Annotated in this window: 39 protein-coding genes and 4 pseudogenes; 20 read left to right on the top strand and 23 right to left on the bottom strand. The window is 41.2% G+C overall.

Going from position 1 to position 48,787, the window contains the following annotated elements; genetic code table 11:
• Nucleotides 1-180 precede the first annotated feature (180 nt).
• Nucleotides 181-531, top strand: a pseudogene (locus V7L29_RS30200) (Uma2 family endonuclease); the annotation flags it as partial.
• 55 nt (nt 532-586) lie between these two features.
• Nucleotides 587-1,069, top strand: coding sequence for a cupin domain-containing protein (locus tag V7L29_RS30205; protein WP_334693594.1), 483 nt, complete (start codon nt 587-589; stop codon nt 1,067-1,069).
• A gap of 140 nt (nt 1,070-1,209) precedes the next feature.
• On the opposite strand, the gene V7L29_RS30210 is transcribed toward V7L29_RS30205, so the two are convergent.
• From V7L29_RS30210 to V7L29_RS30225, 4 genes are all read right to left on the bottom strand, one after another.
• Nucleotides 1,210-1,545, bottom strand: coding sequence for a XisI protein (locus V7L29_RS30210; RefSeq protein WP_334737812.1), 336 nt, complete (start codon nt 1,543-1,545; stop codon nt 1,210-1,212).
• A gap of 251 nt (nt 1,546-1,796) precedes the next feature.
• On the bottom strand, nt 1,797-3,125 hold the full coding sequence (locus tag V7L29_RS30215; protein ID WP_334737813.1) for an ATP-binding protein: 1,329 nt from the start codon (nt 3,123-3,125) through the stop codon (nt 1,797-1,799).
• A 92-nt stretch (nt 3,126-3,217) separates the two neighbouring features.
• Nucleotides 3,218-4,555 (bottom strand): tellurite resistance TerB C-terminal domain-containing protein, encoded by a 1,338-nt coding sequence (locus tag V7L29_RS30220; RefSeq protein ID WP_334737814.1) that lies wholly within the window; start codon nt 4,553-4,555, stop codon nt 3,218-3,220.
• A 406-nt stretch (nt 4,556-4,961) separates the two neighbouring features.
• Nucleotides 4,962-6,311 carry an ATP-binding protein gene (locus tag V7L29_RS30225; RefSeq protein ID WP_334737815.1) on the bottom strand — a complete coding sequence of 450 codons (1,350 nt, stop codon included), beginning with the start codon at nt 6,309-6,311 and terminating at the stop codon, nt 4,962-4,964.
• Between the two features lie 87 nt (nt 6,312-6,398).
• Between V7L29_RS30225 and V7L29_RS30230 the strand changes: the two genes are divergently transcribed.
• Nucleotides 6,399-6,719, top strand: a complete 321-nt coding sequence (locus V7L29_RS30230; RefSeq protein WP_334737816.1) for a TMEM14 family protein — start codon at nt 6,399-6,401, stop codon at nt 6,717-6,719.
• Between the two features lie 209 nt (nt 6,720-6,928).
• Here the strand turns inward: V7L29_RS30230 and V7L29_RS30235 are convergent, their stop codons facing one another.
• From V7L29_RS30235 to V7L29_RS30245, 3 genes are all read right to left on the bottom strand, one after another.
• Complete coding sequence (locus V7L29_RS30235; protein WP_334737817.1) at nt 6,929-7,147, bottom strand: hypothetical protein; 219 nt, start codon at nt 7,145-7,147, stop codon at nt 6,929-6,931.
• Between the two features lie 195 nt (nt 7,148-7,342).
• Nucleotides 7,343-8,224, bottom strand: coding sequence for a fructosamine kinase family protein (locus V7L29_RS30240; protein ID WP_334737818.1), 882 nt, complete (start codon nt 8,222-8,224; stop codon nt 7,343-7,345).
• A 127-nt stretch (nt 8,225-8,351) separates the two neighbouring features.
• Nucleotides 8,352-9,632 carry a M16 family metallopeptidase gene (locus V7L29_RS30245; RefSeq protein ID WP_334737819.1) on the bottom strand — a complete coding sequence of 427 codons (1,281 nt, stop codon included), beginning with the start codon at nt 9,630-9,632 and terminating at the stop codon, nt 8,352-8,354.
• Between the two features lie 580 nt (nt 9,633-10,212).
• On the opposite strand from V7L29_RS30245, the gene V7L29_RS30250 reads away from it, so the two are divergent.
• The gene (locus V7L29_RS30250) at nt 10,213-10,398 is read left to right on the top strand and encodes a hypothetical protein (RefSeq protein WP_334737820.1); all 186 of its coding nucleotides are present in this window, start codon (nt 10,213-10,215) and stop codon (nt 10,396-10,398) included.
• 467 nt (nt 10,399-10,865) lie between these two features.
• The gene (locus V7L29_RS30255; RefSeq protein ID WP_334737821.1) at nt 10,866-11,402 is read left to right on the top strand and encodes a hypothetical protein; all 537 of its coding nucleotides are present in this window, start codon (nt 10,866-10,868) and stop codon (nt 11,400-11,402) included.
• Between the two features lie 417 nt (nt 11,403-11,819).
• On the opposite strand, the gene V7L29_RS30260 is transcribed toward V7L29_RS30255, so the two are convergent.
• Nucleotides 11,820-13,889, bottom strand: coding sequence for a YfbK domain-containing protein (locus V7L29_RS30260; protein ID WP_334737822.1), 2,070 nt, complete (start codon nt 13,887-13,889; stop codon nt 11,820-11,822).
• 563 nt (nt 13,890-14,452) lie between these two features.
• Nucleotides 14,453-14,560 (bottom strand): annotated as a pseudogene (locus V7L29_RS30265) (TIGR03792 family protein); the annotation flags it as partial.
• A gap of 135 nt (nt 14,561-14,695) precedes the next feature.
• On the opposite strand from V7L29_RS30265, the gene V7L29_RS30270 reads away from it, so the two are divergent.
• Nucleotides 14,696-15,019 carry a phasin family protein gene (locus V7L29_RS30270; protein ID WP_273769398.1) on the top strand — a complete coding sequence of 108 codons (324 nt, stop codon included), beginning with the start codon at nt 14,696-14,698 and terminating at the stop codon, nt 15,017-15,019.
• Nucleotides 15,020-15,097: 78 nt separating this feature from the next.
• On the top strand, nt 15,098-15,625 hold the full coding sequence (locus V7L29_RS30275) for an FKBP-type peptidyl-prolyl cis-trans isomerase (protein ID WP_334737823.1): 528 nt from the start codon (nt 15,098-15,100) through the stop codon (nt 15,623-15,625).
• An 81-nt stretch (nt 15,626-15,706) separates the two neighbouring features.
• On the opposite strand, the gene dnaB is transcribed toward V7L29_RS30275, so the two are convergent.
• From dnaB to gloB, 3 genes are all read right to left on the bottom strand, one after another.
• Nucleotides 15,707-17,104, bottom strand: a complete 1,398-nt coding sequence (dnaB, locus tag V7L29_RS30280; RefSeq protein WP_334737824.1) for a replicative DNA helicase — start codon at nt 17,102-17,104, stop codon at nt 15,707-15,709.
• A 152-nt stretch (nt 17,105-17,256) separates the two neighbouring features.
• Entirely contained in the window at nt 17,257-17,715 is a 459-nt protein-coding gene (gene rplI / locus V7L29_RS30285; protein WP_334693629.1) for a 50S ribosomal protein L9, read from the bottom strand.
• A 519-nt stretch (nt 17,716-18,234) separates the two neighbouring features.
• Entirely contained in the window at nt 18,235-19,008 is a 774-nt protein-coding gene (gloB, locus tag V7L29_RS30290; RefSeq protein WP_334737825.1) for a hydroxyacylglutathione hydrolase, read from the bottom strand.
• A 742-nt stretch (nt 19,009-19,750) separates the two neighbouring features.
• On the opposite strand from gloB, the gene V7L29_RS30295 reads away from it, so the two are divergent.
• From V7L29_RS30295 to V7L29_RS30330, 8 genes are all read left to right on the top strand, one after another.
• Nucleotides 19,751-20,590, top strand: a complete 840-nt coding sequence (locus V7L29_RS30295) for a putative nucleotide-diphospho-sugar transferase (RefSeq protein ID WP_334737826.1) — start codon at nt 19,751-19,753, stop codon at nt 20,588-20,590.
• Between the two features lie 17 nt (nt 20,591-20,607).
• Complete coding sequence (locus V7L29_RS30300; RefSeq protein ID WP_334737827.1) at nt 20,608-21,771, top strand: glycosyltransferase family 4 protein; 1,164 nt, start codon at nt 20,608-20,610, stop codon at nt 21,769-21,771.
• 225 nt (nt 21,772-21,996) lie between these two features.
• Entirely contained in the window at nt 21,997-24,315 is a 2,319-nt protein-coding gene (locus tag V7L29_RS30305; protein ID WP_334737828.1) for an ATP-binding cassette domain-containing protein, read from the top strand.
• 4 nt (nt 24,316-24,319) lie between these two features.
• The gene (locus tag V7L29_RS30310; protein ID WP_334693611.1) at nt 24,320-25,531 is read left to right on the top strand and encodes a glycosyltransferase; all 1,212 of its coding nucleotides are present in this window, start codon (nt 24,320-24,322) and stop codon (nt 25,529-25,531) included.
• Between the two features lie 36 nt (nt 25,532-25,567).
• Entirely contained in the window at nt 25,568-26,527 is a 960-nt protein-coding gene (locus V7L29_RS30315; protein ID WP_334693612.1) for a glycosyltransferase family 10 domain-containing protein, read from the top strand.
• A gap of 3 nt (nt 26,528-26,530) precedes the next feature.
• Nucleotides 26,531-27,508 carry an Npun_R2821/Npun_R2822 family protein gene (locus V7L29_RS30320; protein ID WP_334737829.1) on the top strand — a complete coding sequence of 326 codons (978 nt, stop codon included), beginning with the start codon at nt 26,531-26,533 and terminating at the stop codon, nt 27,506-27,508.
• Nucleotides 27,509-27,511: 3 nt separating this feature from the next.
• A complete protein-coding gene (locus V7L29_RS30325) occupies nt 27,512-28,402 on the top strand; it encodes an Npun_R2821/Npun_R2822 family protein (protein ID WP_334693614.1) in 891 nt (296 codons plus the stop codon).
• A 16-nt stretch (nt 28,403-28,418) separates the two neighbouring features.
• Nucleotides 28,419-29,447: an Npun_R2821/Npun_R2822 family protein gene (locus V7L29_RS30330; RefSeq protein ID WP_334693615.1), complete on the top strand. Its 1,029-nt coding sequence runs from the start codon at nt 28,419-28,421 to the stop codon at nt 29,445-29,447.
• Nucleotides 29,448-29,636: 189 nt separating this feature from the next.
• On the opposite strand, the gene V7L29_RS30335 is transcribed toward V7L29_RS30330, so the two are convergent.
• The 4 genes from V7L29_RS30335 to V7L29_RS30350 form a co-directional block, all read right to left on the bottom strand.
• The gene (locus tag V7L29_RS30335; protein ID WP_334693616.1) at nt 29,637-30,521 is read right to left on the bottom strand and encodes a hypothetical protein; all 885 of its coding nucleotides are present in this window, start codon (nt 30,519-30,521) and stop codon (nt 29,637-29,639) included.
• Between the two features lie 441 nt (nt 30,522-30,962).
• The gene (locus V7L29_RS30340) at nt 30,963-31,331 is read right to left on the bottom strand and encodes a hypothetical protein (protein WP_334693617.1); all 369 of its coding nucleotides are present in this window, start codon (nt 31,329-31,331) and stop codon (nt 30,963-30,965) included.
• 29 nt (nt 31,332-31,360) lie between these two features.
• Nucleotides 31,361-33,085 carry an ABC1 kinase family protein gene (locus V7L29_RS30345; RefSeq protein WP_334737836.1) on the bottom strand — a complete coding sequence of 575 codons (1,725 nt, stop codon included), beginning with the start codon at nt 33,083-33,085 and terminating at the stop codon, nt 31,361-31,363.
• Nucleotides 33,086-33,735: 650 nt separating this feature from the next.
• Nucleotides 33,736-36,369 (bottom strand): M1 family metallopeptidase, encoded by a 2,634-nt coding sequence (locus tag V7L29_RS30350; RefSeq protein WP_334737830.1) that lies wholly within the window; start codon nt 36,367-36,369, stop codon nt 33,736-33,738.
• A 552-nt stretch (nt 36,370-36,921) separates the two neighbouring features.
• Here V7L29_RS30350 and V7L29_RS30355 point away from each other — a divergent pair.
• The 4 genes and pseudogenes from V7L29_RS30355 (at nt 36,922) to V7L29_RS30370 (ending at nt 41,295) form a co-directional block, all read left to right on the top strand.
• Nucleotides 36,922-38,583 carry a DUF3352 domain-containing protein gene (locus V7L29_RS30355; protein ID WP_334737831.1) on the top strand — a complete coding sequence of 554 codons (1,662 nt, stop codon included), beginning with the start codon at nt 36,922-36,924 and terminating at the stop codon, nt 38,581-38,583.
• 160 nt (nt 38,584-38,743) lie between these two features.
• Complete coding sequence (locus V7L29_RS30360) at nt 38,744-39,664, top strand: class I SAM-dependent methyltransferase (RefSeq protein WP_334693620.1); 921 nt, start codon at nt 38,744-38,746, stop codon at nt 39,662-39,664.
• A complete protein-coding gene (locus V7L29_RS30365; RefSeq protein ID WP_334737832.1) occupies nt 39,661-40,653 on the top strand; it encodes a PrsW family intramembrane metalloprotease in 993 nt (330 codons plus the stop codon). Before V7L29_RS30360 ends, V7L29_RS30365 begins: the two co-directional genes overlap by 4 nt.
• Nucleotides 40,654-40,686: 33 nt before the next feature.
• Nucleotides 40,687-41,295, top strand: a pseudogene (locus V7L29_RS30370) (Uma2 family endonuclease).
• Between the two features lie 152 nt (nt 41,296-41,447).
• Here V7L29_RS30370 and V7L29_RS30375 read toward each other — a convergent pair.
• A complete protein-coding gene (locus V7L29_RS30375; RefSeq protein WP_334737833.1) occupies nt 41,448-42,320 on the bottom strand; it encodes a 6-carboxytetrahydropterin synthase in 873 nt (290 codons plus the stop codon).
• A 178-nt stretch (nt 42,321-42,498) separates the two neighbouring features.
• On the opposite strand from V7L29_RS30375, the gene V7L29_RS30380 reads away from it, so the two are divergent.
• Complete coding sequence (locus V7L29_RS30380; RefSeq protein WP_334737834.1) at nt 42,499-42,651, top strand: hypothetical protein; 153 nt, start codon at nt 42,499-42,501, stop codon at nt 42,649-42,651.
• Between the two features lies 1 nt (nt 42,652).
• On the opposite strand, the gene V7L29_RS30385 is transcribed toward V7L29_RS30380, so the two are convergent.
• The 6 genes and pseudogenes from V7L29_RS30385 to V7L29_RS30410 all read right to left on the bottom strand — a co-directional run.
• Nucleotides 42,653-43,357 (bottom strand): J domain-containing protein, encoded by a 705-nt coding sequence (locus V7L29_RS30385; protein WP_334693624.1) that lies wholly within the window; start codon nt 43,355-43,357, stop codon nt 42,653-42,655.
• Nucleotides 43,358-43,372: 15 nt separating this feature from the next.
• Nucleotides 43,373-44,335: a cysteine synthase A gene (gene cysK, locus V7L29_RS30390; RefSeq protein ID WP_334693625.1), complete on the bottom strand. Its 963-nt coding sequence runs from the start codon at nt 44,333-44,335 to the stop codon at nt 43,373-43,375.
• Nucleotides 44,336-44,430: 95 nt separating this feature from the next.
• Nucleotides 44,431-44,868, bottom strand: coding sequence for an RrF2 family transcriptional regulator (locus V7L29_RS30395; RefSeq protein WP_334693626.1), 438 nt, complete (start codon nt 44,866-44,868; stop codon nt 44,431-44,433).
• A 504-nt stretch (nt 44,869-45,372) separates the two neighbouring features.
• Nucleotides 45,373-47,103, bottom strand: coding sequence for an iron uptake porin (locus V7L29_RS30400; protein WP_334737835.1), 1,731 nt, complete (start codon nt 47,101-47,103; stop codon nt 45,373-45,375).
• A gap of 555 nt (nt 47,104-47,658) precedes the next feature.
• The gene (locus tag V7L29_RS30405) at nt 47,659-47,940 is read right to left on the bottom strand and encodes a 4a-hydroxytetrahydrobiopterin dehydratase (protein WP_334693628.1); all 282 of its coding nucleotides are present in this window, start codon (nt 47,938-47,940) and stop codon (nt 47,659-47,661) included.
• Between the two features lie 724 nt (nt 47,941-48,664).
• Nucleotides 48,665-48,787: pseudogene (locus V7L29_RS30410) on the bottom strand (photosystem II D2 protein (photosystem q(a) protein)); the annotation flags it as partial.

A 48,787-nucleotide genomic window follows, 5' to 3' on the forward strand; every position in this document is an offset into this window, starting at 1 on the left:
AAGTTGGGAGAAGGGGTTAGGGGATGAGGGCAAAACGTCCTCTCAAAGCAGATTTTTTCTTAAGTTGACACCAATGAGCATTGCTGTGCCCCTACCACGTAGTTTATTTACCTGAAAATAGCTGTAATCTCTGTTAGTGTACAAGTAAAAGTGGAATCATTGCCATTGAAAGGATGTCTGATGAATGCTGTGACACCTAAGCGATTTACCATCGCTGAATACCATCGATTGATTGAACTCGGATTTCTCACTGAGTCGAATCATATTGAATTGATTCGCAAAGAACTGATTCAAATGACAGCAAAGGGAATACCTCATACAGTTTGTGGTTCTATCCTATGCTGTCAATTGGATCGGCTTTTAGGTGATGTCTGGCGACAAGCCGCTTCGCGTCTACAAGCAGTCATCCGTAGACAAGATCCTATCACTCTTCCCAATCAGAGTGAGCCTGAGCCAGATGTCGTTATTGCACGAGGAAGAGATGAAGATTATCTTGCTCATCATCCCTATCCTGAAGATATTTTGTTGGTTAACTAAAGACAAAATGATTTAATTAAAGGTATTGCCCAAACAAAAAACTTTTAATATGAGAAAACTGTCTCTGATTCTCCCCTTAGCTATCCTGGCTTTTGGCAGTGTAGTTGTTAAAAGCCAAGAAATCTCCTCACCCAATGCTTACACTAAATCTGTTAATCGTGAAGTTTTAGCGAGTGGTTATCCTACTCAAGATCAAAAGCAGATTCTTGAGCTTGTACGCTATACCATCGCACCAAGAACAAAACTCCCTACTCATACTCATCCGGGAATGCAGATTGCACAACTAGAGGCGGGAACTTTAACTTTTACTGTTTTAGAAGGAAAAGCTAAAGTAACGAAAGCTAACGGCACAGAATTGATTCTTCAAAAAGGGAAAACTATGCAGCTTACAGTTGGAGATTCTTTAGTTGAATATCCCGGAATAGTTCATTATGGAGAAAACCAAACAAACGAGCCGATTATTCTGTTGGCTGCTTCTCTATTTAATGCTAATCAACCAAAAGCTATTTTAATCAATCCTCAAAACAGATGAATTTGATGAGAGATTTCGACTTTTGTCAGAGGTTGACTCATTAGTATTTTAAATAGCATTATACAGATGACGATATGAGTCGCCATTACCTCGCCCCAGGCATTGCCCCCGTGATCGGATACGATTGAACTTGGTTAACCCTACCCCATACCATACCCTGTATATTCTCTGGCATAGATAGGCTGCAAGCCCAATACAATATCTTGTTTTAGTACACCCATTGCTACCAATTTATCAGCAATCAACTGATCAGTTTGGTTACGTTGAATCCAAACTTTATGGTTCTTAATGTCCAAATGCATGACGCAATTATAAATGCGGTAATGTTTATCCCATCCCAAATCAACAATTTGATAATGGTCGTGTTCTGCATCAAAAATTATTTGCGTCTCAATTTCGCCGTTTATCGATCTAACATCGCCGTATTCAGTCAATAGTTTTTGAATACACTGACGATAAAATGCTAGTTTATCCATTTAACTATCACCTCATCCACTGGATCATATACAATCAACTTTATTTGATATTGCTGCACTGATGCTTGGGGTAAATCACGTTAAAAAACGATTCATAAGCGGCAATTGGCACTGCTAGGTTGAGCTAGATTCACCCAATAACAAAGGATTTGCACTCGTACAAATATTAATTTAATTATATTTATAATAATTCTTTTATTTATCCCCTGAACTTAGCGATTGGCTGGCCTTACCAATTACTAGAGAGTAAATCACAAACTAAATTCTGCTGCATTATCCTCATCCACATCTGCATCCTTACCCATAGAAGTAGGTTTAAATTTAGAGCCATGAATTAATTCACCAAACGCAATTCCTGGATTTTGGTGAAGAACATTCAGCACACTCATAAAATCTCGGACAATTTCCCCTGGTGTCAATAATGCTTCTGCACCTAAGCGATTAACAATTTCTTGGACAAACTCTTTTAACTCACGATTTGTCAAAGTCTGTTGATAGCCAAAATTGAGCGCATGAATTTCAGCTAAACGTTGCAAAAGTGTCAAAATCTCTGCTTCACTCAACGGACTTAGCCTAATCACTGGCCCTAAATGTTCCTGAACATCAGCTTGTATAACAAAACGACTTTCTTTTGTACGTCTTTGCCAAGCTTGGTCTGCAAAAAGTCCCCGTTTAGGGTCTTCTAAAAATTTAGTTGTTCCACCAACGACAATACCAAGATGTTCTGCTTTACATTGCATGGTGTCGTTAAACATTGCAAGGAGTCGATTATAATTCTTTTCTCGCGTGATTGTAGTCGATATTTGATATAAATGTACGGCTTCATCAACTAAAATTAACAGTCCTTTATAGCCAATTTCAGCTACAAACTTAGCAAATAGTTTGATATAGTCATACCAACTATCATCATCAATAATGACACGCACTCCTAAAGCTGCTTTCGCCTCAACTTTAGTAGTAAATTCTCCACGTAACCAGCGCATTGCCACATTTTTTAAATTATCATCATCCAATCGGTAGCCACGCCAATAAGCGATAATAACGCTACCAAAATCAAAACCGTGAACTAAGTCTTCAATATACTGAACTACTTCCCTAATTTTTGATTCAACTTGGTCATCAAAACCATCGTCATTCGGACGCATTTGAGTTTCTTTAACCACTTCTTGTTGAATTTTATTAATCCACCCTTCTAAAATCGAAACTAAAGCACCACCATCAGGACGAGTTTTTGTAGCTAGGTGGCTCATTAATTCTCGATAGGTAGCTACACCTTCATTGTTGCTTCCTGCTAATCGACGTTCAGGGGATAAATCAGCATCAGCTACTACAAAACCTTGCTCCATCGCTCGGTTGCGAATTAGTTGCAGTAAAAAACTTTTCCCCGAACCGTAGTTACCAATTATGAAACGAAATGCTGCTACACCTTCTGCAATATCATCAAGATTTTGTAATAGGCTTTTTAGTTCTTTTTCTCGACCTACTGCTATATATTCAACTCCCATTCTTGGTACTACTCCCGCAGTAAGGGAATTGATTAAAGCAGTGGAGATTTTTTTCGAGATTTTGAGCTTTGCCATGTATTACACTTCACTTTATTTTAAACGCAAAAGCACTCAGTAAGTAAGGCACATATTCACCTTACTACTAATCTGACGACGGCAATAATAATTTAATTTGACGAAGCATGTCTAGCCATGAGGGCTTCATACATTGCAATCATTTTTTTGACATGCGTCATATGCTCCTGATAAACTTCTGGACTTTCCGAATCTGTATTAATTATTAATTCACCAATAGTATCATTTGCCCGTTCATTTATAGAATCAATTAAGAGATTCGGCATAGTGATGTTTGCTTCGGCAATTTTTTTAATAGCAACCTTAGGATTATCTTGTTCAACTATAGCTTTTAATACTTGTAGTTCAGATACTGGTATGTTTTCTAAAAGATTAGTCCATTCTTCGGGTAGATTCTCTGATGTATCAACATCCGAATTCTCTATATTTGCAGAATTTTCAATTATTTCCGAAAAAGGAAATAATTCAATATTATCTTCTTGGGAATTATCAGACAAAAATTCGGGATTGAATGTTTCTATTTGTTGGAGTAATTCCCATACTTGATTTTGTAATGAGTCTCGTTCTTCTTGCAATAATGAGACTTGCCCTTGTAACTGCTGAAATTCAGCTTTTTGTTCTATTAGTTTGGTTTGTGAATAATTTAGGATGTCTTGGATATTTTCTATTTCAGTTTTTGTCACTACAAGCAATTGATTTTTTTGGTTTGTCTCAACTTCTAGCTCTTGAATTGCAATTCGCAGTTCGTATAATTTTTCTTCTAATTGGGGTTTGAGTCTGCCTAAAAGAGTTAAATTGCTTTCAATTTCTTGTTTCTCCTGTTGGAGTTTGGAAATTTGACTTTGCATCTGGGTGATTTCAGTACGAGATACATTACAATTCGACTCTAGACGGCGCTTTTCTGCTGTGAGTACAGAAAAAGCATTGTTCAATTCTGCTTGATTTTTCTGCAAGTTATTAATTTCAGTTTGCAGGCTACTGATTTCGGTTTCTAACTGCTTTTTATGCCCAGCAAATGTTCTTAATTCTCGATGTAGACTATCCCTTTGGTTACGGCTTTCTGTTACTTGATTTTGCAGTTTTTGTGACTCAGCATATAATAAATTATGATGTTCTTCGATTTGACTGATTTCTTTGACAACACGAGCCTTCAATCCCTCCATATCTTTAATTCGCCTGCGGAGAGAACCTAAAATAAACATTTCATAATTTCGGCGTCGCTTATCTACAAATAATGCTGCTGCATAGATAGTAACGGCAGTAATTATACCTGTGATAAAGGCTTTATTAAAATCCCAGTTTGGGACAAGGCTAAGACCAAAACTCACACTAAAGGCAACTATGCCTAAGATAAATCGATTGCTGATCATTACTGATTGCATATTGCTGGTTTTCAACCTAGTTAAATTATCAGAATAAGTAGTTCTCATAGTAATTCGTAATTCGTAATGGGCTATGCCCCGCTACGCTAACGTAATTTGTAATTAGAACACACAGAAAACAAAACTTCAGAAAAAATAATTTCAATCTGTTGTTCTGTCTGGTGAAACAAGACATTTTTTGCAAATTTTCTCTCATAGACTTTCTGAAATCTCTAGTTTTAGTTACTGATGTATAACATTGCTCTGTAAGTAACAAATAAGTGCAATGCTCAATGAATTAATTTTAACTAATTTTGGGGGTTTAAGTCCCCCATAACTAATAAGCGACAAGTTTTGTAGTAGGGTATAAATATCCTTTATAAAACTTAATTACGAATTACTTAGCTTGCTTCTCGCCGTTCGCGTAGCGTCTCGTAGAAAAGGCGAGTATTACGAATTGGAAATTATTTTAATGCTAGGTGTTGGATGTATTGTTATTTGCATGAAAAAGTGTTAAATCTGCTTTTAAAAAATCAACAAACTGCCGTGCTGTACGTCCAGAACGACCATTATGGCGAGTTGCCCACTGTAATGCTTGAAATTCCAAATCTTCTTGGGTAATATTAATTTCAGCTTGTGCGGCTAGATGTTGTATAATCTTTAAATAAGTTTTCTGATTAGCTGGTTCAAAGGTCAAGGTTAAACCAAAGCGATCGCTAAACGAAAGCTTCTCCTGCATCGTATCCCAGGCATGGATTTCCTCGTTATCCTTAGGTGCAGGTCTATCCACAAAAAACTCCCGAATTAAGTGGCGGCGATTGGAAGTAGCGTAAACAACTACATTTTGAGGTCGCGCGGTTAAATTACCTTCTAAAACTACCTTCAGGGCTTTAAAGGCATCATCATCTTCTTCAAAAGAAAGATCATCGACAAAGATGATAAATTTTTGTGACACTCCCCGTAAATGTTCCACAATTTCTGGTAGGTCTTTTAAGTCAGATTTTGACACTTCCAACAAGCGGAGGTTGCGATGGCTATATTCATTCAACAAAGATTTCACCAAAGAAGATTTGCCAGAACCGCGACTCCCGTAAAGTAATACATGCAGTGCCATCTCTCCTGCTAATAAAAACTCTGTATTTTTTAGCAAAGCATCTCTTTGAGACTCGTAACCTACAAGCGCACTCAGCTTAATTGGGTCGGAATACCGAATCCCGATAAACTGTCCAGCCTGCCAGCGGAAAGCGCGATATTCTGCAAATAAACCAGAGCCACATTGCCGATAATAAGTCGCTAGTTCTTCTACAGCATCACCCCAATTATCTAACTCTTGTAGATATGTAGTGAACTTTGTCTCTACTCCTACCAATTCTTGCTCTTTATACCACACTACTGGCGAAATCGGCAGATGAGCTACGCCTTGTATCCACTCACTCAAAAAAGCGCTGCTACATTTATAGAGACTTTGTAATATTTGTAAATCATGGTGAACTGCTGCTATTAAAGCCGGGGGCAAATCTTCAAATTCTCGCGCTTGGGCAAGCCTTGTAAAGGGATTCTCACAGAAGAGAATTTGAGTAATTAAATAATCTTCCCAGTTTTGATTTTTAGCAGCTAAAACGTGGAAGTAACTGCCGTAAGCTTGGAGGCAACCCCGTGCATCGGCGTCAGTGTAACGTATAGCTTGCAACAGTTCCAGAAATGCCATCCCCACTTCGCCTTGCAGAACAGATTGGTACAGTAAAAGTGACGCTGCTTGGCGCTGGAGATATTGAATTTTTGTATATGAGGAAGTACTTGCCATTGGCATTCCTTGATTATCCATCAATCAATTGTGTGGTATAGCTAAATAATTATGGTAAATTGTCTGCTGACCCTGGCAGTAAAGTCAAAGTCTACATAGGTTTTAACAATGAATTTAGATATCGTTGCTGCTTTTACCTACGGTATATTAGCGTTTGTTGGTGGCATTATTGGCTACATTCAGGCTAAAAGTTTGGTTTCACTCCTAAGTGGTAGCATCAGCGGTTTATTACTAATATTTGCCGCTTACTTTCAACTCCAAGGGCAAACCTGGGGTTCGATTTTAGCAATGTTAGTTACTGCTGTTTTAGTAATTTTCTTTGCATTTAGACTTGTGAAAACACGCAAGTTTATGCCTGCGGGATTAATGACAATTTTGGGTATCTTGGCATTGGGGGTAATGGTAAATCAAATTGTGGCTTTAAGGTAGCATTAGTCTCCAAGCCATAACCCAATACGCTTGGGTTAAGAGCAGGACTTACCCGAAAATTAAGAAAAACGTAGACGCGGAGCGGCTTGCCGCAGGCTACCACAAAGGGGAGGCAGCGCGGTCTTCTCCCAAAGGGAGACGCCAAAGGCGATGGGGGTCTCCCCCATGAGGGACTGCCGTCGCAAAGGACACATAGACGCAACAGCGGCTTAAGGCAGGGTAGGAATAAGAGTTCCAGAGAGTTTTTCCGTAAGTCCTGAAAGGTTTTTGGCGCTAACTGAACCGTATTGAGCCATAACCACCCTGCTGTTTTTTGTCACGCTATTAAGGCGTTCTCTAGAGTCAGGGAGGTGATGATTTGCAGCAGTGAATCGACTAATCGGGTGTTCCTGTGTTTCTGCAATCGTGTACTTAGTAAAGTTTTGCATAAAAGCGTAGCATTTTTAATGCAGGAGAACGCATTAACATTCTCAGGGAACGCATTGGCATTGCATTAAAATGCATTAACAAGGCAAGCCGACGCATTAACAAGGCAGCTTACGCATTAACAAAGCAAGCCGACGCATTGGCATTGCAGGGTATTGCATTTCATTAATTCGCTACGAATTAATGAAATGCTGTACTTAGCGCAAAATCTGGTCAATCATCCGGTTTGCCTGGGAACCATAACCGCCCCCAAATAAATTGAAGTGATTCAAAATGTGATAAAGGTTATAGAGGGTTTTTCTCTGCTCATAGCCTGGATCTAAAGGAAAGACTTCGTTATAACCTTTGTAAAACGCTGCGGGGAATCCACCAAACAATTCTGTCATGGCAATATCAACTTCGCGATCGCCAAAATAAGTTGCTGGATCAAAAATCACGGGTTCTCCTGAGGCTGTACACCCAGCATTTCCGCCCCATAAATCGCCATGTACTAAAGAAGGTTGCACTTGGTGCGCCAATAGTTCCGGGATAGCTGCTAGTAATTTTTCTTGCTGAGGGAAATTTCCTCCCCGTCGCTTTGCCAGCTGAAATTGATAACCCAGGCGATGTTTAATATAAAATTCTACCCAGTCTGCTGTCCAAGTATTGATTTGGGGCGTTGAACCAATGGTATTGTTAATTTTCCAACCAAAACCTTCGCTACTGCTAGCTTTATGCATCGCCGCCAACTTGTGCCCCATCTCTTCCCATCGCGGAGCGTCTCGTAGAGAAGAATTGCTGTTACCGCTACCAAGTTCTAACCATTCCAGCACGATGTAGCTAGAATTCTCAGCTATACCCCAGGTTAGAGGTTTTGGGACGCGAATACTAGCTGTTGCTAACATTTCCTCTAAACCCAATGCCTCAGCCTCAAACATCGCAACTTGGGATGCAAGGTTTTGCTTGACGAAGTAGGTTATCTCACCATTGGAAACAGCATAACCTTGGTTGATGCAGCCGCCACCAACCGCTCGCCGTTGCTGACTCTGAAATTTTTCGCCAGTCACCTGGCTAATATGAGCATCGATTTGAGTCCACATGATTAAATTGGGGATGAGGGAGCAGAGAGCAGGGAGCAGGGAGTAGGGGAAAGAGGAGAAAGAAGTAATATTTAATTCTGCCCCTGCCCCTCTGCCTCTTCCAATGCCCAATGCCCAATTTTATAATTTACGGCTTGAGGACAACTACACCATAAGCATTTGGGGAAAGATACTCTTTGGCAGCTTGTATCAAGTCAGTTGCATCTTGGCTGTGAATATAATCTAGGTAGTTAAAGGCGGGTTCTAAATCTCCCACCAAAGACTGATAATAACCATACAACCCAGCGCGATCGCTTGGTGTTTCATTGCCAAAAACAAATCTGTTAGCTACTCGCCGCCGCACACGGGCAATTTCTGATTCTGTGACCAACTGGGTTTGTAGTTTATGAATGTGTTGAGCGATCGCATCCTCTACAACTGGTAAATTTTCCACTGCACATTTAGCTGAAATATAAAATGTCCCTTGCAGCTGATTGCTCATGTTGCTCACAGAAATTGAAGAAACCAATCCCCGTTCTTCTCGTAAATCCCTCACTAGTCTTGATGTCCGTCCGTGTCCCAAAATTCCTGCTAAAATATCCAGTCCATATGTGCGAGCTAACTGGGTCATTCCTGGAACCCGCCAAAGCATCACTAGCCTTGCTTGCTGAAGACTTTCATCTCTAAATTCTTGACGGACAATTTCTGTAAATGGTGACTCAGGATTTAATATTGTATACTGACCACTTACCGCTCCAAGCTGACCGTTATTAGCTTTTGTAAATCCTTCAGCAACGGTTGCAATTAATTCTTTCACAGGCAAATTGCCCACAGCTACAGCAGTAATTGACTGGGGTTGATACCAATTAGCGTGAAAATCCCGCATCTGCTGGGGTTTAAGTTCGGCAATCACCGATTCTGGCCCTAATACCGCACGGCGATAAGGTAGCTCAGTAAACGCTGTCTCCATCGCCCGTCGAAATGTCCGCCGCTGGGGATTATCTTCTGAACGCCTAATTTCTTCTAAAACTACTAATCGCTCACGTTCAAAAGCATCATCAGGAATACTAGCATTAGATACTACATCTATTTGTAGTGGAGCAAGCTCGGCAAAATCTTTGGGCGCAGTGGTTATATAGTAATGAGTATAGTCTTGGCTAGTAGCGGCATTGGTAACAGCACCCCGTTCTTCAATTAGACGTTCAAACTCGCCGCTAGCCAGTCGTTCTGTTCCCTTAAAAATCATGTGCTCTAAAAAGTGAGCCATGCCGTTAATGGCATCAGATTCTACCGCTGAACCAATTTTAATCCATATGTTGAGGTTTACAGCTTCAACTGGCATCTGTTCCGCTATGATTGTCAAACCATTGGGCAACTGATGCAAGGTTGGGGTATTAAGACGAGGAAATTTCCGCAGGGTTGAAGTCATTGCTACTTGTGTGAGGAACTGTGTTACTCCTTTATCTTATCTGTCACCGAAAATCATAAAGCGCAAGCCCCTGCTTTTAAGCAGCGATCGCTAGTTTACCCAGTGCGCCAAAGTTGTTTGATGAGTGTAGCAATATACTGTAGGCGCACACGCTGTCATGCATGTCAACTTAGTACAGTTTTGCATATAAGCGTAACGTTTTTAATGCAGGGGAACGCATTGGCATTGTAAACTGACGCATTAACATTGTAAACCCATGCATTGGCATTGTAGACCGACGCATTGGCATTGCAGGGTATACCTCGTTTACCTCGTTAAGAGTTTTCGACTCTTAATGCCCTTGATTGAGGCTCCGCCTCCCTTACTCGCGGCAGAGCCGCAATGAGCAGCATTTTCAGCCAGAGACTGGAAACGAGGAAATGACTAATGACAAATTAATAAGGGCATTGCATAATTGCGGGATGATTTTACTAGTTTTGTGGCATGGGCATCTTGCCACCTGTGCCAACTTAATAGAGCTACTTTTGGACTAAATTTTCCATAATAGCGTGATTTTTGTGACGACAGCTTGTTCATTTAGGTGACGGTACTTGAACTGGTAAAACTGGCGATCGCTTATTTTCGGTGTCTAATGTTTCAAGCCGCAACTATTGCGGGAATATCTTCGTTGCGCTTGGGATTTACTGTTATTCTCTCTAGTTTTCGACGTGCGATCGCTGATTTTCATCCCGGACAACAACGAGCAAATACCCTTTTTTTCTCCTAGCTAATCATTGAAATTTGGGAGCCAAAAATTCCTCCAAGACAGGGCAGAACTAACCCCAGACTCAAAAAAACCTCGCTGAAAGTTTTCGTGTAGAAAACCAATCTACAGAGGAATGGGAACTAAATTTCAACCGCTTTCCTACACCCCGCAAGGAAGGTTTCAGTTTTCTGCCCCATCTTGCCAGAAATTGCTGCTACCCGCTATTTCCAAATATTCAGCATTTAATCAAATCTTTATTTACTCTTTACTTATATTTACTCGGAAGATTCTCCAGCATTTCTCTCACTTAGATTTTTATTTATATAAAGAAAAATATCCGTTTACAAATGGTTTACACTAGCACTTATCAGCCTTGAATAACAGATGCTTATTCTCATCACCAAAATTTGATAGTTTGTCACTACAATCGGATAATTTATTGGGATAATTGAAAAGATAAGAATTTTACTTTCTGGCATTTGGCAATTATGAACCCTAACCTTAAAGATATATCTTCAAATCCGCCCCGTCGTCAAATTCTCAAAACTGCTCTTACCTTTGTGGCTGGCTTAACCACAACATCACTGGTATCTTTTTTGATTCCCAAATCCACAAAGCCAGCACAAGCAATTGTTGTGCAACGACCAAATGAGTTTGAACTTAAGGGCGAAGGTACTGACATCAAGTATTCAATTCTCAATGGAGTTTCACAGCTTGATTACAAAACTCAAAACATTTCCCTTCATTTCAGTGGTAATCAAATTCAGACATTAAATACTGATATTGGTACACTAGTCACGGTAATTATTAGCAAACCACCAAACCCTAACTTTGGAGGAAATATAGTCAGACTCAGCTTACTCATACCAATAATCAACTTAGTTATCGGAAATCAAGAAACTCCTGTCCAAACCGAAGCCATTTTAACTACTGAAAAAACATCAGGATTTATCCGTACTCCCCTGTTTGGACAATTACAGTCATATGAGACTCTTGTACTCAAGGGAACCGCTAGACACCTCTAGATACGGCAATTCAAGAGATATCGCTCCTTAAGAAAAACTGTTGTTGCCCTTAATAGCAGCCGACTCAATCATCAATATGTTCAACTTAGTTACAGTTAGCCGTCTCTCTAACAACTGACAAATACTGTAGTGGCTCTGTCCCATGACTGATTTGAGACACCCAATCTTTCAGATTTGGGTGTTTCTAATATCTATGTTTCACTTCGCTACACGGCAAGGTGCAGGGGAAAAAGCTCTTTTATAAATACAGTGGAGAGCGATCGCCAGGGGCACGCTATTCGCTCTTGCTCTTTTGGTGTGGGTTATGAATATCTCCAAGATATTACAACGCTTTTCAAGTAATTGAACTACACCACTCCCTACTCCCCGTCTCAGTTGTGGTCTAAATACCTGAAAATGCTATAAAACTAATTCAAATCATTTCTTGGTAATCAACCCCCTAGATTGCTCCACCAGGCGAATGAATTCACCCCGATAGCCCTCCTGGTCTTCCCCCTTCCCTTGAGTTGCCAATTTGATCACCAAATCATAGTTAGCATTCCCTTTATACTCAGAGTCACGCAGCACCATCCCAAAGGTAGCCACCGCCGCAGCAAATCTCAGGTTTGTGGAGGGTATCTGGTCGGCTCTCAAATCATCATCTTGGATGGTTTGGGTAATCAGTTGACTAGTGCTGTCCTGAGGCAATTTATAGCGTAGTTTCACCTGCATCAACTCATTACTGGCAGCATCCGGGGCAGTTTCACCAGAACGCTGATACCGCAAGGGGTCTACCTCTGGCAGTTTCACATCGCTTTTCGTGCCGATGGGAATTATTTCATAAAGTGCTGTGACAGAATGACCAGCCCCAATATCCCCTGCATCTTTCTTATCATCGTTGAAATCCTGGTTTTGCAGCAGGCGGTTTTCGTAGCCAATCAAGCGATATGCCTGAACTTTCGCCGGATTAAATTCCACCTGAATTTTCACATCCTTGGCAATGGTAAACAGAGTTCCCCTCAGATCATTAACTAAAACCTTTTTGGCTTCCAATAAGGTATCGATGTAAGCGTAGTTACCGTTACCCTTATCAGCCAGTTGCTCCATTTTTCCGTCCTTATAATTGCCGGTACCAAATCCCAACACCGTCAAGAAAATTCCCTGATCTCGCTTCTGTTCAATTAATCGCGTCAGGTCGGCATCACTGGAAACCCCGACGTTAAAGTCTCCATCGGTAGCTAAAATTACTCTGTTATTACCAGACTTGAGGAAGCTTTGTTTGGCTATCTTGTAAGCTAGTTCAATGCCCTGACCACCAGCAGTGGAGCCTCCAGCCTCCAAGCGGTCAATCGCCGCCAGAATTTTTGATTTCTGACTACCAGGAGTAGCAGGTAACACCAATCCAGCATTCCCAGCGTAGACTACCAAACTTACCCGGTCTTCAGGACGCAGTTTATTCACCAGCAATTTCAGGGACTGTTGTACCAAGGGTAATTTGTTGGGGTCATCCATAGAACCGGAGACATCAATCAGAAATACTAGGTTGCTAGGTGGTAAGGTTTCACTCTCTAGGCGTTTACCTTGCAAACCCACCTCTACCAGCTTGTGTTCAGGATTCCAGGGAGCAGCAGCAACTTCGGTGGTGACAGAAAAAGGGCGATCGCCTTTTGGTTGGGGATAACTGTAAGTAAAATAGTTGATCAGTTCCTCAATTCGCACTGCATCCTTGGGTGGTAATTCCCCTTGAGTAATAAATCGTCGCACGTTGCTGTAGGATGCTGTATCTACATCAATGGAAAAGGTGGAAAGGGGGTCATTACTGACGCGATGAAAGGGATTATCCTCAATCCGGTCGTAGTTTTCTGTATTGAATCTGCTACCTGTTTGTGGCTCTGGGGCAACTCTTCCAATACTGCTACCAGCTTGGAGTTCAGGAATATTCGCACGGTTAGCAACTTGAGGAAGAACAGATGAGTCAGACGGAATACTAAGGGGCGGGGCCGTGGGTAAGGGTTGAGTCTTTCGGGTAGACTCGGCTTGAGTACGTTCTCTGGTAGTCTGAGTAGGAGTGATGGGACTACGAGTTTCCAATTCATCTCTCGGACTTCTTAGGGTTGCTAACTCCGGTGCGAATTCAGACTGCAAGCGTTGCAGAGTTTTCATATCCGCTTGGGTAACTATCTTGGGGTCAGTCGCTATTAGCTCATTGCTCCGATTTAGACAGGCATTCAAGACTGCGGCAAATTCAGTCCGGGTTACAGGAAGTGTGCCAAAGTTTTGGACGGTGACAACACAACTATACTGTTGTACCAATGCCTGGAGTGCTTGGTAGTCTGGGTGATTGGGTAGAATCGAGGTTGTTGGGGTAGAACTGGAAGCAGTCTGATTGGCTGGAACCGCAACCATAACAGACTGACGTAAAATCGTAATTCCTGCTGACGGTATTAATAACAACAGTGTTACAATACTGACTCGCTGCCAAATTTTTAACTGAATCGGGTAAGACATGCTTAAATCCTGACACTAAATTTGTTCTGTTATATCTGAAGTTGCTACTTACCAAGAATAGTCTTGAGCAGCCTGGGATTTCATAACCGTTGCAGTTTTGGTAACTGTAACTTATACAACACTAACCATTGCCGTCTAGTATCAGGGTATATAACAGTATTTATTGGTATCGATTTAATAATCCGGGTCAAGCAATTACTCAGTCGCTCAACTCCAAAACACTCAACAGTTTTTCTGACAAAGCAGTTAAATAAGGGCGAGTTAGCTTTTCCAAGGACTGCAACTCCCTTTTTGACTGTCTCCAAAGAGTGAATCAGAATATATTTGCTTCAGGCGATCGCACAATTTATTGGTATGAAGTGGGACAATTAGACATCTCTGGAAAAGAATGTAGAGACGCGAGATTGGACTGGGCTTCTCTACGAGACGCTGCGCGAACGCCCCGCTGGCTAACGCGTCTCTACAAGGGTTTCGGTGAACGCTTACATTGCGTAGCCCGCCTTCTCTACGAGACCGGAGGCGAACGGCGTCGCTGCTCTCGGAGCTTAGGTTTGGTTAGCTTGAAATCTAGCATATTTAGCCAGCCCTGTTGTCCAAATTTGTGCGTCCTTCTGGATAAAATCTTCCCGTAAATCTGGGGCAACCTTAAACTTGAGGAGTTCTATAACCACACCCTTTGAACCCTGTGTTTCTTAATTTGCCAAAATAGAGTTGTAGGCTAGAATAACTACGCTTTTAGCATAGCTTGATTGCCTACACTCAGGAGCAAGGGTCGGCTGGTTTGAAATAAGTAAGAGGAAGGGAGTATGGACAACAACAACTGGTTGCAACAGCTAATGATGGTGGGTCTTGGCACAACGTCTTTAGTAGCAGAAAAACTGCGCCAAGTCAGCGATGATTTAGTTAAAGACGGTAAGCTCAATCCTGAGCAAGCCAAGGCGGTAATAGATGATATTGCCCAGCAGTTAAAGTCGGAACAGGGAAACTTCGATGTCCAAATGCAACGGCAAATGCGAAATATGATGCAGGATTTGGGGGTAGCTCGCCAGTCGGAAGTGGACGAACTACGAGGTAGAATTGACCGTTTAGAGCGTCAACTGCGCGATTTGGAAAATAAGCTTTGGCGTTAGGATGTCCTTTCTGATTTAAACTAATTGTGTCCTGTTGGTAATGTTTTTGCCAGGATACCTAAGTAAGGAGAACTGATTTTGAAACCAATTTTCCTCAGCGTGGCGTTCATGCTGGTGTGTGTTGTGCTGTTGATTGTGGGGCAAGTAGCCAGTAAACAGAATACTGCCATTGCTGCCCAGTTAACCCAAACGCTGCCAGTGCCCACAACTGTAACTGAAAACAATATCTTAATTGCGAGTAATACTATGTACGCTTCTGATGCTAATGCCGTAACTACTCCCTCTGGATTAAAGTATGTCGAATTAAAAGAGGGGACTGGGGCGACTCCTCAACCTGGACAAACGGTTGAAGTTCACTATGTCGGCACTCTAGAAAATGGTACTCAATTTGATAGTTCACGCGATCGCGGCCAACCCTTCAGCTTTAAAATCGGCGTTGGACAAGTAATCAAAGGTTGGGACGAAGGACTTAGCACAATGAAAGTAGGCGGTCGTCGTCAGTTAATCATCCCTCCAGAGTTAGGTTATGGCTCTCGTGGTGCTGGTGGTGTGATTCCGCCTAATGCAACTCTGCTGTTTGATGTGGAATTGCTGGGAATTAAATAGGGATTGGGGCATGGAGATAATTAACAATATTCCATGCTCCATACTCTATCAAACCATTTTCTTAATAATTACTTGGTCAACCTAAGTTCTTGAACCTGGTAAATAGTTATTACTCGAACCTGCTAAATAATTATTTTGTCCAGCATAATTCTTAAACTTTGTAAACAGTGGCTCGAATAAAACTTTAATAGTACCTGTTGGCCCATTGCGGTGTTTAGCTACAATTATTTCTGCAATCCCGCGATCGGGAGTATCGGGAGAGTAATATTCATCGCGGTACAACATTATTACTAAATCCGCGTCCTGTTCGATCGAACCCGATTCTCTCAAATCTGACAACATCGGGCGCTTGTTAGTGCGTGCTTCTACCCCTCGACTCAACTGAGATAAAGCAATAACTGGTACAGATAATTCACGCGCTAAACCTTTGAGTTGACGCGTAATTTTTGATAATTCTTGAACTCGATTATCGCCTGCTCCTTCCATCAATTGCAAGTAATCTATTACAATTAATCCTAATTCAGTTCCAAGTTCAGCTTGCAGTCTTCTTGCCTGACTACGCATTTGTGTAACTGTAATATTCGGTGTGTCATCAATATAAATTGGCATCTCAGAAAGGATACCAATAGCATGGCTTAAAGGTTCCCACTGTGTTTGGCTAAGGCGACCAGTCCGCAGATAACTACTTTCAATTTGCGCTTCGCTAGCTAATAGCCGTTGGGTCAGTTGCTCTTTTGACATTTCCAAGCTGAAAACAGCAACTGGTAATTTATAAGAAGCGGCAATATTATGAGCAATATTTAAACAAAAGGCCGTTTTTCCCATTGATGGCCGACCAGCGACAATAATCAAATCAGAACGTTGAAAGCCGCTAGTCATGGCATCTAAATCGTAAAATCCGCAGGGAATCCCAGGTAAGGCGATGCCTTGATTTCGATCCTCAATATCCTGAAAATTATTAATTAGAGTATCAGAAATGTGAACCAAACCCGATTGGGGACGCTCTTGAGTAACACCGAATACTTTCTGTTCTGCCTGATCTAAGACAATTGGTAATTCGGTTTCTGTCTCGTAACCAAGATGTACAATTTCATTGCCAGCTTTAATTAAGCGCCGCCGCAGGTATTTGTCCATCACTAACCCTGCTAAGGCGTCGATGTTTACAGCTGACACTGTGCGGTCTACTAGAGTTGCTAACTTATTTCTGCCACCAATGCGAGCAAGCATCTCATGGTCAGTCAGCCAACTTGTGACTGAGAGCAAGTCTGTGGCTTTACCTTGGGCGTGGAGCCGGAAAGCTGCTTGATAAATATCTTTGTGAGCGCTAATATAAAAAGCTTCTGGAAGGAGGCGATCGCTAACTCGACTAATCGCTTCTGGATCTAATAAAATACCCCCCAAAATCGCTTCTTCCGCCTCAATATTTTGTGGTGGGAGGCGATCGCTACCAGACAAGTGAAAACTCAGTTCTTCAGCCATAAACGATTTTAGTTTTGAGATGAAAGCTAGTTGGGAGTTAGGAGCAAAGCCGGAGACTCCGAAGCTCCGGTTAGGAGTTAAGAGTTGTTATTCACCTTTGCTTCCCCTGCTTTCCCTGCTCCCCCTCCTGTCTTTTGACTCCTTCTTTGCAGTTAGCTAGCGACGACTTGAATATCTACTTGCGCCGCTACTTCAGAATGCAGCTTAATTTCGGCTTGATAAGTACCAAGGTGGTTAATATCGGGGATGGTAATGCCACGCCGATCTACTTCTTGACCGGTGGCTGCTTTAATTGCATCTGCAACATCTTGGCTGGTAATAGTACCGAAAATTGCTTCGTTTTCACCAACTTGCTTGGCAATTGTCAAACTGCCAACTTTTTCTAAAGATTCTTTTTGCTCAAGAGCTTGCTGTCTAAGTTCTAATTGCCGTTGACGCTCTTGCTCGCGACGGCGTTCTACTTGCTTGAGAATACCAGGAGTGGCATGGGTTGCCAATTTTTGGGGAATCAGATAATTACGAGCATAGCCAGGAGCTACTTCCACTAAGTCGCCAGATTTTCCCAGCTTGCTGATATCCTGATTTAAAACTAACTGCACACGTTTCGCCATCGTTTTTCGTTTTTCCTGTAAAATCTGATTAATTTGGGTTTGGGCAGCATAGCTCACAATGTCAGTGCTGTATTCCAAGCTTCTTTGCCTATACCCTAAAGCTTACAGATCGTAGCGAAAGGAAGGGTGCGATCGCAACTATTAGCGCTAGAAAATTGAAGGAATGCGGGGAGTGGGGAGTGGAGAAGATGGACTTTTCTCCAATGACGCCACTTGCTTTAAGTCGGCAGAGCCGGACGCCAGTCGCTCATGGGGAGCCACTCCGTTGCGGGGGTTCCCCCCGGATACTGTTGGCGAAAGTGTTACAAAGGCATAAACAAAAGTATTACAATTAAAAGCCACAACCACAGATTGAAGGTTTGAGCTTACGTAATACTTTTATTTACAAATATGTAGTACATTCACCAACAGTATCCCCCCGTTGAAGGAAGTGGCGTGGAAATCCCCTTACAGCAGGCGCTAGCCTCTCCCTTTGGGAGAAGACCGCGCTGGCTCCCCAACGCAGTGGCTCCCCAATGCCTAAAAGTTATTTCTCATTTCCCGTATACGCGCAAAGGTTTGTACTGCATCGCTACTCTTAACAGTTAATTGTAATGATGGCTGATCCCAACGTAAAAAAGGATTGGTTCGCTTCTCCACTCCCAGCAGCGAGGGGATGCTAGCTTCTCCTCGACTACGGTAAGCCTTGACTTCATTGAAGCGCCTTTGTAAGTCGGCGTTGTCGCCATCCACAGTTAGGGCAAATTGCAGATTTTTTAAAGTGTATTCGTGGGCACACCAGACGCGTGTATCATCGGGTAGAGAGCGCAGTTTGCTTAAAGAGTCCAGCATTTGGGTCGGTGTTCCTTCAAACAAACGACCGCAACCGCCAGAAAATAGAGTATCGCCGCAAAATAAATCGCCTGTCTCACCAACTTTTTCGGGGGGAAAGTAGTAAACGATGTGAGCGCGGGTATGTCCGGGAACGAAGACAACTTCAGCTATGCGGTTTGCAAACTGGACGCGATCGCCTTGTTGCAAAAACACCTGCTGTCCGGGAATTCTACCACGATCCTCGGCTCCTCCATAAACTATCAGTTGGGAGAATTTCTGCATTAATTGCTTATTACCACCCACATGATCGTTATGGTGGTGTGTGTTGAAAATTGCTACCAACTCAGCTTTTAATTCTGCCAGTTTTTCTAATACTGGTTGAGACTCAGCTGGATCGACGACGGCGGCAATATTTTGTTTATGGTCGTGTAACAAGAATATGTAGTTGTCTGAGAGTGCTTCCAGACGGATTACCTGCATTACCTCTGCCTCCCTCACAACATATATGTTTGGTATTCAGTAATAATCTTAAGATTCATCGAGTAACAAGGCTACTTGCACAAGCTATATCAAGTATTTATACTTTATTCAGTATAACTATAATCTCTCATTAAGCATAATAAATACTACTATAGGACTCCTATTTGATTTTTGAACAACTAAGCTACCTAGAAGCTTGACATACAAAGCTTTCCTTGTCAGTATATTGAGTAAGATTTAAGTAAAATTTATATATCTCTCAATAAATACACTTAAGAAAAGCAAAAGTAATCTGAATTTATCAGTGAAATTTCTCTAGTAATAATCGGAAATCAAAAGTTACATTTATTTTATTATTTTTGAATCCGATATCTAAGTAAGTTTAAATTTATTATTTCATTAAAATGGATTATCAAAAATATATTTTTTTGAAAAAAGTTAATTAAAAGGATATTGTTTGAAATTTTAATTTCAGGTCAAATAAAAACTGACAAATCTTTGATTTTTTTTGAGATAATAAATAAGAGTTTTGTAAGTTTTTAGGAGATATTTAGACAGCTAAACTAGATAATTTGGGTTTTATCTTTGATACAGATAGTCTTTATAAAGTAGTATGCAACTTAATCGAGTAAGCGTTTAATATTCAAGATGATATCAGTAAAATAATTGAGGATTTAAGTTAAAAAAAATTCTACTTTCAAGTACAAAAACTTTTAAATTAACTCTTTATGTAAACAACTTTATGAATTTAACAAGAGGATTTATTACCATTTTAACCGGACTTTACTCTTTTCAAGATTGTATTCATTTTTTAGCGGCGATTAGGAAGTTTCATCAAGAGCCGATAATTATTTTAATTGACCAAGTTCCGGTAGTTCTCTATCCGTTATTAAAGGCTTTCAAAAATGTAATTTTAAAGCCAGCGCCTGCTAATCAAAATACTGTTTTAGCATCACGGCAAGCAAAATTGGCTCTATATGCAGCCTCTGAGTTTGATAAAACAATTTACCTAGATTCAGATATTTGCTTGCTTTCCGATATCAACGACGTATTTGAATATTTGGATGAATATGATTTTTTATTAACTGAAGATGTGCAACCTTCTATTCTGAAAGCTACAAATTTATTGCGTGGCAAGCAAGAAGACCTTTTGCCAAATGTCTTGCCAATTCTGCAATCAGTAGGTTTACCGTTGCAAGCAGATAGTGTGCAGTATAATGGCGGTTTTATGGCTTTTCGGAAAACAGAAGTAACCAAGGTATTTTTTGAAGAATTTAAACGTTATTTTGAGATTGTCAAAAATAACCAAGATAAATTACTCCTAAAAGACCAAGGGGCTTTTGCATCTGCGATCGCATCTGTACGCCCTCACCTAAAAATCCTACCGCCTACCTATAATTATCTCAGTAAGTGGCAGGATGCTTATAAGATTCAGGATCAAATTAAAGTTCTTCACTGTACCTATCCTTATCGACCTCAGTATGCGAAAAATATTACTCGTTCCTTATATACAAGGATTTTTGACAGATTTGCTCAAGTATTTTTACCGAATCAAGTTACAAATCCTTGGCGCACTAAATAAAAACAAGTATAAAAATAGTGAAAAATTTTTCCAAGATATCGCTGTTAGTTTCAGATTTATCAAGTGCAGCTATATTACGTGCATATTTGATATCAACAGCCTTAATAAATTTAGAATATGAAGTTGAAATTATGGGATTTTTATTTGGAAATAACTTATATCGAAATCTGCCATCAGAATTAAATATTTATAATTTACCAGGCAAGAATTTCCCCGATTTTTTTGGAGAAATTAGCAAGTTTTTACCAAAAATTGATGGAGATATAATCTATGCTATAAAACCACAAATAGCAAGTTTTGGAGTTGCGCTGCTAAATAAAATATTTAGCCGAAAACCGTTAATTTTAGACATAGATGATTGGGAACTCAGTTGGTACGGTGGCGATGACTGGCATTATCGTCCCACACCTAAACAATTAGCTAGGGAATTGTTGAAACCAGACGGCGCACTCAGGAATCCTTATCATCCTTTGTATGTAAAATGGATGGAAGGTTTAGTAAGTAGCGCTGATGCTGTGACAGTGCATACTAAATTTTTGCAGCAGCGTTTTGGCGGCACATTTGTTCCTAATGGTAAGGATACTTCTTTATTTGATCCCGCTCGATATGATGCTGAGTCCAGCAGAAATCGTTATGGTTTATCTGAATATCGTATTTTAATGTTTCCTGGTGCGCCAAGACCCTATAAAGGTTTAGAAGATGTTCTTATAGCGCTGGATAAAATTAATCAGCCAGACTTAAGACTAGTGATTGTGGGTGGCAGTCCTTATGATGATTATGATCAGCAACTTCAACAAAAGTGGGGACGCTGGATTATCAAATTACCAAAGTATTCAGCTGATGTTATGCCTGATTTGGTAGCAGCGGCTCACATTGTAGTCGTTCCTCAACGAGATACCCCAGAAACTCGTGCTCAATTTCCCCTGAAGTTGACAGATGGAATGGCAATGGCTAAACCTGTATTATCAACCCGCGTTGGAGATATTCCCAAAATTTTAGGTGATACTGGTTATTTAGTCGAGCCTGCTTGTCCTGAACAACTTGCTGAACAAATTCAATTGATTTTTCAGAATTTAGAGTCAGCAAACCAGCAAGGTATGAAGGCAAGAGAAAGATGTGTAGAATGCTATAGCATAGAGGCTATGGCTTCTACGCTCAAGTCGGTGATTGCTCGGTTGTGAATCTTGATTGGGCATTGAAAAAGAGATTTTCATTCCCCGATTGTGCCAAAGCGTTCGGTATTCTATCTGGCAAAATATCTAGAAACTGATGTTGTAGCGGTCTAACTATATTTTAACGGAGTTGAGACATGAAGATTATTTAGTTTAATTTATTTGATGATTAACTTTGTTTGGCAAGTAATTTGTGAATAATATTAATAATTGAAAATTACATAAAAATATCCAATGTCTACCAGAAAACTACTACTAAGATTCGCTAAACCCTATCCAGGTTTGATTCTGCTGACAATATTGTTAGGATTTTCTGGAGCTTTATTTAATGGTATAAGTACAGCTTTAATTGTCCCAGTGGTTTTAAAAATTGTGGGGCAAGAAGTAGATTTAAGCAGCGCCCCTCCCATCTTAAGAAAGATGATATCTCCCTTTGATAATACTCCAGAAACTTACCGTATAGGAATAATGGCTGGGGCAATTATCTTCACAATTATTTTAAAGAACTTAGCTACTTATGCCGGCAGCTTAACATCAAGTTCTTTAACCCGAAAGCTGACCTCAGATATGCGCGAATCTGGGTTAAAGCTATTACTAGAAATTGATATAGATTATTATGCCAAAACGAAGGTTGGTGATTTAATCAATCGTCTTGGTGGAGAAATTGGCCGGGCTGCAAGTGCTATAGGTAGTACAGTCAAGATAGTTATCGTGGGAATCACGATTTTAGTTTTTGTCGGTTTATTGCTGTCAATTTCTTGGCAGTTGACAATTGCTGCTACGCTTTTGCTATCTTTGGTAACGTTAATAAATCAATATGCGATTTTCCGGTCTAAAAATTTTGGGAAGCAGCTGAGTGAAATGTCTAGAGCATACTCAATCTCTGTGCTGGAAACCCTGAATGGAATTCGATTGGTAAAGGCGACGGGAAATGAAGAAAAAGAATATGAACGGATTAAAAAATTAATTCGCGATCGCGAATTAGCAGATTTCCAATCTCAGGTGAATTCGGAAGTCATAACACCTCTGAGTGAGGTGATGGGTATTACAGCTTTACTGCTGATTGTACTTTTGAGTAAAACCTTGTTTGCTGACCAGGTTTCTTCTCTTTCTACCGTACTCTTGACATATTTATTAGTGCTGCTGCGAGTGCTACCATTGATTTCTCAGTTAAATACTATTCGCAGCAACTTTGCCAGTACCGCCGCCAGTATAGATATGACCAATGAGTTTTTAAGCCTGCACGATAAGCCGTTCATGAGCAAAGGTAAGCTCCCCTACACAAAATTAGAAGAGGGAGTGTCTTTTAATTCTCTTTGCTTTGCCTACCCTGGTCATGAGAAGTTAGTACTCAAAAATGTGAATTTATATTTACCGCGTGGCACGACCTTAGCATTAGTAGGCGGTTCTGGTGCTGGGAAATCCACTTTGGCAGACCTCTTGCCCAGATTCTATGACCCGATCGCTGGCAGTATTACTATTGACGGCACCGATTTGCGGGAGTTCGATCTTATATCCCTGCGAAAGCGAATGGGAATTGTCAGTCAAGATACCTTTCTTTTTAATGACTCGGTGCGAAATAACATCGCCTATGGGCGACAAGAAGCTACTGAGGATGAAATTATTACAGCGGCCAAGCGGGCAAATGCCTATGAGTTTATTAGCAAATTGCCTCAGCAATTTGACAGCTTGATTGGCGATCGCGGCGTCATGTTATCTGGTGGACAAAGGCAAAGATTAGCGATCGCCCGCGCCCTCCTCCAAAATCCAGAAATTCTGATTTTAGATGAAGCCACCAGCGCTTTAGATACCGTTTCCGAACGCTTGGTACAAACTGCACTTGATGATTTGAGTCGTGATCGCACCACCCTAGTAATTGCTCACCGCCTTTCCACAGTCCAAAAAGCCAATCAAATAGCCGTATTAGATCAAGGACAAGTGGTAGAGGTGGGAACCCATGAAGAACTTTTACAAAGGGGTGCTTACTACTCACGCTTGTACTCAATGCAATTTAGCGATCGCCCTAATAAAAGCTTGATTCAGACAAAAATCCTTAAGGCAATGCGCCTAAACTCCAAAAAATTTGCTGAATATCCTGAAGCTACTAAACACAATCAAAGCTGGCTCCGCATCTCTCACGAAATTCGCACGCAGATGAACTCGATGATTGGGTTACTGCGCTTATTACTTGATGATTTTGTAGAGAATTCTCAAGAACGGCAGGAATTAATTGAAGACTCTTATAAATCAGCTTGGAGAATTCTCAACACCATAGATGTTTTTGAAGATGTGATTAACTTGCAAATCAAGGGACAATTCATTTCAATTTCTGAGCAAAATCAAGATGTTATAAGTATCTATTCTCAAAGCTTTAATCATATCTCCATTGAGTTTCGGACTTCTCTTAATCTCATCCTTAGCTCTCTCCGCTCTCTAGCTGATAATTTGATATCGACTACAGAAGAACAAAATGGATTAATTACTGAAACTTATGAATCTGCTATATATCTGCTCGGTAATTTAGAAAAATTTGAGAATAGTATTAATATCTAAAATTATGATAAATACTAATTTAAAAAAACACTACATTTTTTTCATCAGTGAAGAGTTACCCCAGCCTGAGGCTCACCTAGTACAGTCTACAAATGCAGCTAATGCTGCCGCCAACTTAGGATACTCAACAGTTTTGGTATATCCTGACAAAGGTGTAAAAGCTATTAATCTAGCTAATCTAGCTCGTCCTTTTCAACCCAGACAAACACCAACGGAACTTGTTAAATATTACAACCTCCATGACAAACTAAAAGTTGCTCCCTTACCGATGCCTTGGCCAATTGACCATTTTCGAAGTAAATTTACGGACTCTAACACCATTGCCAGCAAGTATTATTTACCATTTCACATACTTCCAACTACCAAACTTGTCCACAGTCGCAACTGGAATTTTGTCAAAGCTGCCATCAAAAATGGCATTCCTGCAATTTATGAACACCACCACTACGAAGACAAGCCATTTGAGCCAGAAATTGTCACAAATCCGCTGTTGCAAATTGCTGTCACGGTTGTAGACACCATCCGCGAAAGCATGATTAAAAATGGTATGCCACCAGAAAAAGTAATTAAGCTGCACAATGGTTTTAATCGCTTGTTTATGCAGAGACAACCAGAAAAAGCTGCAGAATGGCGTCAAAAACTACTGCAAAACGAAAGCAAAAAATTGGTAGTTTATGCCGGAGCGTTACAGCAATTTAAAGGTATTGATGTACTAATTGATGTAGCTAATGAAATGCCTAATGTACAATTTGTCTGTGCCGGTGGGAAGCCAACAGAAGTCGAATATTATCAGCAATTGGTAAAGGAAAAACAGATTCATAATATTAAATTTTTGGGCTATGTCTTGCATAATGAGTTAGCATCTTTGCTACAAGCAGCCGATGTTTTAGCTCACCCTCATTGTTCAGGAAAAGCGGCAACTTTCACATCTCCCTTAAAGCTCTTTGACTACTTCGCCTCTGGAACTCCTATTGTCTCGACGGAAATTCCTTCATTAATTGAGTTTCAAGATACTCTGTCCATTACTGCTTGGTGTGAGCCAGATAACCCCAGCAAATTTGCCGAAAGTCTGAAGCGGGTTTTAGAAACTCATCCCAGAAAAGTAGAAGGTTATCCAGATAGTATCGAATTTGTCAAGCAGTTTTCTTGGGAAAATCGAGCGGCAAAAATCCTTAGTTATGTTGATGAATCTCTACTTCCCCAACTTATCGCATAAGGAAAAATGACTAATGACTAATAACTAATAACTAAAATGACTATTAAAACTGTAGGTATGATTAGCAGCTATCAAGGTTTAGAAACCAGAGCCGATTGGCTATGGCAACAAACCCCCAATCAATTTGGAGTTTGGGGCAATATGCAAATGCAGGCAATAGCAACAAAACCAGATTTTCTGCTGATGTATCAATTTGATTTTCCCCAAGCATCGCCGCAAAAATCTTGGTTAGATAACTTACGTAAACGCCAGCAAAAATCAGTAGTAAATATTGATTCTCTACTGCATGATGTCAACAAAGAGCGGATAATTTATTTACTAAGAGAACCACCTTTAGATGAAATTGTAGAAATAAATAATCATAATTACCAACAAGCCCAGAAGTATTGCGGCTACGTTTCTGGTCCTGATGATTTTGCTCCCACTCCCGACTATATGCCTGCTATTTGGTATCACTCAAATTCATTTCAAGATTTAAATGAAATGCCACCGCCCCAAAAGGTTGCCCCATGTAGTTGGATTACTTCAGGAATTAGCCGCACAGTTAATCATCGCCAGCGTTTAGACTTTTTGCAATCCTTACAATCTAGTGGCATGAAATTTGATTTATATGGGCGTAACTTACCAGAATGGGCGAAAAAGTCGGGAGAACTGGGTAATAAGTGGTATGGAATGGCACCATACTATTATAATCTGTCAATTGAAAACTATGCTGACAATAATTGGTATGTGAGCGAGAAACTTTGGGATAGTTTGCTTGCTTGGTGTCTGCCAATTTATTATGGTGGCCCGGCTGCTGATAAATTATTGCCACCGGGTAGTTTTTTAAGATTGCCCAGTTTAGATGAAAAAGGCATTGCTTACATCCAAAAAGTGACAGCTACACCTGATGCTTGGTATGCCGCTAAAGATGCGATCGCAGAGGCACGTCAAATCATCTTACACAAATTAAATCTGCTTAACTGGTTGTCAAACTTTGTTGCTCAACACTCATAAATTATGAATGGTATTTGTACTCTTGCTAATGATTATGTTTTCGATCAACTGGTAGCTTTGCTCAACAGTATTGATGTGATATTAGGTAAAGAAACTCCTGTTTGTATCTATCCTTTCGATGATCAGACACAGCGGATTGCTGACGAAATAGCTAAACGTCCTAATGTATTTCTTTACGATAATCAAACATCAATCAACCGCTGGGATAAATTTATGCTAGAGGCCAGTCCTGCTAGTATGAACAAAAATAAATACAGAATTTATGGTGGTCATCGACGATTTTGTGCATTTGATGGTCCCTTTGAGCAGTTTGTTTATTTGGATGCCGATACTCTAGTGATGAATTCACTAGATTTTATTTTTCAGAAATTAGATGAATATAACTGTGTTGTCTACGATTTTCAGTTTAAACATCCAGATAAAGTTTATAAAATTAATTCAGTTAAACTACTACAAATTTTTGAAAAAAATCGCATCTTAACAGAAATATTTTGTTCAGGATTTTACGCTTCTAAAAAAGGTCTATTTGAACCAGAAAAATTAGATAATCTATTATCTAATTTGAGAGCAGGTGAGAGGGAAATACTCTATTTAACAGGAGATCAACCCGTTCTCAACTATATGTTTATGAAGTCTGGTATTCCAGTTTATAACTTTGCCCATCACTTACCAAGTCATCAAATAACAGGTAACTCTGTTACTTCTGAACATTTTGAAGAAAAAGATAAAATTCTTTATGACAAAGGCAATCGACTAACTTATCTCCATTACATTGGTATTTCTCCTAATATCAATCAAGCAGTGTGTGCTGGAGAAAATATTGAATTTCCTTATCGAGATTTATTTCTCTATTATCGTTACTTGCACGAACCAGAGAAGCGCCCCGTCTTTAAAAATCCTCCTAAGAATTATAATGACGCTCCAGTACAAAATTTACTTACAAAAGCTTTACAAAAATTTAAGTTAATTAACCAAGGATAATTTATGAGTCGGGGAATTTATATTGTTGCCAATGATCGTGTTATCGATAATGCGATCGCTTTACTAAATAGCATTCGTTACTATGACCGAGAAGTGACTGTTTATCTCATACCTTTTAATGACAATTATCACAAGGTAGCAGAACAGCTTGCTACCTTACACAACGTTCAAATTTTCCCAGATTTAGAACTTATTGATAAATTTACCAAACGCATCGGAGAAATTTTTGATCGGGATTTCCTCGCCTTACCCAACAAAATGCGTAAATTGGTAGCGTGGTTTGGCCCATTAGATGAGTTTATTTATATTGATACGGATATTGTCGTTTTTGAAAAAATCGCCGACAATTTAGACAAGCTTTCAGAAGTCGATTTCTTCTGTTGTGATTACCATCATGCTAATGACAAGCTGCGAAATATCTTTTCTCCATTTGTGAAAGAGCAGCAAATTTTTTCTGCTGCCCAACTTCAAGACGTTTTCAACAGTGGCTTTTGGGCTTCGAGAAAAGGAATTATTACCGAACAACAGATGGATGAAGGTTTGCGAGAATGTACAGCGCATCGTGAATATTTTGATTTTTCTGAAGGAGTTACAGACCAACCCATTTTGAATTATCTTGTGCTCAAGCTAATTGCCAAGCGTGGTAATCTCGTCAAAGTTCCTGGGGGAGGACCTGGTAGTTGGGCAGGTTCGCAAAATTTCCAACAGCAAGACTACGCCCTCTATGACCGAGGACAACGGCTAAAATATCTCCACTGGGCTGGTACGCGGATTAAAACTGGTAGTCCCTATTGGCAATTATGGGAACACTATCGCTATCTTCATGAGGGTAAATTCGCCTTCATCCCCAAACTAACTCGCCGTTTATTTCCCTTTGTTGCTGCCCGCACTTAATATTAGGAGTATTTCAATGATTGATGGTATTTACACCTTAGCGAATGATGTTGTCTATGACCAACTAGTTGCTTTACTTAATAGCATAGAAACTAATGCTGGTAGACAAATTCCTGTTTGTGTAATTCCATATAATGAGCGGTTAGACAAGGTAAAAGCAGAGATTGCAGCTAGAGATAATGTCACCTTATTTGAAGACTCTGCTTCCATAGCTCGCTGGGAGGATTTTGGCACTCGGATCTGGAAAGCTCATCCAAGAGCGTTAAAACTGTGGCAAAAACTTGGCCTGCCAGACAACTATCGCATAGAAAGGCATCGAAAACTTTGCTGTCTGGATGGTCCTTTTGACAAGTTTATCTTCTTTGACGGAGATACGTTGTTGATGAAACCACTCAATGATGTCTATCAGAAGTTGGATGAATACAATTGGGTCACAAATGACTTTCAATATAAATCGGATTTGAATTATATTTTTAACTGGACAGAAGATAAGTTAGAAAAAGTTTTTTCTCTAGAAAACATTAGTAAGCATATTTTTTGTTCTGGTTGGTTTGCTTCTAAAAAGGGTGTTTTTGACGATGCTATGTTAGCAAACTTACTAGAAAAGTTAGAAGCAGGTGAAGCTGATGCACTGGCGTGGGCAGATTCCGATCAAACAGTTCTCAACTATTTAGTTTTACGAAGTGGAATCTCTTACTATAACTACGCCGTTCACGGTGCAGCGACTGGTTGCCATTGGACTTCTAAATTTGATGTGGTAGATAATATTCTTTACGACCAAGAACAACCTCTGACCTACATTCACTATATGAGTGTATCTTCTTCAGATTTTACGAGGCTTTGCGCTGGTGAAGATGTTAATATTCCATATCGAGATGTGTTTTTGCATTATAGATATTTAAAGTCACCAGAAAAAAGACCCAAAAGCTTTAAGCGTCAGAGTCCGTTAATGCGTCTGCAAAAGATTACTACAAGTTTTTTCAATCAAAAAGTCAATAATATTAAGCTTAACTATCGTAATTTAAAGAATAGAATTACTAAATAATTAAGCAAAAGAATCTTCGTATTTTCTCACGATTAAATTCGGATTGCTATAGCACTTTTCGGTTGTGGTGCAATATACTTGGATAAAGTAAAGGGCCTAGTAATTAGGGCTAGGGGCTAGATTAGTGTATTCCATCCACATGAAAACTGCTGTAATTATTTCAAAGCAGAAATACCTTGTATCTGCTGATTAGCGGTAATAAAAATTAAAGTTACTCAAAGCTGCCAGTCTTAAAGACAACGAACGATAGTAATAGCCGAAAAATTTATCTAGTTTACGTACCAGTTTTTGGAAAATTGAATTTTGGCGGTACTCAATCGCTTCATGCTGTTGAAAATATATCAGCGTTTCATCTGGATTTGCTTGTCCCTTTTTGATTTTCTGGCGTTCTACCCAATCCTTGAAATAAACAATACCGTCCATAGCATCCCATCGAACTGGTAATCCAGCCTTAGCAGCAGCTAATCCTATTGCATAACCCTCAGCACCATAAAAACCATTTAACTCACAGTAAAGTGCAATGGTTTCCCAGTGCCTGATAAATTCGATTTCCCGTCCATCTTGCCTTGTAACTATAAATAACATTTCCATCACAAACTGGATATTAGTATCTTTTAAATCCAGGTCTAGCTTTTGTGCTAGCTTGCTCAGAATGGTTAAATGTCTAGCTCTATTTGCCTTGTAAGCATCATTTACGGAATTAATATATTCTTGATTGTGTTTCACAATACTGGTACAACTTCTTGCTGTTATGCCAGCAAGCCATTTTATGTCTGGTTGTAACTTATCTAATATTCTGATATCTGCATCGACAAATATACAACTATTAAACAGTGATATTGCTTTGGCAATTACAAACCTTTTATCGTGGTAACAACCAATGCTCTGTTGTTCATGTTTAAATGCCAAAACATTAGAATATTTTTTAAATTCTTGTGGCTTATCTGTTAATACTATTAAGTATATTCCCGGCGAATGCTTTTCAATATCTTGAGCTAATAGGAAAGCATGAGAGCGATATCTTTTACCCAAAGCTAAACTACAAAAACAAACGTCTGGTTTTTCTTGGTTCATAAGGTTTTATTTAAAAATTAAAATTTGACTGAAACTAAGCTCAAAAATACGTTTACAAACAGCAGAATTATATAACTTGTTCCGATTTCAATCAAACACTATATTTACATATATGATGCGGGTGCTGACTACTGTAATAGTACCTATTTTTATTCAATTACTAAATCCCATGCAAGCCCTAACAGATGTGAAGACGTGATTAATTGCATCTCGACAAAGCCTTGATAAATCATCATCCCAAAAATCTAAATGCTCACCATCGCGGGTGAGCATTTAGGTTGATTTGTATATTAGTGAAGTGTCCTATATTTCAAGAGAGTTCAGTTAATAAGAACTTACAGCTATTTTCACGTATTTAGACCATGACTGAGACTGGGAGTAGTATAGTTCAATTACTTGAAAAGCGCTGTAACCATATTGTTTTAAATTATACCATAAAATCTAAGAATCTAAATCTAGAGATTGCATACCTTCGCGTTCTATAAAGGTCATCATACTTCCCAGCTGCAACCAAACTAGCAAACAAGTCAGCAGACTAATTGGTAGACCGACTCCTAAAGCTAAAGAGGAGGGAAAGCCAAATATTTCTAAGCCTGAAGACAGAAATAGACAAGTACCGCCAGTTATGCCGATAAATGGTACAAGTAATTGTTTCAGTGAAGAACGCGGTTTAGTATTTTCTGTACGTTCGCTTGGCCATTTCTGCACAATTACTTTCAAAGTGCCCGATAATGCCAAACCAGATGTTAATGCTGTTAGAAAGCCAACAAGTAATAGAAAATAAGGCGGTTGCACAGGAAAATAGTACATGAAAACTCCTAATTAATATTAAAGACTCTTTACTTTTTATTTATTGACTGGTTCCCAGCAAAAGACCCAAGTAATATAGCTTTTGGGAGGATAGCGGCTGCGCCTTCTCTGGATAACTCTGTTAAAATACTGATCGCTACATTTAGTAAACGATCCGGTTTTAAGTCATCTTTAACCAGGTTCCACAGGCGTTGGACATCTTCGGTGTGGAGGCGGTCATCTTCAGTGAGAGCAAGCACCAGCTGTCGCCGCAGAAACTTACCTTCTTCCGACATTAAATATTGAAACCCCATCTGGGCTGTGGGCAATACATCAAAGTTACTATCAGTACGAGCGATCGCAATCAAATTCTCTAACCGCTGCCACTGGAATTTACCATCTTTGAACAATACATTCAATAATCGTCGCCGTAATTCCGGCGATTCCCCTGTCAGCAACCGCCGTGCTATATAGGGATAACCCACTTCAACAATTTTGAAATTCGGGTTGAGGCTGAGGGCAATACCTTCCTGAGTCACCAAGGAACGAATAATCAAAGCAAACTTCGCCGGGACTCGGAAAGGATATTCATACATCAGTTCCGAGAACTCATCGGTAATAGTTTTGAAGTTAAAATCCTTGACATTTTTGCCAATGGCGTTTCCCAGCACCGCTTCTAATGCTGGTACAATCGGGCAAACATTCGTGTCTGGAGTCAGAAATCCCAATTTTACAAAATCTTCGGCTAAGTCGGTGTAGTCTTTATTCACCAAATGCACTAACCCATCGACTAGCGTTTCTTTGGTGGTTTCCTCCAACTGATCCATCATGCCAAAGTCAATATAAGCCATACGACCATCAGACACAGCAAACAAATTACCGGGATGAGGGTCAGCATGGAAGAAGCCGTGTTCCAAAAGCTGTTGCAATCCTGAGGTAACGCCAATTTGGATGATCGCTTCTGGGTCTAAACCTGCTTCGCGAATGCGTTGAGTGTCCGTTAGCTTGAAGCCGTTAATCCATTCTAGGGTTAAAACGTGGGTATTGGTATAACGCCAGTAAATGCCTGGAACTTTGACTTGCGGGTCGTTGCGGAAGTTGCTAGCAAATTTTTCGGCGTTGCGGCCTTCATTTATATAGTCAATTTCCTCAAATAGCTTGATGCCAAACTCGTCCACAATTAAAGTTAGGTCGTGACCGAGATTGAGGGGTAACCAGGGAGCTACCCAACTCGCCGCCCACCGCAATAGATAGAGGTCGCGTGTGAGAATCGGGCGTAAGTTGGGGCGTTGCACTTTCACTGCGACTTCTTCGCCGCTGACCAGACGACCACGGTATACTTGACCCAAGCTAGCAGCAGCTACTGGGTTAGGTGACAGTTCGCTAAAGCTTTCATGAATTGGACGGTCTAGCTCAGTTTCGATAATCTGGTAAGCGATCGCATTATCGAAAGGTGGTAACTGGTCTTGTAACTTTATCAGTTCTTCTAAGAAATCTTTGCGTATTAGGTCAGGCCTGGTAGAGAGGGCTTGACCAACTTTAATAAAAGTCGGGCCGAGGCGCGTGAGCAGTTCTCGCAACTGCATAGCTCGTTTACCCTTGTTCTGCTCAACTTGATCTTGCCATTCGTCCCACTTCAGACTGAGTATAAATCCTGCAAAAGACCAGATAATTCTCAGCAATCGCCACCAGGCTAGCCAGGGACGGTAACTATAGTAGCGAGCGATCGCATCTGGATTATAGAGTTTTAGTTGAGCAGGTTGATACTGACCCACGCCTTTTTTTGCCTCTTCAACTGAAAAATTCACAATGATTATTTTTCTCCTGACCCACAAGTTAATTGCAAGTTCAGGATAGCGGTAGTCTTTTATCTAAAACAACTAGAACTTTACCCTTTGAGGGTACTGTTCGAGGCGATTTTAGCCTATGTTACTGCCTACATTTGTTTATCTTTTTCTTAATTATACTTTATAAAACTACAACTACTTATCCAACTTTCAGATGGTTTTATCTTTTCTTAACCATTGCTTATAAAAATATAAATATTTACCTATGTATGCAAATTGAATAAACTGCGAAATTTAAGTAACTTTATTTACTAACAGTTACATGGAGCAGTAGTACTATTACTGTCTTGGATTTAATCATTTGAAAATTCCGACTGTCTTAGACACCCATTTAGCTTTGCCTGAATACTTCTGCGATGATAGTCTTCTAAAACACTCGTCCATAATGAAGTTGATAAAACAGCATTACAGGTGACTTAAAACTCAGCCCTAGTAGATTGCAACCTTCGCTGCATTTGATTAGTTAGGCATACCCTCAATGAACCGAGCTTTCAGCTACTGTTATAAATTTGGTAAGTGGTATTGGTTTTGCCACAATTATCAATTACCAATTAGCTACTTTTAATTATCATGTGGTGCTATTTAGATTTGGCCTCCAAGTTTTCTAAACGGCTTCTCAATTCCTGGTTTTGTTGTTTGAGTTGGTCGAAATCTTCACGCAATTGACGCAGGGTTTTTTCTGAACCAATATTCTTTTGCACTTTGGAAATTTCTTCTTCAGCATAACGACGTACACGCCCATCGGCTGTTTGTTCAGCTAGCGATCGCAAAATCCTGACTGCTTTGGGTGTTTCCATTTGTCCTAATGCTGCGGCTACCGCTACTTGCGTTAAAAAGAAGGTTTCTTTGGCTAGTTCTGTTAATTTTTCTAAAATCCGTTCCAAATTAACCGGACTTTGACCTACAGAAATCTTTCCTAAAGCGCGAATTGTGGCTAAACGTAGGGGTTGTGGTACACCGAGTTTGGTGTATTCGAGCAGCAGATTTAAAGCTGCTTCCGAGGTTTTGAATTCAGCTAAACCGGCGATCGCACCACTCCGCACAACTTCATTCCAACCCGCCTTTTCTTCTAAAACGGATTTTAGCAGCTTTAATACCTTGTCTTCCTTGGGTTTTTCTTCCAAATTTGCAGATGCGTAGGCGAAGCCCCTCGCAGAGATCGCCCCGATTACACGAGAAGCTGTTGCTTCCACGTAGTAGCTGGGATCGCCTTTTTGCAACAGCCCTCTCACCACTTTATAGCTTTCAGCAGTTTTGATTTGAGCAAGTGCTTCCACTACAGATCGTCGCACGTAGGCATTTTTATCTTTTAACCCAAGAACTAAGCCATCAAAGGCTTGGTCTAAATTAATTTGGGCTAATTGTTTAGCCAGTTCCACACGCACACCCCACAATGGGTCATTTTTTAAGGCCGCAGACAGTGCTTTCGTTGCTTCTAACCCACCTTTTTTTGCCAAAGCTTCCGCTGCATAGATGCGCGAAATCGGGTTGGAATCAAATTCTAACTGTGCTTTTAACTCTGGTAATGGATATTCCAAAGCTACTGTTTTCAGGTAATTATTCCCCACATCAAAGCTGATAAATTGGGGCTTATTTTCTAGTGGAAAGTAGAAGGTTTGTTCACGTTCATTCACCCGTACAGTGAAAGTAGTCAGTGTGGATAATGAAGGGTTGAGTTTGGCAGCTGAATCCTGCTGTACATAGCCAAAACCAATAGGTATTTTTAGATCAAACAAATCTTTACTGCCATTTTTACCTTCAGCAGCTTGGGTTTGAGTTACCGTAATTTTTGCCAAATTAGCATCCCCATCCCAAGAGTAAGCTACTTTAAAATCGGGATGACCACCACGATAAACGTATTGGTCAAAGAGGAACAAAAGATTACGTCCGGTGGCTTTTTCAATCGCCCTGAGTAAGTCAACTGTCTCTACGGTTTTGTGGGCATTATCTTCGATAAATGTTTGAATTGCCTGCCAAAACAATTCATCTCCCAATTGGGCCCGAATCATGTGATAAACACAAGACCCTTTTTCGTAGATGTGGCGATCGTAAAGTTCAATAGCTTCCCGGTAAACATGTGTTACCATTGGACGGCGGTAGCGGCTGCTATCTTCACTAATGTAACGACGAGCTTCCAATAAACGATAGTAAGCTGCTTCTTGGAGACTATATTCCTGTTCTGTCCACATCACCTCAGAATAGGAAGCCATCCCTTCCTTAATCCAAGCATGAGACCAATGCTTAATCACCACCAAATCACCAAACCACTGGTGCGCGAGTTCGTGGACAACTAAACTTTCTGTGTTGCGATTATCTAAGGCGGCGCGCTCATCCAGCAAGCATCTATCTGTTAACAGGGTTGTGGAAGTGTTTTCCATCCCTCCAAAAATGAAGTCATCGACGCAAACCTGGGCGTATTTCGGGAAAGCATAGGGATAACCATACTTTTGGCTCAAAAATTCGATCATACGGGGAGTTTTGCCCATGCTGCGTTTAGCATCTTCCTCCCGTCCCTTTTCTACGTAGTAGGTGACTGGTTTGCCGTTCCACTCATCCCGAATTTCGGCAAAGTCACCGACTGCCAAAGTCATTAAGTAGGTAGGATGAACTTGTTGCTGTGACCAATGGTAGATTTTGTAATCACCATCTTCTGTGGTGTCAATCAGTTCGCCGTTGGAAATCGCCACCAGAGGGTTGGGGACGCGGACGCGAATTTCTGAAGTAGACAGTTGTCCTGGATAATCAAAGCAGGGGAACCAAAAGCGAGAGTCTTCGTCTTCTCCCTGAGTCCAAACTTGTGTGGGCTTGTTTGGGTAGTGTTTGTCTGGTTGAATAAAATAAATACCGCGTTGCGGTTTTGCCACCAAGTAGGCGATCGCAATTAGCAAGCGTTTACCAATCTGGGTCGCCTCAGAAAGTTGGATGGAAAGCTGTTCCCCATCGTAGTCAAAATTTTGTGGCACATCGTCCACCTGCACAGACTCGATATTCAAGTTAACAGCATCTAAAGTTAAACGGTCAATGCCATTACGGATTGGCAAGAGGCGAATACTACAACTGCCCTGATAGCTTTGCTTGGGGATATCCAAGCTGAGATCAAGAAAAATATGCTCTACCTGTCCGGGGCGATCAGGGTTGTAGTGTGGTCTTGCTCCCGGTAACTCAAAAGGTTTGTGTCCGTTATTATCTGTATCAAAATAAGACTTCGACATTGATCCTTACTGACCTTGTAATCCTGAAAAGTCTGGCTTGGCTGGTGGATGTAGTTAAGCAAAATAGCGGTGTCTGTATTTCCCAAATCAACAAGGCAATATGGGGGTAATGACTCTTGTTTGGGATTGGGGAATTGAAATTAATCTCACCCGAATTTCCGAAGGTCGGTTGCCGATCCTTGAACTTTTTCCATATCCCTTCCGCATCTACTTTTTCTGATGTTTTGCACTTTTTTGTCATCGAGTCAAGAGTCTCTTGCTCCTCGGTAGATTCTCATTAAGTACAAATACTCCTAATTATTCTTATAACTTAGAATAGCTTGCCGCTGTTGAGCAGGCTATTTTGTTTGAGATGAACAGTATGTCATTTGCGGATTTGCCCCTCATCCCATTGAAGTATTCTTTAGAGTAATTTTAGACCACTAACTTATAGGATTACTAATTTTATCAGTAAATACCGATCAATGAGCCGAAATTATCAATAAATCCGAGAACTCTACAATGACACTTGTATAAATCTCGGTGACAATCTGAGCAAAAGAGGATAATAAAATGCCTGAAAGTAAATCAAAGTTTTTGATTCCTGCTGCTGGTGCTGCTGTAGTTGTAGCAGGAAGTATAGCGGCTTATACGTATTTTAAAGGTCCATCAGGAGGTAGCTTAGACGCTCTAGGCAGTGCTAAAGTAGTACCTTCAACAGCATTGATGGCAACTTATATTACTACTGACTCTCAAGCCTGGGCAAAGTTACAGCAGTTTGGCACTCTAGAAGCACAAAAGTTAGTGGCAAAAGGTTTAGAAGATTTCAATAAGCAAATGTTCAGTAATAGTAACGTTTCTTATGAAAAAGACATAAAGCCTTGGGCTGGTGGTGTAATGATTGCTGTACTGCCACCAAATCCGGTTAAATCGGCGCAGTTAAAAGTGCCGTCTGAAGCATATAAGGAACCGAATATCCTGATAGTAGTAGGAATCAAGGACAAACTCAGTGCCTTAAATTTTGCTAATAAATTGAAGTCACAAAAGGGGGTGAAATTCCAAGAATCTGACTATCAAGGTCAAAAAATTATCGAAACTACAGAAAATGGCAAGCCGACATATAGCGTAGTTTTAAATAATAGTCACTTGGTATTTGCCCCCGAAAAGCAAGCTGTAGAAAAAGCAATTGACACGTTTAAGGGACAGTCTTCTTTTGCCAGTAAAGAAGGTGCCAGCAGCATTCTCAATAAAGGAGTAGATGTCAAAAACAGCCTCGCCCAAATTTATGTACCAGATTATGCAGGCATGGTACAGCAATTAGCAGCCGCAAGTCCGCAGGCAAAGCAGTTACCTTCACAAACTCTGACGCAACTCAAGCAGATAAAATCTGTAGTCGCGGGTGTTGGTGTTGATGATGCGGGAGTGCGGGTAAAAACGATCGCCAATTTAGATCCGCAACTAAATAAATTTCAGTATCAATCAAGTCCTGGGAATATAGTGGGGCAATTTCCAATTGATACCTTTGCTCTGATTAGTGGAAATGGCATCAGTCGTGGCTGGGAAACGTTAGTAGAACAGTCAAAAGATTATCCCCAAATGAAGCAAGCTCTGGAACAAGTACGAGGACAACTGAAATTTGTCAATATTAACCTGGATAAGGATATTTTTGGCTGGATGAATGGAGAATTCGCCTTTGGTGCGATTCCATCTAATCAAGGAGTGTTAGCAAGTGTTGGTTTTGGAGGTGCTTTAGTATTTGATACTAGCGATCGCCAAACTGCCGAAGCCACCTTGACGAAATTGGATACCCTCGCCAAAACCCAACAAATCAACGTCGCCAACAGAAATATTGGTGGTAAAGACGTAACTGAATGGCAAATCCCCAGACAAGGAGCTTTATTGGCGCATGGTTGGCTGGATCAAGACACTGTATTTGTAGCTGTTGGTGGCCCAATTGCTAACGCAGTTGCTGATCGCAAGAATCAATCTCTCAACAATAGCGACGCTTTCAAAGCCGTTACTGATTCTTTGCAAAAGCCCAACGGCGGTTATTTCTACCTAGATATGGACAAAACTAAAACTGTGCCCTTGATCAATAGTTTTATCTCATCTAACGCTGATACCATCACTATCCTGGGTTCCATTCGTGGTTTTGGTATTACCGCCACTAGCCCTGATAAATCTACTAGTGAATTAGAGATGTTGTTAGCTCTCAAGCCGAATATTGCAAAATAAGGCAAATTAGACTGATGTCATAATGTGAAGTTTCCATGACATTAATTTTCAGAGGTCAGTCAGGGGAGGCAGACTGCGGTTATGTAATTCAATTTGCATCTAGACTGGACTCCAGCAAGTATGTCATAAGTAAAAAAAGCTGTTGAACGCGAATTAATTTATGACCGCTGCTGTAAATACTACTCCTGGCTTCGCTTCCCGCTTGGTAAATGGCGTACTGGCAATCAAGCCTTTGGCCAACCTAGCCAAGCATCAAGCTAGACAAATGATGATTAAACGTGCCGAAAGAATTGGCGTGCCTTGGACGCAAGAAGTCGAAACACTACAGGCGCGTGATTGGAAGGCTGATCTAGCTCAAGTAGAAAATCCTCAGCTTTCCTACCCAGAATACTACTTACGGTCATTCCATGCCTACGAAGGTGGAGACCTCAGTTGGAAAGCCGCTTGGGAGCTAGAAGTTGCTGCTCGTACTGTCCATGCCGGAATTTGGCAAGATGCTGGAGCCGAAGGAGATGCTAAACTGCGCCAAAGTTACCACGATATTCTCAAAGCCCAAATCCCCAATCAACCCCAAGATATTCTAGATTTGGCGTGTGCTGTAGGTTTGAGTACCTTTGCCATGCAAGAAATTTATCCCCATGCCAAAATCACAGGCTTGGACTTATCTCCCTACTTCTTAGCTGTTGCCAATTACCGCGCTCAACAACGTCAAGCTAAAATTAATTGGCTTCATGCCCGAGCTGAATCTACTGGGCTACCTGATGCCTCATTTGATTTAGTCTCAATTTTCTTGATGTGCCACGAATTACCCCAGTCGGCAACCCGACAAATTTTTGCTGAAATGCGGCGCGTGCTGCGTCCAGGTGGCTACTTGGCAATCATGGACATGAATCCCAAATGTGAAGTTTACAAGAAAATGCCAGCCTACATTTTGACGTTGCTCAAAAGTACTGAACCGTATTTAGATGAATATTTTGCTTTGGACATTGAGCAAGCTATTGTTGAGGCGGGTTTCCAAACTCCCACTATCACCAACAATACCCACCGTCATCGTACAGCGATCGCTCAGGTGAGTGGTTGATTATTTCTTTACTGCTGTGGGCAGCAATACCACCCTTGCTGCTGCTAGGGTACTACTACTATCGGGTGCCATTTGCCCCACCTCTGTTAAGGTTGCTGATGTTCTTTATCATCGGGACAATATCTGGAATCTTAGCCCTTAGCCTCGAATGGATTTTTGAAACTGTAGCCAACAAGATTGGGGACTGGCATCACATTCAGCTATGTCTGCCGACAAGCCGCTGCGCGTCTACGCTTACTGGTATAGCCTTACGGCAGCTTGTGGAAGTAGGCCCAATTGAAGAAGGCTGCAAGTTGGTAGCGGTTGTTGTCCCAACCTGCTATCTGCAACGCAGGTATCGATTACTTCACTCTACCCTTTTTCTCTTCACTGTAGCAGTTGCCCTCGGATTCACTGCCGAAGAGAATTGGATTTACCTTTTCCACGGTACCGCATCAATTCTTGACCGGACTATCGGCACGCCAGTCCACGCCATGTTCTCTGCGCCTTGGGGATATGCCTTAGGAATTTATATTTCCTCCAACACTCGGTTAAATCGAGACAGGAAGTTCATTTTTCGGGCTTGGCTAAATTCTGTAATCTGTCATGCCCTAGTTAATGTCCTATCTAGTGCTTGGCGTTACTCACTAACCCTGCGTTTCCTTAGCTATGGTTTATTTCCATTTTTATTGTGGATGTTTTGGCGACTAGAACAATTACTGCGAAAAGTGCAAGGCAAACCCGCCATTACCCTGATCTCAGACCGTACACCCCAGCGCCGTTACTGGCAGAGGAGTTTAGTGCTGTTTGCCCTCGTGCTGGGTGGAAATGCTATTTTTGGGCTGTTTCTCTTAGCCAGGATTCTAAGTCCCTTGAGTCCGTCGAAGCTTTTTGATACTGATATTTTGTGGTTTATATTTACTCGCTTTTTACTAAATCTCTTTTTTGGAGTTTTAGCCTGGGGGATTTATCGCTATTTGCGACATTCCGCCCGTCGTCGGTATTTTTAAAATATGATGAAAGGAAAATGCTAGGGGGTTTCTATGCAAACAACTCCACTGCGTTGGACGACTGCTGACCTAGAGCTATTTGCTGGCGATTCTCGTTCCGAGACACTTCGTGAACGCAGAAATCGCTATGAGATTATTGATGGAGAACTATTTGTGACTAAAGCACCGAACTGGGATCATCAATCGAGTTGTGGCAAGATTGTTACAGTTCTTAATAATTGGTCAGATGAAACTGGTCTGGGTAAAGCTGCGTAGATGCGGAGCAGCTTGTCGTCAGACATCGCACCTGGAATTATTTTCTCAGATTCTGACAATGTGATCCCTGATGTGGTGTGGGCAAGTCATGAACGCTTAAAACACTTGCTAGATGAAGCTGGACACCTCACGGGCGCACCAGAGTTAGTAGTAGAAGTTCTGTCACCTGGCGAAAAAAATGAGAAACGCGACAAGGAAACAAAGCTAAAGCTGTACTCGGTGCAAGGGGTTCAGGAATATTGGATTTGCGATTCTATACAGAAAAAAGTTGAGGTTTATCATCGTGAGCAGGCTGCATTAAAGCTAGCAGTTACTTTATTTAATCAAGATGAATTGACAAATCCTTTGCTACCTGGTTTCAACTGTTTAGTTAGTAAACTTTTCTAGCTGGGCATTGGGGAGCCAGTGCGCCCTTGCGCTCTGCCGACTTGTACCCTTACAGGGAAGCAAGCTACGCGCAGCGTCTCCGACAGGAGAAGCAACTGCTGTCATGGGGATTATATAAATTCCCTATGTCCTATGCCTGGATTTCCAATTAGCTAAACTCTGGCTAATACTGGCTGATTCACGCCTGCACTGGCTGAATTTGATTCTGACTCAGTACAGTAGATTTCACAGGAGTTATTAGGACTTTCAATCAGTTTCACTTTGTAAAGTTTAGCTCCCAATTCCTGAATAGGCGATCGCAATAAATTACCAATGTAAAGTGCGATATTCTCAGCAGTGGGCACAACTTCGGCAAAGTAAGAAATGTCTTTATTTAAAAAGGTGTGATCGAATGGCTCTACCACATAATCTTCTACCACTTGATTCAATGCCCCTAAATCAACAATCATGCCGGAGCGTGGATCAATTTCCCCTTTGATGGTAACTTCTAAATGGTAGTTGTGTCCGTGACCGTGAGGACGGGCGCACTTACCGTAAATTTCAGTGTTTTCTTCATTACTGAGGTTAGGATGAGCTAGCCGATGGGCGGCGCTAAAGTGAGTACTGATGGTGAGGTAGGCTTCCATTGCGTTTCCCATATAATCTGCCCAAAGTTCAGGATGTTCAAACAACTGCACACGGACTAGAGGCAAATGGGATGCTAACCGCTGCCAGATGATCCGTGCAATATTCTCAGTGGTGGGCAGAGTTTGTTGAAATTCTGCCCACACATCGTTGAGATAAGAGAAGTCCAATTGACTGGTAACTTCGCGTTTAATTACGTGTTTCACATTAGACAAGTTCAGCACCATACCATATTCATTCAATTCCCTGGCTAGGGAGATAAATAAGACATAGTTATGTCCGTGTCCCGGAAATCTAGAGCAAGCACCAAATTTCTCAATATTCTCGGCTTCACTCAGTTCTGGCAACCAGTAACGATGACTTGCCGAAAACTGGGCGCGGCGATTAACAATACATTGCATGATTCAACTGAAGCAAAATTTAAAATTTCTTAATCTTTCTCTGTTTCCAGGATAAACTAATTTCTCTGTCAGTGGTTAGAGGAATAATATACGGAGAAAAATGCTCCTCAAACTTGGAGTTTGAAAGATGACTGCTTTTCAAGAGAATTTGCCTTAACCTGTCACGAATGATGCTGGCATGATCGGTATTGCTGATATTGCCTTAAAATTTGTACCTGGTTTCGGCAGCTTGCTGATTGCTGGGGCTGGTGCGATCGCTACACAAGGTTTAGGGGATGCTGCGATTATATATTTTCTCAGCTTACCAAAGGCAAGAAATACAGCCTCCTAAACTATTGATTAACTGAAACTTGTGCCTCACAGTGCAATCTCGTAGCTATGCGGAATAGTTCATGACCTGTGTGCAAATAACGCTCATCGTAGTTCAAAGGAAAGTAACCCAACTCATCGAGTCCATCTGCTACTTGATCGAGGCTGTAGTAGAGGTGAGCCGCTGTTCTTGCTAGACTAGGGGGATTCGGCAGGGAGCGAAAAGTAATTTGTGCCTGCTTCAAGTCATCTCGACAGGTTTTTAAGTATTCCTGAAATTCATCTAATAACTGATCATCAAAGGGATCAGCGGCTAATTGCTCCATTTGTTCTTCTAACGAATAAAGAATAGTACAAAGCAAACGATTGACTGGTTGGTAAACTTGGCGCAGCCATTCCTCGACTTGCTCGTCAGCTTCCCGTCCTGTTTTTCGTCTTGTCTGGTAATGTTTTTGAGCTGATGCTGTACGCTGTAGGCGATCGCTATTTAATTTTTGGGAGTCATCTTGCAGTTGTTGGTCATAATTACGGCGATTTTGGTTGTCGCCTAAAACCTCATAGGCTGCATTGATGCGAATTATCTGCTCGTGATCGGCTGTTTCCTGATTACTGTCAGGATGAAACAACTTAACCAAGCGCCGATAAGCTTGCTTAATCTCCGCTTGGCTGGCACTTGGACTAACTTTGAGAGTTTCGTAATGGTTAGAAACGTGCTTAGAATTGACCATTAATTCAATGTATCGTTAACTGACGCTAACGGCCAATCTTGCCTCCAGGTCTTGAAACAACGGTGTACTCAAATACCTCTCACCAAAACTGGGCTGAATCATTACAATTAAACGTCCTTGATTTTCTTGACGTTGGGCAACGCGAATTGCTGCACATAAAGCTGCTCCACTGGAAATACCAGATAGTAGCCCTTCTTCTTTTGCCAAACGCCGACTGTAGGCGATCGCTTCTTCATCGGTGACGGTAATCACTTCATCAATCAATTTTATCTTTAGTACTTGGGGAATAAATCCAGCGCCAATTCCCTGGATTTTGTGCGCCCCAGGACGTCCCCCAGATAAAACTGGGCTATTGGCAGGTTCAACTGCGATCGCCTTAGAAGTTGGCTTGCAGGCTTTAATCACTTCTGCTACCCCAGTGATCGTACCACCTGTGCCCACCCCTGCCACGATTATATCTACTTGTCCATCAGTATCTTCCCAGATTTCAAGGGCAGTAGTTTCCCGATGCACTTTTGCATTGGCTGGATTGCGGAACTGCTGCAACATATAGGTATTTGGCGTAGTATTAACTATTTGCTGCGCCCGCCCAATTGCCCCACTCATACCTTCCATACCTGGTGTTAGTTCCAGTTCTGCTCCATAAGCACGCAACATTGCTCGTCGCTCCCCACTCATTGTCTCTGGCATTGTCAAAATTAATCGATAACCCTTAGCTGCTGCTGCCATTGCTAGGGCAATTCCTGTATTTCCAGAGGTGGGTTCTACCAATACTGTCTTAAGAGGAGTAATCAGCCCCTCCTCTTCGGCAGCGTTAATCATACTCACCCCAATCCGGTCTTTAACTGATGCCGATGGGTTCATACTTTCCAGTTTCACCACAATTTCAGCAACACATCCTTCTGTTTGGGGAATCCGGTTCAACTGCACTAGGGGTGTACGACCAACCAGTTCTGTAATGTTACGAGCAATTCGCATAATTTAGTCCTTAGTTATTAGTTCTTTAGTTATGAGTTATTAGTCATTGGTTAGTAGTTACAAGCAACAAATAACAAATAACAAATGACTCTTGACTAAATGTAGTACATGATATCCAATTGCCGCCGTGAATCTCGTTTTTCACAAAGATCCTGGAGCGTATATTTTTGCAACACTGAATTTGCTGCGTGACTTGCTTCTTGCCAAATTTCTTCTATAACCGAACTGTCTACCGTTTTGAGATTAACGTTTTCTTCACAAGTCCGCACCTCTAACCCTTCTAAACATTCCAAAATTTCAAAAAGGATGATTTTTCGAGGTTCTCGCGATAACAGATAGCCACCTTTTGATCCGCGCTGACTCTTGACTATACCTCCACGCCTCAAGGTTGCTAGTAGCTGTTCCAGATAGCGATCGGGTATGTTTTGTTGTGCTGCAATTTGTCGAATTTGCAGCGGTTCGCCGCTTTCGTAGTGAGCTGCCATCTCTAATAAGGCCAAAATTGCATATTCCGATTTACAAGATAGTTCCACAAGCAGTAATAAGTTAGGAGTTAGGGGTTAGAAGTTAGGAGTTAGGAGTTATTCAATTTGGATTTTAGATTTTTCTTCAACCTAAAATCTGTCTGAAAAGTTCTGATGCCTGTCTTGAAAAGTAACGCTCCTCTCTTACAAAGTTCTGATGCCTACGGCGGGCTACGCCAACCAATAGCGTAGCCTCTCGTAGAGAAGAGGCTGCGCTATTCATTGAGACTCCGCCTCCCTTACTCGCGGCAGCAGCCCAATAACAAGCATTAAGAGCCGGAGGCTATAAACGAGGTTTTAAAGGGGTTTTGGCTGAAGTTGACACCAATGCATTGTAATGCCCACCTACTGTGGTCTATTCATAAAAAACTCGCCATAACTCATAACTTCTAACTTTTCTATTATACTCCGGTTACCTACTGGGGTTTATTCGTTGCTGCTATCGACAACAAAAAGCCCCGCCTGATGGCGAGGAGAAATAGAGTTCAAAATTGTCAGTAGATAGTCAACACTCTAGAAGGTGAAAGTTGTTCTGAGCGTACCGATAAATGCATCATCGTTATCGCTGTTTTGATCAGGAGAGGTCAACCAGATTACACCAGGGGTGATTGAAACATTATCTGACACGCGATACTTATAGAAGCCTTCAAAGTGATAGGGTACATCATTACCAGTACCAGCAAAAATTGGTCGGTTACGGGAATAAGGTTCTACACCAGCAAAAAGACCCAAGACGTTACCCTGTTTACCAAAATCAACTAAAGCAACTCCAGCACCATAGCTCCAAGCATTATAATCATCACCTGCACCGAAGCCAGTGATATCGTGGTAAGAGATGAAGCCACTAATTGACAGCTTGTCGCTAGGTCTAAAGGCAGCCGACACACCGTAGGAGTTGGTGGAAGCTCCACCTTGTAAAGTATTAGCTTGTCGAGTACCGACTGTAATAGATCCCAATGTTCCATCTGATGTAGAACCTGAGTCAAACAAGAAACCACCTGCGCTATATCCGTGGACGTAAGTAGCAGCTAAAGCCAAGCGATCGCCAACACTAAAGTTCAACTGTCCTAAAGCAGCATAGTTACCCTCGGTCAGGCCTGTACCAAGAACAGGAGTATTAGCTTCCGATGCTAAGTAACCCCCAGTAATTGAAGTCCTTCCCAAAATCCCACCACCTTTGCCAAGGGGTAGATTGATTGCTATACCGGCACCGCCACCAATCCGATAGATGGGACTTTCAGAAGCAAAGGTAGACAAAGCGCCGTTACCGCCGTCGTCAGTGCCGTCAAAAAAGTAAGGGTTGTTGACAGCAGCATATTGGCTGTGTCGTCCGCCACTAGCTGCAAGGTAAACTTGGGCTGGGCCTATGGGAACTTCATAGGTCAATCGGTCTATCCTGACACCGTTGTTACCAGTGCTACCGACTTGAAATGTTTGTCTGCCTTCCGCATCACCGAGAGCAGTGAGATCATTATTAGCGTTATCCCTTAGTGAAAAGGCTTGTGCATTACCTGCTGCCAGACGTGTGTGCAAAACATCTCTACCAGTGAAGCTAGTTTGCAAGTCTAAACGTACCCGATCTTGGAAGACGGTATTGTTAGCGTCACCAGTATTACCTCCAAAGGCATCACTAACGGCAAAAACGGCTTCACCGACTAGTTTGGTGGTAGTGGAGAACTGATTAGCTTCTAATTCAGCAGTTCGCGCTTCTAGAGAATCTACGCGACCGCGTAGAGTTGCTAATTCTGCGGAAAATTCTTCTTGTAACCGCTGCAAGGTAGCTAAATCTTGTTTGGTTACCAAGTCAGCTGTGGCTGTGGCAATCAATTCGTTAACCCGATCTAAACAAGCATTCAAACCAGCGGCAAATTCATAACGGGTCAAAGCACGATTACCGCGATAAGTAGAATTTGGGTAACCTGCAATACAACCATAGCGCTCAACTAAGGACTGCAATGCTTGGAATGCCCAGTCAGTGGGTTGTACGTCAGAAAATTGAGAAACCGATGTTACTTGAGACTGAGAGTTATTTTGGTTGCCTTCGTTGCTGTAGCGATTAACTTGATCTATCGTTGTTTGAGCCAATGTTTCTGACTGTTGGGTAACTTCCGTTACACCCGGTTGTTTGGCTGCTGATACTTCAGTGGTTGTGCTTGGAGCCGCAATTGCTGTTGTCGAAACTAACAATGTTGCTCCCAAAACTGCTGGGCTAACCACTAAGGATTTCCACAAGAGATTAGACATCTTTTCTTTACTCCTCACACCTTGTTTAGATAATTGTATTCGTTGCACTTAAAATCTCAAAAATGTGACATATCATTGAAACCTGTGCATCAGGCATAGTTGCCACTACTACAATTTTAGTTTTTGCAAAGCTAATAAACGATTAACTTAGGGTTAAAAAATTATGTGATTAACTTATGCAAAAACATATCTTTATATCATAACATTATAAAACATCTGATCTAGATGGCAAGATCACAGCGATCGCCTTAATAACTGTCACACATAGTTATCTAAATATCTAAGCAGGGAGTAAGGTTTAAATTATTCGCTCCCTAGTTGGCTAAATTACTCAAAGCTTTAGATACTAGCAGCTTGTCAGTAAAAATCACTTCTTATACTTAGTCCTAGTGGAAATCGTACACCAGTTAAAATACGCTGGCTCGGCTATACAAACGTAGGCAAAGCATTCCCGTAGGGTAGTCCGTCTAGTATTGTGATGACAAACACAAGATCAGGAATCAAGGTTTTTAAACCCGCACACTCCAAAACAAAATCCGTACCTCTACCCTAAAGTTAGTTGATTTGGGAAACCACCCGCGCTACATCAAAGTCTGTCAGCGTCAGCCCGCCTGCATCATGTGTTGTGAGTGTAATCTTTACTTTATTGTAAGAAATCTCTATATCTGGATGATGTCCTGCTAACTCAATCGGTTTCACCAGCTTATTGACAAACTCAATTGCCTGGATAAAATCCTTGAATGTGCAGGTAGTCTGTAACTTGGAGTCTTCAACAGTCCAACCTAACAGAACCTTTGCGTGTTCTTGAATTTCCGCTTCAGTGAGTAGTTGTGCCATATCAAAAAATTCCTATATATTTGTTACATCTTGCATCTGACAAAGGCAAACCCCTTTTATTTTCCACAAAAAGGATAGGAAGATAAACTTGCTATTGCTCACATCTGGTCAGTTGCCAAGATTTAAGCCAAAATATTTTTATTTTTAAGAAAACTTAAATGCATTGGCTTTGCCCGCAGCAGGCATCGCCATGTAACATTTTCAAAAGCAACGGTTGATACAACAAAAGTCACCTATAAAAAACTATCCGCCCTGATTTAGATCAGGTGATCTAAGTCAGAGCGGTCTAGCGGGTCTTCAGGTTGCAACCAGACTGCCGGAAGGAACTCCGAGCTTGCCTAGCTACTTGAGCTAACTTAGTCTCTCAAGATGACTAAGGCTAACTTTTAGAGAACAGCCCCGGCACACAGCCGGCTAACTGCAACCTGATGACCCATGCATTTACTACTTTCAATCATGGGCATCACCTCCTTATTGCCTAAGCGGTCTTAGTCTCAAAAGGGCAGAGCATTTGCTCTGGGTTTATAACCTTCATCTAAGATAACACATAAATTTAGAGATATTAACCATATATAAAAAAATCCCCCACCAAAAGGCGGGAGATGATTAGAAAATGGGGAATCTTGACACTTTATTGGCTTGTACCCAGGAAATTATTTAATCTCAATGGTGTCAATTACCCCCAACTACAACCCTTATTCAGGTCATGAGCGGTTTTTATTTATTAGAGAGCGTTACCACGTGGTAATACTTCCTCAGGGAATACAAATTGTTCGTGGGGTTGATCTTGAGGAGCCATCCAAGCGCGGATACCCTCATTCAGCAAAATGTTTTTGGTATAGAAGGT

The sequence above is a fragment of the Nostoc sp. genome, assembly GCF_036916575.1.
GTDB lineage: Bacteria > Cyanobacteriota > Cyanobacteriia > Cyanobacteriales > Nostocaceae > Nostoc.

Excerpts from the sequence above, each read along its gene's own strand:
- V7L29_RS30305 (WP_334737828.1), top strand. The coding sequence starts at position 21,997 with ATGTCTACCAGAAAACTACTACTAAGATTCGCTAAACCCTATCCAGGT.
- gloB (WP_334737825.1), bottom strand. The coding sequence starts at position 19,008 with ATGCAGGTAATCCGTCTGGAAGCACTCTCAGACAACTACATATTCTTG.
- V7L29_RS30340 (WP_334693617.1), bottom strand. The coding sequence starts at position 31,331 with ATGTACTATTTTCCTGTGCAACCGCCTTATTTTCTATTACTTGTTGGC.
- V7L29_RS30355 (WP_334737831.1), top strand. The coding sequence starts at position 36,922 with ATGCCTGAAAGTAAATCAAAGTTTTTGATTCCTGCTGCTGGTGCTGCT.
- dnaB (WP_334737824.1), bottom strand. The coding sequence starts at position 17,104 with ATGGCTGAAGAACTGAGTTTTCACTTGTCTGGTAGCGATCGCCTCCCA.
- V7L29_RS30380 (WP_334737834.1), top strand. The coding sequence starts at position 42,499 with ATGATCGGTATTGCTGATATTGCCTTAAAATTTGTACCTGGTTTCGGC.
- V7L29_RS30215 (WP_334737813.1), bottom strand. The coding sequence starts at position 3,125 with ATGGCAAAGCTCAAAATCTCGAAAAAAATCTCCACTGCTTTAATCAAT.
- rplI (WP_334693629.1), bottom strand. The coding sequence starts at position 17,715 with ATGGCGAAACGTGTGCAGTTAGTTTTAAATCAGGATATCAGCAAGCTG.
- V7L29_RS30315 (WP_334693612.1), top strand. The coding sequence starts at position 25,568 with ATGACTATTAAAACTGTAGGTATGATTAGCAGCTATCAAGGTTTAGAA.
- V7L29_RS30320 (WP_334737829.1), top strand. The coding sequence starts at position 26,531 with ATGAATGGTATTTGTACTCTTGCTAATGATTATGTTTTCGATCAACTG.
- cysK (WP_334693625.1), bottom strand. The coding sequence starts at position 44,335 with ATGCGAATTGCTCGTAACATTACAGAACTGGTTGGTCGTACACCCCTA.
- V7L29_RS30405 (WP_334693628.1), bottom strand. The coding sequence starts at position 47,940 with ATGGCACAACTACTCACTGAAGCGGAAATTCAAGAACACGCAAAGGTT.
- V7L29_RS30220 (WP_334737814.1), bottom strand. The coding sequence starts at position 4,555 with ATGAGAACTACTTATTCTGATAATTTAACTAGGTTGAAAACCAGCAAT.
- V7L29_RS30205 (WP_334693594.1), top strand. The coding sequence starts at position 587 with ATGAGAAAACTGTCTCTGATTCTCCCCTTAGCTATCCTGGCTTTTGGC.
- V7L29_RS30325 (WP_334693614.1), top strand. The coding sequence starts at position 27,512 with ATGAGTCGGGGAATTTATATTGTTGCCAATGATCGTGTTATCGATAAT.
- V7L29_RS30235 (WP_334737817.1), bottom strand. The coding sequence starts at position 7,147 with ATGCAAAACTTTACTAAGTACACGATTGCAGAAACACAGGAACACCCG.
- V7L29_RS30230 (WP_334737816.1), top strand. The coding sequence starts at position 6,399 with ATGAATTTAGATATCGTTGCTGCTTTTACCTACGGTATATTAGCGTTT.
- V7L29_RS30385 (WP_334693624.1), bottom strand. The coding sequence starts at position 43,357 with ATGGTCAATTCTAAGCACGTTTCTAACCATTACGAAACTCTCAAAGTT.
- V7L29_RS30400 (WP_334737835.1), bottom strand. The coding sequence starts at position 47,103 with ATGTCTAATCTCTTGTGGAAATCCTTAGTGGTTAGCCCAGCAGTTTTG.
- V7L29_RS30330 (WP_334693615.1), top strand. The coding sequence starts at position 28,419 with ATGATTGATGGTATTTACACCTTAGCGAATGATGTTGTCTATGACCAA.
- V7L29_RS30295 (WP_334737826.1), top strand. The coding sequence starts at position 19,751 with ATGAATTTAACAAGAGGATTTATTACCATTTTAACCGGACTTTACTCT.
- V7L29_RS30335 (WP_334693616.1), bottom strand. The coding sequence starts at position 30,521 with ATGAACCAAGAAAAACCAGACGTTTGTTTTTGTAGTTTAGCTTTGGGT.
- V7L29_RS30360 (WP_334693620.1), top strand. The coding sequence starts at position 38,744 with ATGACCGCTGCTGTAAATACTACTCCTGGCTTCGCTTCCCGCTTGGTA.
- V7L29_RS30245 (WP_334737819.1), bottom strand. The coding sequence starts at position 9,632 with ATGACTTCAACCCTGCGGAAATTTCCTCGTCTTAATACCCCAACCTTG.
- V7L29_RS30260 (WP_334737822.1), bottom strand. The coding sequence starts at position 13,889 with ATGTCTTACCCGATTCAGTTAAAAATTTGGCAGCGAGTCAGTATTGTA.
- V7L29_RS30210 (WP_334737812.1), bottom strand. The coding sequence starts at position 1,545 with ATGGATAAACTAGCATTTTATCGTCAGTGTATTCAAAAACTATTGACT.
- V7L29_RS30255 (WP_334737821.1), top strand. The coding sequence starts at position 10,866 with ATGAACCCTAACCTTAAAGATATATCTTCAAATCCGCCCCGTCGTCAA.
- V7L29_RS30270 (WP_273769398.1), top strand. The coding sequence starts at position 14,696 with ATGGACAACAACAACTGGTTGCAACAGCTAATGATGGTGGGTCTTGGC.
- V7L29_RS30240 (WP_334737818.1), bottom strand. The coding sequence starts at position 8,224 with ATGTGGACTCAAATCGATGCTCATATTAGCCAGGTGACTGGCGAAAAA.
- V7L29_RS30225 (WP_334737815.1), bottom strand. The coding sequence starts at position 6,311 with ATGGATAATCAAGGAATGCCAATGGCAAGTACTTCCTCATATACAAAA.
- V7L29_RS30375 (WP_334737833.1), bottom strand. The coding sequence starts at position 42,320 with ATGCAATGTATTGTTAATCGCCGCGCCCAGTTTTCGGCAAGTCATCGT.
- V7L29_RS30310 (WP_334693611.1), top strand. The coding sequence starts at position 24,320 with ATGATAAATACTAATTTAAAAAAACACTACATTTTTTTCATCAGTGAA.
- V7L29_RS30350 (WP_334737830.1), bottom strand. The coding sequence starts at position 36,369 with ATGTCGAAGTCTTATTTTGATACAGATAATAACGGACACAAACCTTTT.